Raw genomic sequence first — 57190 nt, 5'->3', positions numbered from 1 at the left:
GGCGTCGGCGCTCATGAAGATCACCTTCATGTTTTTGACCAGCGGGTTGGTATGTTTGCGCAGCTGCCGGACAAATTCAATGCCATCCATCGGCTGCATGTGGATGTCGGTGAGCACCAGGTCGGGCTGGAAGCTGATCATGGCGCGCAAGGCGCTGCCACCGTCCACCGCCGTCTCAATGGCCTGGATGCCCAGGCGGCGCAAACTGTTGACGACAAAGGTCCGCATCACCTCATCATCATCAACGACCAAAACGCGTGTCAGGGTGAATTTCATTTTTCAGCTTTATTGTTCAAATCAATGCCGCGGTGGGGGTCAGCAGACTCCGACCCACACGGGTGCATGCGCAAGTGGTGAATCCATGCTATCAGCAAGCCAGCCGACAACACAGGCGAGTTATGGACCTGTATTCAAGAAAACATGGATTTCAGCAAGCAGTTGACGTAACTCCGGCGCCAGCGTCTGGTAGTGCACCAACACCACCGCCGCTGACTCGGTCTTGCTGAGTTTTTCAACCGCTATCACCTGGCTGACCAGCTCATCACTGCCAAAAATCGGCATATACCCTTTGATGGCGTGCAACAGGCGGTTGGCGTTGGCAACGTCACCGGCATGCAACGCGGCTTCAATGGCTGACACATCCGCCGACATGCTGGCCAGCACGGTGCTCAGGATTTTGCACAAGGCAGCTTGCGACCCCATCATGCCCACACCGCGTGCGATATCCAGACGCGACCCCGTTGGGGTGCTTGAAGGATGACTGTTCATGAACAAACCTTTGACTTTTCAAAAATGATGACCAGACCCGCGGCCCCAACCGTGCCCACACCAGAAAGGACAAGGTGGCGGCGATTCTAGAGCCGGGTCGGCCCCACGCCCGGGTGCACACCTCACCAGCCCAAGGCCAGATGCAAGGGCAAATACACCGCCATGCCCGCCACAATGGTGCCCAGCACGGCCTGGCGTTGGGCGCGATGCCCAAAAAACCAGGCGGCCCCAGCCAGCGCGGCAAACAGCCGGGCGTCTTGCCAGGTCTGGATGAACTGGCCTTGCGTCATGACCAGTTCCGGCACGATGACCGCCGCCAGCGCGGCAATCGGGGCATATTGCAGACCGCGCTGCGCCCAGCCGGGCAACTGCCACGGCTTGCTGGAGACAAAAAACAGGCAGCGCGTGAGCACGGTGATCAGCGCCAGACCCACAATCACCATCACCGTCCAGGCGTCGGTTTCTGCCGTCATGGGGACGTGCCGGGTCGGTCCGCGTCGGCCCGGCGCACGGCCTCCAGCAGCAGGCTCATGGCCACCGCCGCGGCGATGGCCAGCAAAATATTGAGCTTGAACGGCAGCGCAAACGCCGCCACAGCCGCCGCCCCGGCCACGCCAGCGCTGACCCAGCGCAGCGGGCTCGATGCCAGCGAAAACATCACCCCCAGCAGCGCCAGAATGCCGGCAAACCCCAAACCCCAATGGGCCGGAATCAGGCCCGCCAGCAAAATGCCCAACACACTGCAGCCCACCCACGACGACCAGTTGACGCCGCAGTTACCCGCCAGGTAAGCCTGCTGCGCCAGCAGCTGCTCCGGGCTGCCGCCATGCTGCGGAAAGCGCCGGGTGAACAGCACATAACTCAAATCGGTGGTGAGGTAACCGGTGACCAGGCGCTGCCACAGCGGCAAGTGCATCATGTAGGGGCGCAGGTGGGCGCTGAACACCACAAAGCGCAAATTGACGCAAAAGCCGGTGGCCAGCACCACCCACATCGGCGTGCCTGACGCAATCAGCGGAATGGCCGCCAGCTGGGAGCTGCCAGCAAACACGATCACCCCCATGAGCAGCGCCTCGAACAGGCTCATGCCCGAGTTCATCATCGCCACACCGGTCATCATGCCCCAGGACGCCAGGCCAGGCGCTGCGCCCATGGCGTCATGGGCGCCTGCCCGAAACTCGGGATGCCGAAACAACGCGGGTTGAAAAAACACAAGAATCAGGCCGCGCCAAGCCGTTGGCCAGGCCGCAGCTCACAGCCGCGCAGGAAATCCGCCACCGCCAGACGTTTGCCGCCGGGACGCTGGAGTTCGGTGATGAGCACCACAGAATCCATCGCCACGACCCCAATGCCCTCGGGCGTGACCGACACGATGTGCCCACCCACTTGGTCAGGAGGCGCCACCTGCGCACCGACCCGGGCAGACCAAACCTTCAGGGGTTCACCGTTCAACACCGTGCTGGCCGCCGGAAAGGGGTTGAACGCCCGCACCCGCCGCGTGATGGTCTGTGCCGACTGCGACCAGTCGATGCTGGCCTCGGCCTTATCGACCTTGGCGGCGTAGGTCACGCCCTCGGTCGGCTGGGGGACGGGTCGCAGTGCGCCCTGCTGCAACTGCGCCAGCGCTTGCACCATCAGGTCAGCCCCCAGATCGGCCAGCTGGTCATGCAGGCTGCCGGTGGTGTCGGTGTCCAGAATCGGCACGGCTTGCTTGAGCAGCATGTCACCCGTGTCCAGCCCGGCGTCCATCTGCATGATGGTGACGCCGGTTTGCGCGTCACCGGCCTCAATGGCCCGGTGAATCGGCGCGGCCCCGCGCCAGCGCGGCAACAAGGAGCCGTGGATGTTGAAACAGCCGTGCTTGGGCACGTCCAGCACCCACTGCGGCAGGATCAGGCCGTAGGCCGCCACCACCATGGCATCGGCCCCGGCGGCTTGCAGGGTGCGTTGTGCGGCGTGGGCGTCGTCGGGGTATTTGCCATCCAGGCGCAGGCTGCGCGGTTGCGCCACGGGGATACCATGCTGCAGCGCCAGTTGTTTGACCGGCGAGGCCTGCAGTTTGAGGCCGCGCCCGGCGGGTCGGTCCGGCTGGGTGAGCACCAGCACCACCTCATGCCCGGCCGCCAGCAACTTGGCCAGCGCCACGGCGGCAAATTCGGGCGTCCCGGCAAAAACCAGCTTCAAACCAGCTTGGCAACGCGGCCTTCGCGCTGCGCCTTGAGCAATTTGGTCTTGATGCGGTTGCGTTTGAGCGGCGACAGGTATTCCACAAACACTTTGCCCAGCAGGTGGTCCATTTCGTGCTGAATGCACACCGCCAGCAGACCGTCGGACTCGATCACGCGCGACTGGCCGTCGCGGTCCAGCGCCTCGACCTTGATGGCGTCATGTCGTTTGACGCCGTCGAAGATGCCCGGCACCGACAGGCAGCCCTCTTCGTTCAGGTGGGTTTGCGGGCTGGTCCAGATCAGGTTGGGGTTGATCAGCACCAGCGGGGTGTCGCGCCCTTCGGACACATCCAGCACGATCACGCGTTCATGCACATCCACCTGGGTGGCAGCCAGCCCCACGCCGTTGGCGTCGTACATGGTTTCCAGCATGTCGGCAATCAAGGTCTGGATGCGCGCATCCACCGCAGCAACGGGCTTGGCGACCGTGTGCAGTCTGTCGTCCGGGTAACAAATAATTGGGAGTAATGCCATAGTGTGTGTCCTGAGATGTCGTTATTTTCGCTATTTTTTTGTCCGACTGCGTACGCCTCAGGCGAGAATCGTTGTTCAATCAAGGGCTTGGGCGCAAAATCTCACGCGATACAACAGGGCACGAAACACCATGTCTTCCTCTTTTTTCCAAGCAGCCCGCATGCCTTTGGCCTGCACCGCACTGGCCTGTGGCGTGTTGACCGCCGGGGCAGCCCAGGCGCAAAACTTCCCCATCACCACGCAACAGCGTGCCACCGCCAACCAGGTGGCCCAAAGCGGCGTGGCCCTGAGCGAGCTTCGGGCCAACGCGCCAGATCGCTACACCGTCAAGTCAGGCGACACCTTGTGGGCTATATCGGGCATGTTCCTGAAGTCGCCCTGGCGCTGGCCCGAGTTGTGGGGCATGAACCTGGCCGACATCCAAAACCCGCACCTGATTTACCCCGGCCAAACGCTGTATCTGGACACATCCAATGGCCGCGCCAGGCTGACCACACGCCCCGGTAGTGGCGGCATCCCCACGGTGAGGTTGTCGCCGCGCACGCGCATCGACGGCCTGCCGGATGGCGCCTTGCCGACCCTGCAAAACCACCTGATCGAACCCTTCCTGTCGGACGGCATCATCGTGGATGACCAGACCATGAGCAGCGCGCCGCGGATTGTGGGCACCCAGGACGGCCGGGTTTTCCTGACCCGGGGCGACCGCGCGTATGTGCGCAGCGCCTCCTCCAACGAACTGATCGACGATCCGCGCCAAAAACAGAAAGCCTTCCGGGTGTTTCGCAACGCCACGCCCTTGAAGGACCCGATCACGGGTGAAGTGCTGGGCTTTGAGGCGCAGTACCTGGGCAAGGCCTTGCTGGCCCGCAGTGAAGGCACCGAGGAATCCACCGGCCGGGACGGCGCCACGCAAGTGGACATCGTGCCAGCCACCTTTGACATCGTCGACGTGAAGGAAGAGATGCGCGTGAGTGACCGCTTGCTGCCCGAGCCGCCCCGACAGCTGCAGAGCTACGTGCCGCACGCACCGCAAGAGCCGGTGGACGCGCGCATCGTCTCGATCTACGGCAGCGCGGTGGTCAACGCGGCCCAAAATCAGGTCGTGATCATCAACAAAGGCCAGCGTGACGGGCTGGAAAACGGCCACGTGCTGGCCATTTTGCAGGCCGGTGCGCGGCTGGTGGACAAAACCGACGAGCAGCGTGCCAACATCCGCCTGCCCGACGAGCGCAATGGGCTGCTGATGGTGTTTCGCACCTTTGACAAACTCTCCTACGGGCTGGTGCTCGACATCACCAGCGGCGTCAAGGTGGGTGACCGGCTGATCAACCCGCGTTAGGTCGGTCCCACCCCGCAGACTGGCCACGCTCGCCCTGCTTGAACCCGTGGAACGTGACGAACTCGCGGCCTGGTTGCGCCTGACGCTCACGCCGGGCGTGGGCAATGACAGTGCGCGCAAGCTGCTGGCCGCGTTTGGTTTGCCGCAAGCCATTTTTGACCAACCCACCGCCGCCTTGAAACAGGTGGTGAGCACCGCCCGGGCCTTGGCGCTGGGCACACCGCCTGACGGTCTGGACGCGCTGACCGAGCGCACCTGGGCCTGGCTGCAACCGGGCGCCAGCGGTGGCGTGCAGCGCCAGATGGTCACGCTGGGTGACCCGCGCTACCCGCAAGCCCTGCTGAATCTGGACGACCCGCCGCTGATCCTGTACCTGCTGGGCAACGCCCAATTTCAGCCCCACCCAGCCCCGGACACGGCGGACGCGAGGTCAACGGTAGGCGCTGATCTGGCCGGTGGCCGCACCATTGACACCGCGTCCAGTTTGGCAATCGTCGGCAGCCGCAACCCGACGCCGCAGGGCGCCGCCAATGCCCGGCTGTTTGCCAAGGCATTCGCCCAGGCGGGGCTGACGGTGGTGAGCGGTCTGGCGCTGGGCATTGATGGCGCGGCTCATGCAGGCGCGCTGGAAGGCGCCAGCGAGATGCACCAGGCCGTGACGGTGGCCGTGGTGGGCACCGGGCTGGACCGCGTCTACCCCCGGGCGCACCTTGATCTGGCGCACCGCATTGCCCAACACGGCCTGCTGGTGAGTGAATACCCGCTGGGGACGCCACCACTCACCGCCAATTTCCCCAAACGCAACCGCCTGATTGCCGGGCTGGCGCAAGGCACGCTGGTGGTCGAGGCGGCGCTCCAATCCGGCTCGCTGATCACCGCCCGGCTGACCGCCGAGCAGGGCCGCGATGTGTTTGCCATCCCCGGTTCGATCCATGCGGCGCAGTCACGCGGCTGCCATGCGCTGATCAAACAGGGCGCCAAGCTGGTGGAATCCGCGCAGGACGTGCTGGAAGAATTGCAGTGGCCTGGCAGGCTGCCCAAAGCTGGCGAAGCCGTCGCTGATGACCTGGGCCACAACAAGGCTGAAGACCTCTTGTCTGAGAACGACCAGCTGCTGAATGCCCTGGGCTTTGACCCGGTCGGGCTGGAAGCCCTGCAGGCCCGCACCGGGCTGGAGACGGCGGCGTTGCAGGCGCAGCTGATGGGGCTGGAGCTCGATGGCCTGGTGGCGCGGCTGCCCGGTGGCCTGTTTCAGCGCCAACGCGGGCAAGTCTGATTTCCCGGCCAGTTTTGCGCTTTGCGGCGGTGGCGCAGCGCTATATTGTGGCCATGTTTGAAGTCCTCGCGTTTGTTTACGACAACTACACCGACAGCCATGCATGCCCCGAACTGCCCACCTTGTACCGAACCCTGAACACGCTGGGTTTTGCCCCGCGTGAGGTCGAATCCGCACTGCTCTGGCTGGAAGAGCTCCAAAGCGCCACCCGCCAGTTGCCCCCGCACCCCACCAGCCAAGGCGAACCGGTGCCAGCCGACACGGCCGCCATGCGGGTGCTCACCCGCCGGGAGCACACCCGGCTCGGCGCCACCGGCTGGGGCTTTCTGGCTTTCCTGACCTCTATCGGCGCACTGCGCCGCGAGGAACTGGAACTGGTGCTGGAGCGTGCCATGGCGGCTCCCGGCAACCCGATGAGTCTGGACGACCTCAAGCTGATTGTGCTGATGGTTTACTGGGGCCTGGCACATGAGCCCGATGCGCTGGTGCTCGACGAACTGTGTGACAACCAGACAACCCGCCTGGTGCATTGAAGCCTCAGTTGAGCAGGCGCGCCGGGTTGGCCTGGATTTCATCCATCGCCGAGCGCGTGGCGCGCGCTGTCAGCGGCTCGTCTTCCTGCGGCTCCAGCAGCCCGCCCTGCAAGTAGGCTGCCAGTCGGGGCGTCTGGAACAGGTAACTGTGCCCGACATTGTTGGCAAACAGGTGCATATGGCCCAGCGGACTGCGCCAGACATATTGCACCTGCAGCGCGTTGCCCTTGAAGTCCAAGGTGAACCATGAGCCCAAGGCCAGGTCGCTGGCCCACGCCAGCATCACCGGGCTGGCGGCGCCGCCGCCCTCGCTGACCACGTCCAGATCGGTGGCATCGAGCCCCAGCAGGTCCTCGATGTTTTCGGTGTCCAGCGGCAGCTCCTCTCCACCGTCGTCACTGATGTAGTCGTCCAGCTCGGCCAGCCGCTTGGCCAACGCCTGGATTTGCGCATCGTCAATCACCTCGGTCTTGGCCATGAAGGCATCGGCCAGGGTGTCGCTGATGACTTTGATGTGCTCGTCCTGCTCGGCCTGCCCCAAACCCAGCATCCCCATGCCCCGGCGCAAGCTGCGCAGCAGCTCGGACAGCCCGGCAATGACCTTGGCCCGATCCGCCCGGTTGGGCTTGGAACTGGCGGCCCAGATCAGGTCGGTCGCCGCTTTCTTGAGCAGCAGGGTCTCTTCATGCTGCTTGCCCTGACGCACGGTGGATACCGCCAGCACCTCAGCCCAAATTTTGAACAGGAAGGTGCGCACTTCCTCGCGCACCGGCATGTCCTTGAGGTGATCGCGCAATTCGATGGTGTACTGGATCGCCAGGGTTTCCTTCTGCTCCAGCTGCTCGGCCACGCCCATGACGCGCTGGGCCGACGGTTTTTTGGCCAGGTGGTTTTTGAGGAACTGCTGGAATTCTTCGTAAACCCGCTTGTAAACCCGGTCACCGGTTTCGGGATACTGCTCCACCACCTGCACCACCCGCTTGATCTCGCCTTCGAGGTCTTCGGTGCTGATGCCACTGGCATCGAACCCCAGCACGCACGAGCCCATGTGGTCGATCAGCTGGCGCGCCGGGTGGTCCAGTTTGTTGAAAAAGTTCGGGTCTTCCAGCGCCAGCCGCAACACCGGCATCTGCAGCCGCGCAAACCAGACGCGGGCGCCGGGCGGAATGCGGTCTTCCTGCAGGATCGACTGGAACATCAGCGCCACCAGCTCGATGATGGCCTTTTCGTTGTCGGTCTCAGCCCGGCTCTTGAGCTCGGCCGACTGTTGGCGCAAATTGCTGGCCATCTGCGCCATGACCACCGGGTAGAGCACCTGGCCGCCACCTTCCGAGGTGACAAACTGCACATCGGGCAGCCGGGGCTGCTGGGCCAGGGCCATCATCAGCGTTGCGGACGGGCCGGCGTAGGTGGGTGACGGCCCGGTGAAGGCCATCGGGCCCGAGGCCGGTACCCCTGTCGACATCTGACCACCACCACCCGACACACCCCCGGCGGCACCAGGGGGAGGCGGACTTTCCAGAAAGGCGCCGCTGAGCAGTCGCCCCACCTGCTCCAGCAACCCTTGTGCGCGACCGAAGAGCCGACTGTTGGCCACCGGCGGCGCGCCGATCCGGCTGCCGGGCGCGCGCCCACGGGTAGCCGACGACCCGCCGGGTTGATCGGTGGCGCGCCGATTCTGCTGCGCCACGGGTGGCACGGGCTCGGCAGGCGGCTGGGCCACTGGCACATCGCCGCTGAGCGGGGACGGTCGTGTCCGGGTGACAAATTCAATGACCGGCAACACACCGTGCTGGATCAACTCGGCGTTGCAGGTCCGGTAAGCCTTGTCCAGCACCTCGTTGAGGTGTTGCTGGATTGCTGGCAGTGCCAACGGCCAGGCCTCACGCGACAAGCCAATGCTCTCCCAGGTTTCAACCAGACACAGAAACAACGACTCCGGCTGGGCCATGTCGGTCGGACTCAATGGCTGTTGCTGGTTCAGGAACTTGAGCCGCTTGAGCAAATCGTTGACCGGCCCGGCGCGATGCTCCATCAGGTTCATGACCATGCGGGAGACCACGATCTTGTTCTCGACCGCATCGGTGCTGACCAATTCAAAGTCAAAGTCCTGCCCGCCGCGACCCGACGCGGTCACGGCTTGGGTGTCACGCCCGAGTCCCGCCCGCAAGTCCTGGCGCACCCGCTCCAGCCAATCCGCCTTCAGACGCTGGAACGACATCGCCGCGTCGCGCCGCAGCAGCTGCAGGTCACGCGTGGGAGGAATCTCGTGGGTCAGGGCCACCAAGTGCGCCTGCACCTTGTCCAGCAAGGCGGGCAAGGACGCCTCCAGTTGCATCACCAGCCGCTGACGAACCCGCGCCGCCAGCCGTGCTGGCGTGAGAGGGATCGGTTCGGTGGCCATGGGCGTTACAAGCTAGACGGTCGCACCCGCATTCGGATCGTTGGGGTCCAGATCCTTCTTGGCGGCAGACCCCTTGACCAGGTCTTCGCGATGGATGCCCAGCCACATGGCAACCGATGCGGCCACAAAGACGGACGAATAAATGCCGAACAAGATGCCGATGGTCAACGCCAGTGCGAAGTAATGCAGCGTCGCGCCACCAAACAGCAACATGGACAGCACCATCATCTGGGTGGAGCCGTGCGTGATGATGGTGCGGCTGATGGTGGAGGTGATGGCGTTGTTGATGATTTCCACCGTGTTCATCTTGCGGTAGCGGCGGAAGTTCTCACGGATCCGGTCAAAAATCACCACCGACTCGTTCACCGAGTAACCCAGCACCGCCAGCACCGCTGCCAGCACCGGCAAGGAAAACTCCCACTGGAAAAACGCAAAGAAACCCATGATGATGATCACGTCATGCAGGTTGGCAATGATGGCTGCCACGGCAAACTTCCACTCAAAGCGCACCGCCAGGTAGATCATGATGCCGATCACCACAAAGGCCAGCGCCTTCAAACCGTCAGCTGCCAATTCGTCTCCCACCTGGGGGCCAACGAATTCGGCGCGCCGCATGGTGGCACCCGCGTCCACCGCCTTCAATGCGGCCATGACCTGGTTGCTTTGTTGGGCGGAGCTGACGCCTTTGCGCACCGGCAGCCGGATCAGCACATCCCGCGAGGTGCCGAAGTTTTGCACCTGAACATCTTCAAAGCCGAGCTTGGCCACCGTCTCGCGCACCACCGTCAGGTCCGCCGGCTGGCTGTAGGTGACTTCCAGCAAGGTGCCGCCCGTGAACTCCACCGACAGGTGCAAACCACGTGAGAAGAGGAAAAATACCGCCGCCAGAAAAGTCACCAGCGAGACCACGTTGAACGCCAGCGCGTGGCGCATGAACGGGATGTCGCGTTTGATTCTAAAAAACTCCATGGTCGTGTCCCTTATTCAGCCTTGACGGCCGCACCCGAATCAGGCCGCCAGATGGTGCCAATCGACACGGTTTTGAGGCGGTTTTTGCGTCCGTACCAGAAATTGACGACACCCCGTGAGAAAAACACCCCGGAAAACATGCTGGTCATGATACCCAGACAGTGCACCACGGCAAAGCCGCGCACCGGCCCCGAGCCAAACGCCAGCAAGGCCAGACCGGCGATCAGGGTGGTGATGTTGGAGTCGAAAATGGTCGCCCAGGCCCGGTCGTAACCAGTGTGGATCGCCGCCTGCGCCGAAGCCCCGTTGCGCAATTCTTCGCGGATGCGCTCATTGATCAGCACGTTGGCGTCAATCGCCATACCCAGCACCAGCGCCATGGCGGCCATGCCAGGCAGGGTCAGCGTGGCTTGCAGCATCGACAACACCGCCACCAGCAGCAACAGGTTGAACGCCAGCGCGATGCTGGAGAACACACCAAACAGCATGTAATACAGACACATGAACACCGCCACCGCCAGGAAACCCCAGGTGACGCTGTGGTAGCCCTTGGCGATGTTTTCAGCGCCCAGGCTCGGGCCAATGGTGGTTTCTTCGATGATCTCCATCGGCGCTGCCAGTGAGCCCGCCCGCAGCAGCAACGAGGTGTCATTGGCTTCCATGGTGGTCATGCGGCCCGAAATTTGCACCCGCCCGCCGCCGATTTCGTCGCGGATCACCGGCGCGGTCACCACCTCACCCTTGCCTTTTTCAAACAGCAGGATGGCCATGCGTTTGCCAACGTTTTCACGCGTCACGTCGCGGAAAATGCGGGTGCCTTTGGCATCCAGATTCAGGTTGACGGTGGGTTCTTGTGTCTGGCTGTCAAACCCGGGCTGGGCGTCGGTGAGGTTTTCACCGGTCAGAATGACCTGTTTCTTGACGATCACCGCCTGACCGTTGCGCTCCAGATAACGCTCGGAGCCCAGCGGCACCATGCCGGTGCCCTGCTCGGCAGCACGGGCTTCGGCGCTCTCATCCACCATGCGCACTTCCAGCGTGGCGGTACGACCGAGAATGTCCTTGGCTTTGGCGGTGTCCTGCACGCCTGGCAGTTGCACCACGATGCGGTCCAGCCCTTGCTGCTGGATCACCGGCTCGGCCACACCCAGCTCGTTGATCCGGTTGTGCAGGGTGGTGATGTTCTGTTTGAGCGCCTGGTTCTGGATGCTGCGGGCCGCCTCGGGCTTGATGGAGGCGGTCAGCTTGAACTCGGCACCGTCAGCAGCCGTGACCGTTTGCAAGTCGACAAACTGATCGGCAAACACGGCTTGCGCAGCCGCCAGCGTGGCCGCATCGCGAAACTTGACCTCGATGGTCTGGCCCTCACGGCTGATGCCGCTGTGCCGGATGTTCTTCTCACGCAAGGTGGTTCGCACGTCACCCGACAAGGATTCGGCGCGTTTGGCCAGCGCCGCTTGCATATCCACTTGCAGCATGAAGTGAACACCACCGCGCAAATCCAGCCCCAGGTACATGGGGGCGGCATGGATCGCCGTGAGCCAGGCCGGGGAACGCGACACCAGATTGAGCGCCACAATGAAACTCGGGTTGGTCGCATCCGGCACCAGCGCTTTTTGAATCGCGTCCTTGGCCTTGAGCTGGGCGTCCGTGCTGTTGAGGCGCACCTTGATCGAGGCAGCCTCCAGCACCACCTGATCGGGCTCGATGGCAGCCGACTTCAGAGCCGCTTCCACCTGCGCCAGGGTACCGCCATCGACCTTGACCAGCGTCTTGACCGACGACACCTGCACGGCTGGCGCTTCGCCAAAAAAATTGGGCAGCGCATACAACCCACCAACCACCAATGCGATCAGGATGACCACATATTTCCAGACCGGGTAACGATTCATGACCGCCCTTCAGAGAACAAACTGCCAGCCCAAGCCAGCGTCAAGACGGATTATTTGATGGTGCCCTTGGGCAACACCTGCACCACGGCGCTGCGTTGCAGCTGCACTTCCACCCCGGTGGAAATCTCGACGGTGAGAAAGCCTTCGGTGAGCTTGGTGACCTTGCCCAGCAAGCCGCCGGCGGTCACCACTTCGTCCCCTTTGGCCAGGGCTTCCACCATGTTTTTGTGCTCCTTGGCTTTTTTCATTTGTGGGCGAATCATCACGAAATACAGCACCACAAACATCAACACCAAGGGCAACATGCCCATCAGGGACGATTGCATGTCGCCGCCAGCGGCAGGCGCGGTTTGCGCAAAAGCAGAGGAAATAAACACAACGAACTCCAGATTTTTAGGGGGTCAATCAACAGATTTCCCGCCGGAAAACCCCAAAAAGGTCTCGGCAGGACAGCTTGCCATTGTATGCGGCGCCTGTCCACGGGCAACTCACCTGCAAGGCAGGCACCCGATGACGCCAGCGCGCCAGCAAACTCCAGCATTTTTGCTGAGCGGCAGTATCAGGGCACAGCTTGACATGACCAAACCCCCTGAGCTCTTCCGGAATAGCCGCTGGTAGGTCAGGCGGGTGCGTCGCTTGAAGCCAGCAGTCCGGGCCGCCCCCCCCCGAAGCGTGTTGCCTTTGTCGGCACCTGCGCCCGACAGCAGGTCAGCGGCTGAGCGCTTTGCGAATCGCCTGCGCCAGCTCCTCGGCGACAAACTTGGCCACATACCCATCGGCACCCACCTTGCGCACATGGTCTTCATTGGTGGCCCCGGTGAGTGAGGAGTGGATCACCACCGGCAAGCCACTGAAACGTGGGTCTTGCTTGATGTTGCGCGTCAAGGTGAAGCCGTCCATCTCGGGCATTTCCAGGTCGGTCAGCACCAACGCCACCTTGTCGCGGATGGTCTTGCCTTGCGACTCGGCCTCCGCGGCCAGGGCTTTGAGGCGGTCCCAGGCTTCCTGACCGGTTTTGGTCATGATGTAGGACACGTCCATCGATTTGAGCCCTTGCTCGATCATCATGCGTGCCACCGGCGAGTCGTCCGCTGCCAGCACCACCGTGCCCGGGGGCAGATGCAGCTTGTCATTGACCTCGATCTCCGAGGTGTGCTGCTCGGGGAACACGTCGCGCAGGATCTGCTCCACATCCAGCACCTGGGCCAGACGGGTGCTTTCCGCATTGCCGTCCAGCCGGGCAATGCTGGTCACCAGACCGCCACCACGGCCCTCGGCCGACAGCACATGTTTCCACTCCAGCCGCACGATTTCGTTGACTTCTTCCACGGCAAACGCCTGCGTGGTCCGGGCAAACTCAGTCACCAGCAAGATGCCCAGCCCTTTGGTGGGGTTGGTGCCAACCAGTTGCGGCAGGTTGATCACGGTGATCATCTGGCCCCGGATGTTGGCCACCCCCATCACCGATGGCGGCGAGTTCACCATGGCGGTGATTTCGGGCATCACCAGAATCTCACGCACCTTGAACACGTTGATGCCAAACAGCTCACGCTTGTCGGTGCCCGGTGCCTCACCCAGACGAAACAGCAGCAACTCAAACATACTGTTGCCCGCCAGGTTGGTCCGCTCTTCAATGTCGCGCATGGTCGATTTGTTCATGGTGTGTCTTTATCGGATGGATCAACAGTTCTGGGTGAATGGTAACGTCATTGCTGCGCTTTGGGCCACAGCACCCAGAGCCGCAACGGTTGTTTGAGCCGTCCCGCCAGCTCACCCGCCTGGGCGCCCCAGCCGACAAAATAGTCCGCCCGCACCGCGCCAACGATGGCGCTGCCGGTGTCCTGCGCCAACACCAGCTTTTGCAGCGTCAATTGCGGCCCTTCGGAGGCCAGCCAGACCGGGGTGCCGTACGGAATGCTCTGCGGGTCGACCGCGATCGAACGCCCGGGTGTCAGCGGCACGCCCTGCGCACCGCGCGGGCCAAAACCGGCGTCAAAGTCGCCCAGGGCCTCTTCCTTGAAAAAGACCAGCCGCGGGTTTTGCCACAACAACTCGGTCACGCGCTGCGGGTTGCGGCTGATCCAGGCCCGGATGCCGGGCCAGGAGGCGTCACGCAGCTCGCCCTGATCGAGCAACCAGCGGCCAATGCTCTGGTAAGGCTGGCCGTTGTGCCCGGCATAAGCCAGGCGCACCAGGCGCTGGCGGCCATCGGGCTCGGTCACCCGCAGGCGCCCGGAGCCCTGGATTTGCAGCAACATGGCATCCACCGGGTCAGCCAGGTAGAGCAACTCCCGCCCCCGCAGCGCGGCCTGCGCTGGCGCCAGGGTATCGGCCTCGCGGCGGGTAAACCAGGGTTTGCCAGGGATCAACCCGTCCGGTGCCAGGTACAACGGCGTCGTGAAGCCCTCGCCTGGCTGGCGCCGCGCGAGCATTTCTGGCTCGAAATAGGCGGTCAGCAAACCCGATGCCGAGCCGCCCTGCAGCGGCTCCACACGGTACGGCTGCAAGCGCGACTGCAGCCAGTCACGCTGCGCCGCCGCATCACCAATGCTCAGGCGCCGCACCTCGGGGCACAGCGGGGCAAACACCACGCCAGGGCGCTCGCAGCTTTTCAGCCAGGCGTTCCAGGCCTCAAATAACGCATCACCATTCAACCCGGGCAGCTCGGCCCACGACACCGGCACCCAGCGGCTGTTGCGCTGGGTCAGCACCGGGCCTGCCACACCGGCGTCCACCGGCGTCACGCCCGTGGCAGGGGCACCCCCCACGGGTGCTGGCAAAGCTTGCGGCGCGCCCGTGCCTGGTGCCGACACCGGCACACTGCCACACGCCCCCAGCAACGCCAGCGCCAGCGCTGCCAGCGGGCGCCCTACAAAAAGCGGCCAAGCCCGCAGCGCGTTGCCCGTTCTCATAACACGCGATGCGCCAGCGCGGGCAGGCGGTTGCGGCAGGCGCTCAGCTGCGCCATGTCCAGCTCAGCCAGCACCACCCCGGCCTGCTGGGGGCGTTGCGCCAGCACCTGGCCCCAGGGGTCAATCAGCATCGACTGGCCCCAAGTCTGGCGCCCGTTGTCATGCTGCCCGCCTTGGGCCGCGGCGGCCACAAAGGCCAGGTTTTCAATGGCGCGGGCGCGCAGCAGCACCTCCCAGTGGGCTTGGCCAGTGGTGTGGGTGAAGGCGCTGGGCACCAGCAGCAGGTGCGCCCCGGCATCGGCATAAGCCCGGTAGAGTTCGGGAAAACGCAGGTCGTAACACACACTCAACCCAATGCGCCAGCGCTGGCCGTCGCGGGAATCCAGGTCAAAGGTGGTGGGCTGGGTGCCCGCCACCAGCACGCGCGATTCGTCGTAGGCCTCCACCCCGTTGTCGAAGCGAAACAGGTGGATCTTGTCGTAACGCGCCACACAGTCGCCGTCGGGCGAGAACACCAGGCTGCTGTTGCAAACCCGCTGGGGCGGCGTGGTCGCATCGTTTGCATCGACCGCGTCAGGCGCCAGGGGAATCGTGCCGCCCACCAGCCACAGCCCTTCCTCACGTGCGGCGTCCGCCAAAAACTGCTGCAGCGGCCCCTGGCCAAACGGCTCGGCAATGGCCAGCTTGTCAGCGTCGTGCCGGCCCATCAGGCAAAAGTACTCGGGTAACACGGCCAGCTCGGCACCGGCTTGCGCCGCCTCGTGCAACAAGCTGCGAGCCTGTTGCAGGTTGGCAGACACATCGGTGCCAGACACCATCTGGATGGCAGCAACTTTCATGGGGGAGTCTCCGGGGTGGATGGGGTGGCGGGGTCGGTGGTGGCGGGCACGCTGGCCGCTGGTTTGCGGGCAATCCGGGTCACCTGGGGGTCGGCCCAGGAGCCGTCCACATGGAACTGCTGGGTAGCGGATTCTGCCAAGGGCCGACGCAAGAACATCTGCGCCAGAAACGTGCCCAGACCCACCGCCGGGTTGATCACAGTGGCGATCAGCGAGGCGGTGCCGGCGTTGATTTCCGGGATCACCACCACCTTGAGGTCTTGGGTTTCGCGGGCCACATCGGCCGAGCCTTCCATCAGCACGGCGGCGTTGACGCCCTTCATCTGCAGGTTGTTGGTCCGGGCGATGCCTTTGTCCAGCGTGACATCACCGCGCACAAAGTCGAACGCAAAACCCTCGCTGAACACATCGCGAAAATCCAGCACCAGGCGACGCGGCAAGGCCTGCAGGCTGAGCACGCCCAACAGTTTGGCCAGGCCGGGGTCGGCCTTGAGGAACTGGCCCGAGGCCACATCCACCGTGAAGGCGCCACCCAGGCTGGGGTAGTCCGGCTTGAAGGGTGAGCCCATCCACGCGACTTGCCCCTCCATCTTGCCGCTGGCGCGCCGGATCACGTCGTTCATGCCAAAGCGGCTGAGTAGCTTGCCACCATCACTCATGCTGAGCTTGAAGTTGAGCACGGTGCGCCGCCGCTCCGCACCACCTGCCGCGGCGCCCGGTGCCTGGGCGTTGAGGCGGGTCCAGTTTCCCTGCGTGGTCAGCGTGGCCTCGGGGGTGATCAGGTTGAGTTTGTTGAGCCGCCACTCGTGCGCAGCACCCGCGCCGCCCACCGTGGCCGCCCGGTTGACCGCGTCCACCTCCAGCCGCCCCAGGCGTTTGCCGCGCAGCTCGAAGTCGTCCACCACAATGTCCAGCGCCGGGATGCTGGCAGGTTGCGCATCCAGCAAGGCCTCCATGTCTTTGGCCACGGTGGGCGCCAGCGCCAACCGGCTCAGGCGCGCGTAAACCCGGCCCCCACTGCCAGCCACCGTGGTGTCGCTGGGCTGGCGGTATTCAATCGTACCGTTGAGTTCCTTGGCATCGACCTCACCGCGCCAGACCGCGCCTTCGCGGCGCACCCCCATCACCATCGCGCTGAAGACCCGCTCGCCCAGGGTGAGGCTGTCGGTGCGCAACACCAGCGTTGTCGGCAGGTAAGCCAGCTCGGCCCCCTTGGCGTCAGCCAGCGCGGACATCACCTGTGACTTGCCGGTGATCTGCGGCAGCACCTCGCGCCAGGCATCCAGATTGAACTGGGGCAAGCTCAGCTGGGCGCTGACCCCCTGTGCGGGCAAGGCGGCAGCCTGGGCCGAAGCAGAGCCTACCGCCACCAGACCCCGCAGCACGCGTGGCTCGGCGCCAGCCAGGTCACGCTCGTACACCACACGGGCCAAGCCGTCCAAGCTGAGGCTGAGCCGGTCAACCAAGGGGGCTTTCGGTGCCGACCCGGCTGGCGCACCAGGGCCAACCAGGGCCGTCTGGTAACGCAAGGCCAGCCGACTGGCGGCGTCTTTTTGCAGCGGCGCCGGGAGTTGGGACGCCAAACCTTGCAGGCTGCTGGTAACCAACACCTCGGGCTGGCCGCGCTGCCAGCCCAGCGTGGCGTTGTAAGCCGCACTGCCGCTGGCAAAGGCCGCCAGCCGTGCCACAAACCCCAGCTCGCGGGCTTGGCGCAAGCCCTCGGCGGTGGCGGTGCCGCTGACACGGATCACCCGGGGCGCGGTGCTGGCGGTGCCCGCACCGTCTGCCAACACCCAGCCGCCGTCCAGTTGCGCGTCACCCCCCAGCACCCGCGCCTGCACGCCCGTCAGGCTGAAACCGGTGTCGGTGTAGTGGATCACCCCGCGCGCGCGCGACAACTTGGGCGTGTCGGGCGTGACCTGCAGCTCGTTGCCCGCCAGCGTCACACTGCCCTGCACGGTGGCGGTTGACAGGTTGGCAATCGGCAGCGCCAGCTTGAGTTTGAAGTCGGCGTTACCCGCCGCTACCGCGTCCGACAACGCGTGTTCGGTCAGCGCCGCCACGGGCGAGGTCGCGACAAACCGCAAGCCGTCTTTCAACGGACCGGTCATCTCGGCATTGACCAGCACCGTGGTCTGCATCAGGTCCGGGATGTCAACGTCTGCTCTCACTATTTGTAGCGCACTGCCTTCACCCAGTCGGGCCTGCGCGCCTTTGACCTGCAAACTTTGGCCGGTGATGACGAGTTGCCCCTTGAGGTCGACCAGGGTGGGCCAGGGCAGCTCCTGCGCCTCCTGCAAACGCCGGGGCACATAGGCCAAGCGGGCGTTGCTGACGTCGGCCGTCACCTTGAACTCCCCCTGCTCCGGGCGGGTGGCGGGCATCTGGTCGATCTCGCCGCGCACCACAAACTGGACGTTGCTGGCACTGCCCGCCAGCACCGCGTCGCGCACGTAGTCACGCGCCTGCGCGTCAATCACCAGCGGCAGGTAGCGGTGCACCCGACGGCCATCGGCGCGGCTCAGGCTGGCCTGCAAATCCAGCACGCCAGGGAAACGGCTGCGCGGGGCGGCACCGGTGGTGTCGCTGGTCTGCCAATGGATGCGGGCCTGGCCTTCGGCATCGGCGTTGCTGAAGCGCACGTTGGCCAGGTCCACCGAGATCTGATCGCCGGCCAGCTTCCACGACACCTCTGCCGAGAGCTGGTCCACCGCAATCACCGGCTCCTGAAACATCCCCGGCACCTCGACACTGCCCTGCGCCATCAACACCTTGGCCTGGCCCGCATCCTGGTTCATCTGAAAGTCGGTATCCAGGCCGTTGAAGCCGGGCACCTCGCCCACCGCGGCCAGCGCCAGTTGCCGCAAACGACCCGTCACCTGGTACTGCGCAGGCGCACTCACCGGCCCCTGCCAGCTCGCGTTGAGCGCCTCCACCCGTCCTTGCGGGGCCAGGCGCAACAGCTTTTCACGCAACTGGGGCTCCAGCGGCAAGCGGTCCGCCAGCTGCGCCAGCGCCGCCAGGTCCAGCCGGTCCGCCTGCAACTCACCCCGCGCGGCGGTCTGGCCCTGCGCCCCCAGGGACATCACCCGCAGCTTGCCACCGGGCCAACGCAGGCCCTCGGCGGTGTCAAAGACCAGCGCGTCGGTGGTCACCTCAAACCCGTTGGCCAGGCGGCGCCCGGCCAACCGCCCGTGAACGCTTTGCAGGGCCAGCGGCTGCAGGTCCTGGCCCAGCGTCACCGCCATTTCGACCAACGCCAGGTCGGCCGTGACACCGGTCAACTGGCCCTGGCTCACATCGGCCCAGGCGCGCAGGGCGCCCCGCCCTTGGCGCAAATCAAAGCCCAGGCTGGCATAACGGCGCAATTCAGACAGGTCCACCCGCGTGAACTCGGCAAACAGCTGCCCTTGCCAGCGCTGCCAATCGCCGGGCTGGCGTGTCAGCAGCGGCTGCGTGAACTGGCCCTGCAGACTGAACCGGTCACCCCAGGCGGCAGGCGGTGTGGCATCCAGCCGCAGATCGTGGTGGCGTCCCCGGTTGCGCGCTACGGCGTCGACGTGTTGCAGCAACAGCGGCTCGGTCTGGCGCAGCTCATCCGTCCAGCGAACGGTTCCGCCCTGAATCACCAGCTCGGTTTGTGAGAACACCCAGTCCAGCGTGTCCTGGTCAGTCTCGCCGCTGCCCGTCACGGCCAAGCCGGCCACCAGGATGCGGCCATTGCGGTCGCGGCGGATGTCGAGTTGCGGCTGATCTATATAAAGCTGCTCAAATCCCAGTCGCATCACGGAGCGTGGCGACAGCGTCACCAGCACCCGCGGCAGCTGCAGAGCCACGCGACCCTGATCGTCGAGCATCTCCACCCCGGTGAGCTCAAACGATGGCATCAAGCCAACGGAGTGCGCCGTCACCCGGGCCAGCCGGACCGGAACCCCCAGCGCCTGGCTGGCCCGGGCCTCCAGCTGCGGGCGGAAGTCGCCAATTCGCGGCACAATCCAGCCGTGGAGCACCCCCCAGGTTGCCCCCAGCAGCAGCCAGACCACCACCGCAGCCACCAACAATCCGCGCGTCAGTGCGGACCAGGCTTTTAACAGCGTGACGGACGGGGGAGACAAATTTTTTGGAAATGAAGTTGCACAGCAGAATTATGACCCGCCCCCCTCTGGCTCTCCACTCCCGCTTTGCACAGCGCGTTCGACGCCGTTTTGAGTCGCAACTCCACCTTCTGGCACCTGGCCTGCCGACACCGGCGCACTTGGCCACCAGTTTTGGAGCCCTCAAAACCAGCGGCCACGACACCGCCAGTGCGCTGCGCATCACCCGCACCCTGGTGCTGGAGCGGCTGCTGTGTCTGGATTGCGAGGCCCAGGCCAGCCTGACCGAGGTCACCACCGCCATGACCGACCTGGCCGAGTTTGCCCTCAACCAGGCCTTGACCGAAGTGCTGGCCGCGCTGGACCAAACCCACGGCATGCCCCTGACGCCCAGCGGCCAACGCGCTCAGTTGTGGGTGGTGGGCATGGGCAAACTCGGCGCCCGCGAGCTCAATGTGTCGAGCGACATCGACCTGATTTACATCTATGACGAAGACGGCGACACGGCGGGTGACGCTGCAGGCCGTGGCCGCATCACCAACCATGAGTATTTTGGCAAGGCGGTGCGCGGGGTGTATGGCCTGGTGGGCGACACCACCGAACACGGTTTTGTGTTCCGGGTGGACCTGGCACTGCGGCCCAACGGCAATTCCGGGCCGGCCGCGGTGTCGCTGGACGCGCTGGAGCAATACCTGCATGTGCAGGGCCGCGAGTGGGAGCGCTTTGCCTGGCTGAAAAGCCGTGTCGTGGCGCCACGCGCCAGCATCGAGAGCGGCGCCGCGCTGCCCTTGCGCCAGGTGGTGATGCCGTTTGTGTTCAGGCGCTACCTGGACTACAGCGTGTTCGACTCGTTGCGGCTGCTGCACCACCAGATTCGCGACCATGCCAGCAAACGCAGCGCGGGCCGCCCGGAGCGCGCCAACGATGTCAAGCTGTCGCGCGGCGGCATCCGCGAGATCGAGTTCATCGTGCAACTGCTGCAAGTGGTGCGCGGCGGCCAGTACCCCGAGCTGCGCACCCGCCCCACCCTGAGTGCGCTGACCCGGCTGGTCAAGGCCAACCTGATGGCCAGCGACACCGCCCAGGCGCTGGCCCAGGCCTACACCTTCTTGCGCCAGGTGGAGCACCGCATTCAATACCTGGACGACCAGCAAACCCACATCCTGCCCACACACGATGGTGATCTGGCCTGGATTGCCGACACGCTGGGCCTGGCCTCGCCCAAGCACCTGCTGGAGCAACTCGACAGCCACCGCGAATTGGTGGCGCAGGAGTTCGACCGGTTGCTGGGTGGCGGCGCCCCGCCGTGCAAGGGTTGCCAGAACGGCAAATCGGCCGAGGCCACAAACAGCATGGCCGACCTGCTGCCGCAACTCGATGACGCGTTCCGCCGCCGACTGGAATCGTGGCTGGAGCACCCGCGGGTGTTGGCCTTGCGCGAGGAAGCCCGGGCCCGCCTGATGCGGCTGCTGTCGCGCACCGCCCAGTGGGTGCGCGAAAAACGCGTCACCGAGGCGGCGGCCGTGGGCCTGGTGGACTGGATGGAGCCGCTGCTGCGGCGCGAAAGTTACCTGGCCTTGCTGCTGGAGCGCCCCAACGTGCACGAACGCCTGCTGCGTGTGCTGGGCGCCGCGCGCTGGCCGGCGCGTTACCTGCTGCTGCACCCGGGTGTGATCGACGAGCTGGCCGCCGCCACCATGCTCGATGAGCGTTTTGACGTCGCCGGGTTCGAGGCCGAACTCGAACACCGCCGCCAGGCCTTGCAAGCGGCCGGTGAAGACGACGACGAGGCGCTGCTCAACCTGCTGCGCCGCGCCCACCATGCCGAGGTGTTTCGCACCCTGGCGCGCGACATCGAGGGCAAACTCACCGTAGAGCAAGTGGCCGATGACCTGAGCGCGCTGGCCGATGCGCTGCTGCGCGTCACCACCCGCTGGTGCTGGAGCCGCCTGAAAAAAGCGCACCGCGAGCAACCCCAGTTCGGCATCATTGCCTACGGCAAACTCGGCGGCAAAGAGCTGGGCTACGGCAGCGATCTGGATCTGGTGTTTGTCTTTGACGACGACGATGACCGCGCCCCCGAGGCCTACGCCAACCTGGTGCGCAAACTCATCAACTGGCTGACGGTGAAAACCGGCGACGGTGACCTGTATGAAATCGACACCGCGCTGCGCCCCAATGGCAATGCCGGACTGCTGATCACCAGCTTTTCGGCCTATGCCAACTACCAGCAACAGCGCGGCTCCAACACCGCCTGGACCTGGGAGCACCAGGCCATCACCCGGGCGCGCTGCGTGCTGGGGGATGCCAACCTGCATAGCCGCTTTGATGCCGTGCGCACCGCCGTGCTGACGGCTGAGCGCGACGTGGATGCCCTGCGCACCGAGATCAGCGCCATGCGCGAGCGGGTCACCACCGCGCAACCGGTCAAACCGGGCGTGTTTGACGTCAAGTTCAGCCCCGGCGGCATGATGGACGCCGAGTTCGTGATGCAGTTTCTGGTGCTGGCGCAGTCACGCCAACACCCCGAGCTGCTGGTCAACGCCGGCAACATCGCCCTGCTGGAGCGCGCCGAGCTGCTGGGGCTGCTGCCGGCTGGCGTGGGCCATGCCGCGGCCAGTGCCTACCGTACCCTGCGCCAGTTGCAGCACCGCGCCCGCCTGAACGAGGAATCACCGCGCGTGGGGCTGGACCAGCTGCAACCCGAACGCGAGGCGATTCTGGGCTTGTGGCACGCGGTGTTCCCGGCCTGACTGGCGGGCAGTGTGCCGTTTTTGCTACTCACTTTTCATTGATTTGCTTTTCCCCATGCCCAAAACATTGCCCGTTGCCCTGACCCTGATCACCGCCACCCTGTTGCTGGGCGCCTGCAGTGACAAGGTCAAAGACACCCATCCGCAACAGCTGGTGACCCAGCGCCAGGCGGTCTTCAAGAAGATGACCAAAACGCTGGAGCCGATGGGCCTGGTGGCGCGCGGCCACAAGGACTACGTCAAGGTCGAGTTCATGGAAGGGGCGCAGGCGCTCAAAGACCTTTCCAGCCAGCCCTGGGTGTTTTTCAGTGCCGACGGCAACTACCCGCCCACCAAGGCCAAACCGGTCGTCTGGAGCCAGGCGGCCGAGTTCAAGGCCGCCACCGACCAGTACCTGGCCACGGTGGACAAGCTGGTGGAGGTATCCGGCAGCGCTGACCTGGCCGCCATCCGATCCGCGGTGGACGCGGTGCAAAAAAGCTGCAAAAGCTGCCACGACCAGTTCCGCAACGAACGCTGATCACGGGCCCGGCGCCTCGCATAGCCAGCGCTTGGCAAACTCTTCGGCACACACCGGGTAGCCAAACAGGTAACCCTGTCCCACCTCGGCGCCCAACAGGTTGAGGCGGTCACGCTGCAGCGGCGTCTCGATCCCCTCGGCCACCAGTTTGTGGCCCAGGTCATGTGCCATGTCGATGATGGTGCGCACCAGCACCGCGTCGTTGTCATCGCTGAGCATGCTGGCGACAAAACTCCGGTCAATCTTGATCACCGACACCGGCAACAGCCGCAAATACGACAGGCTGGAGTAGCCCGTGCCAAAGTCATCAATGGCCACCGACACCCCCATGTCGCGCAGGGCCTGCAACCGCGCCATCTGCTCGGGCGTGTGTTCCAGCAGCGCGTCCTCGGTGATTTCAAGTTCCAGCAAATCGGCGCCGACGTCGTGGTGGCGCAACAGGTGGTTGACCTGCACCAGCCAATCAGGCTTTTGCAGGTCCGCCACATTCTGGTTGATGGCCAATCGCATTGGCGAGCGCCACCATCCGGCCTGGCACCACGCCCCCAACTGGCGCAAGGCCTCGTGCATCACCCATTGGTCCAGCTCCAGCAGCAGGCCACTCTTTTCGGCGACGCCGATGAACACGCCCGGCAGCGTCAGGCCGTGCCCGGGGCGCTCCCAGCGCACCAGGGCCTCGGCCCCCACCAGTTCACCCGTGTCCAGGCGACATTTGGGCTGGAAGTAAACCCGGAACTGGTGCTCGGCCAGCCCGCGCGCCAGTTCGGTCTGGAGGGTGAATGCCAAGCCGGTGCTGGTGCCCATGTCCGGGGTGTAGCTCAGCGTGCGGTTGCGGCCCGTCAGTTTGGCGCGGTACATGGCCATGTCGGCGCTGCGCAGCAAGGCATCGGGGGTTTTGCCGTCGGTCGGATACACCGCCGAGCCGATGCTGGCCATCGGCCGGTAAGTGCCCGCGCCCGCCAGCATCACCGGCTCACGCAGCCGGTTCAGCAGCGCCTGGGCCAAGGCCTGCGCGCCAGAGCGGTCCGTGCCCGGCAGCAACACCACAAACTCGTCGCCGCCCATGCGGGCGACCGTGTCCTCGTTGCGCACCCCTTGCTGCAGGCGCTCGGAGACGGTGCGCAACAGAACGTCACCCACCTGATGGCCCAAGTTGTCGTTGACCTCCTTGAAGTGGTCCAGGTCAATGAACAACAAGGCAAACACCGACTGCTGCCGCAGGGCGTGGGCCACCAGCTGCCCAATGCGGTCGTTGAACAGGTTGCGGTTGGGCAGGCCGGTCAGGCTGTCATAGGAGGCCTGACGCTGCAACGCCAGCTGCGCTTCATGCAGCTCGGTCACGTCGCTTTGCAGGCCGATGTAGTGCAGGACCTGGCCGCGTTCATCACAGACCGCGTTGATGTTGGTCCAGACGGTGAAAAATGTGCCGTCAGCGCGGCGGTTGTTGATTTCGCCCGCCCAGTGACGCGTGTGCACCAGCGATTCCCAGAGCGCCTCGTAAAACGACACGCTGTGTCGGCCCGACTTGAGGATGCGGGTGTTCTGCCCCAGCACCACCTCGGCACTGAAACCGGTCATGCGGGTGAACGCCGGGTTGACGCGGATGATGTTGCCCTGCGGGTCGGTGATGATGATGCCTTCGTCCGAGCCCATGAACACCGACTCGCTGAGCAGGATTTGCCGCTGATGGTTTTTCAGCACACTCACGTTGGTGGAGATCCCCCCGACCCCGTAGGCCTGGCCCGTGCCATCGCGTAGCGCAAAGCGGTGGGTCAGAAAATCGACCGGGGCGTTGTCCGGCGGCGTGTGCACCTGGTGCTCCACGGTGGAGGGGCGGTGCGACTGCAACACTTTCTGGTCGGCCTCGTTGTGCAGGATGGCGTCGCGCAGGTTCATGAAGTCCTCGCGCCGCTGCCCCAGCACCTGTTCGCGCGGGCGCTGCACCACCTGGAGCATCGCCTGGTTGGCCAGCAGCATGCGGCCATCGCCGTCGGTCGCAAAAATGATGTTGTCGGTGGCATCCAGCAAAGCGTTGTACAGCCGCTGCTCGTTGTCGCGCGCTTGTTCGGCGCTGCGGTCCACCAGCAGCAGCAGCACCCGGCGGTCGAGCTTGTAGTCGATCGACAGGCCGATCAGATGGGCGTCAAACGTCCGGTCAGCGCCACCCTGCGTCGGCAATACCACCCGCTCCAGCGCCTGACTCTGGCCGGGCAGCACATCGCGCAGGGCGACATGCAGGCGCGCCCGGTCTGCCTTGCTGAGCCGGCGCCAGAAACGGGCGTCAAAATTCGCAAACCGGTCGCGCATGCCCAGCAGCTGGAACGCCAGTTCATTGGAATCATCCACCATGCCCTGGGTGTCAAGCACCAGCGCGGGCAAGGGCATCTGGTCGAACAAGGTGCGGTAGGAGCGCTGGGCCTGCTCGGCGGCCATCTGGGCGGCACGCAGTTCGTCGTTTTGCAGCTCCAGTTCGACCTGGTAAATGCGCAGGTCTTCGAGCAGCTTGGTGACCTCCAGCGCGTCAGAGCGGTTCATCGCCGCACTGTCCTGGTACTGGTCCAGCACCCCCTGCGCGCGCGCCTTGAGCAGCTGCAGCCGCTCGGTTTTACGCTGGGAGGATTCCCGCTGCTGCGGACTCACGCCGGGCCCTGGAAGTTGTGTTTGCGCCACTCGGTGATGTTGATATGGCTCACCACCGCGCCAGGCTGCTCACCGGCGACGGGTGAGACGTGCATCACAAACCAGCGCTCCTCGGTGGGTGAATGGCATGGGTACTCGATGGAAAAATGCGCCCGCGTACCGTCCAACACCTCGCGCACACCGCGCTGGGCCAGCGCGACCGATTTGTCGGACGCGTCAAAACTGGCGCTGCACACCTCCAGGTAATTCACGCCCGGGCCGGCGCGCACCATGTCGGCGTCGCCGTTGTCCATGGCGAATTGGCGCCAGGCCTTGTTGACCAGGGTGATGACGCCCAGGCTGTTGAGCACGGCGATGTTTTCCGACAGCGAATCAATGATGTGCTGCAGGCGCGACACCTCGTGCAGCGCCGTCACATCCATGAAGGTGATGACCGCGCCCTTGGACGGCGACGACGGCACGCTGTAGGGCAGCATGCGCACAAAATAATGCAGGCCGTTGATGCCGCGGATTTCTTTCTCGACCCGCACGCCGTCCTTGAGCGTGCGCGACAGGTCGGCGATCAGATCCGGGTAGATCAGCGTGTGCGCCAAGTCGTCCAGCGGGCGGCCCAGATCGGTGTCGCGCAACTTGAAGATGTGGGTGGCGTCGGGTGAAAAGCGCGTCAGGTGCAGGTTGTCGTCCACAAACACCGTGCCCGCGGCCACCGCCTGGGCCATGTTGTCCAGGTCGGCGTTCAGGCGGTTCAGGATGTCGATTTTTTCCTGGTACTCGGCGTTGACCGTGTTCAGTTCCTCGTTGACCGACTGCAGCTCCTCGTTGGAGCTTTGCAGCTCTTCGTTGGAACTCATCAGCTCTTCGTTGGTGGACTGCAGTTCTTCGTTGGACGTCTCCAGCTCTTCCACGGTGGCCTGCAGGCTTTCGCGGGTGGCGGTGAGTTCGCGCTCCAGCACCTCCATGCGCTCGGCGGTTTCCGAATCCACGTCGATGGTGGTGGCTGTGGTGACTTCGCTGGCCGCTGAATGCAGGCGCTCGAACGCCAGCAGCGACAGCCGGTCACCCTCAAACTCTTCCACCGGCCAGACGCTCATGCGCACCTGCTCCACCGTACCGTCCAAGGCGGTGATCTTCAGCCGGTCCGAGCTGACATGGGTGCCTTCGCGCCCGGACTTGAACAGCAGGGCGACGGCCACCGGCACCAGCACATCGGGCAGGATGCGGTTGAGTTCCAGGCTGGCATGGCCCTCGCGCAGCTGCAGAAACTTGTGCACATCACCATAGGAGTGCACCAGCTCATGGCGGCTGTTGACCAGGATGGCCGCCGGCGGGCTGAAGGCCCTGAGCAAGGTGGCAAACCCCTGGTCCACCGCCGTGGTTTTGAGCCGGGTGTTGCGACTGACCTGGCTGGTCACCAGCGGCACACTGGTGGTGTAGCCGTAGCCCGAGCCTTTGACCACATCCAGCGGTGTGTTCAAAGGCTTGATCATCTGCCAGATCTTGTGTTTGGCACTCACCGGGGTGAAGTCCCGCTGCAGGTCAGCCAGCGACTCGCTGGAGCCCAAAAACAGGTGGGCGCCCGGCAGCAAGCCGTATTGCAAACGTTTGAGGGCGCGCGCCTGCGCCTGCGTGCGAAAGTAAATCAGCGCGTTGCGGCACACCACCAGGTCCATGCGGGTGAAGGGCGGGTCGGTCAGCAGGTTGTGGCGGGCAAACACGATGCACTGGCGCAGCTCGTTCTTGACGACGAAGTTGTTGCCTTTTTTGACAAAAAACCGCTCCAGCTGCTGCGGCGACACCTCGGCCGCAATCGACTCCGGGTAGGTTCCGGCGCCCGCGGTTTCGATGTTCTGCTGCTCGACATCGGTGGCAAAAATCTTGAGCGTCGGCCAGCGCTTGAGCTGGTCAAACGCTTCCAGGAACATCATGGCGATGGAATACGCCTCTTCACCGGTGGACACGGCAGCGGCCCAGACGCGGATCGAGTCACCGGCCTGTTTGCGCGCCACCAGCGGGTCGATGATCTGGCGCCCCAGAATCTCGAAGGCTTCGGCATCGCGGAAAAAGCTGGTCACCGGGATCAGCAACTCGCGGCGCAGCGTCAGCACCTCGTTGCGCTCGTCGTTGAGCAAGTCCAGGTACGTCTCCAGCGAGGTCACCTGGCGCACGTTCATGCGCCGCTCGATGCGCCGCATCACCGTACCGGCCTTGTATTCCTGAAAATCAATGCCGCCCACCTGCAGCAGCAGCCGCAGGATGCCGTTCAAAGCCGCCTCCGGGCTGAGCGACAGGGCGCGTGCTTCCGGCTCGTCCAGGGTCACCGCGGCCTTGACGATGGGCTGGTTGGTGATGTGGGCCACCAGGCGGGCCCCAATTTGCTCCACCGGCAAGATGGCGTCGACCAAGCCGGTGGCGATCACGCTGCGCGGCATACCGTCAAATTTGGCGTTTTCGGGCTCCTGGGCCAGCAGAAAGCCACCCGCATCGTTGATGGCTGCGGCGCCGCGGGTGCCGTCCGACCCGGTGCCCGAGAGCACCACGCCTACCGAACGCGCGCCGTAGTGGTGCGCCATCGACTTGAAAAACACGTCGATCGGCAAGGTCAGGGTGCGCGGGTTCTTGGGGGTCAGGCTCAGGGTGCCTTCGCCCATGTGCATGATCGAGCCGGGCGGAATCAGGTAGACCCGGTCGGGCTCGATGGGCATGTCCTGCTCCACCATCACCACCGGCATCTGGGTGTGGCGGGCCAGCAGGTTGGCCATCATGCTTTTGTGGTCGGGCGAGAGATGCTGGATCACCACAAAGGTGGCACCGGTGTTGCAAGACAGGCCGTCGAACAGTTTTTCCAGCGCTTCGAGCCCGCCCGCCGATGCCCCGATGGCCACGATATGGGGCCCTGGATCAGGCGTGCTCACCGGCTCGGCTGCTTCCACACTGTGTTCATTCGACATACAACACTTTCAAAAACCATCCAACGAAGCGACATATGTCAAGTTAAATTGACACTTGCGACCGCGCGATTATCACCTTCCCGGGTAAATTTTCAAGATGTGTTTTTGATCCATGGCGCTTATCAAGAAGGCGGCTCGGCTGGCGACGTTGTGCGCCGCTTGTGCCCGCCGACGCCCACCCCAGCGTCTAGGTGGGGCAACGGTCACGCTACTCGATCAATAGCTGCGAGCCATTTATCAAAAAGACTTGCGACCGATTTTCCTAAGAACTCCGGATCTTGTTCACCAGCGCCGTGGTGGAGTACCCGTGCACAAACGGCAAGGCCAGTGCCCGCCCGCCGTCAGCCTGCACCACCGCGGTTTCCGCCAGCTTGTCCATGTCGTAGTCTCCGCCTTTGACCAGGATGTCCGGGCGCACCAGGCGGATCAGTTCCAGCGGCGTGTCTTCGTCAAACCAGGTCACCAACGAGCTGCTGGCCAGCGCCGCGATGACGCAGGCGCGGTCCACCTCGTTGTTGAGCGGGCGGTCGGGGCCCTTGCCCAGGCGTTTGGCCGAGGCATCGGTGTTGAGCGCCACCACGAGGCTGGCGCCCAGTGCCCGCGCTTGCTCCAGGTACATCACGTGGCCGCGGTGCAACACATCAAACACGCCATTGGTGAACACCAGCGGACGTGGCAACGCGGCCAGGCGAGCGCTGAGTTGATCGGGCATGCATAACTTGTTGGTCAGCGCAAGCGGCGCCAATTCGGTGACAAAAGCAGGAACAGGATGGGTTTGTGGCATGTATTGCATGCTATCAGGCGTCGGGCGTGGTTTATCCTAGCGGGCCCCGGCGCAGCTTTGTGCCGCCGACCCCCTACTTGAGCCCCTATGAACCTGGTCCCTGTCAGCATTGATGCCATCCTGATTGGTCAACCTTTGCCCTGTGCACTGCGTGACCAAAGCGGGGTGCTGCTGGCCAGCCGCGGCTTCATGGTGACCAGCCGCCAGGACCTGGAGTCCATGGTGGGGCGGCGCAGCCAGATCTACATCGACTTTGACCAGTCGGACAACTTTCGCCGCGGCTACGTCAACCGTCTGAACAACCTGGTGATGGAAGACAAGTCACTGGGCCAGATTGCCGAGGTGCAAATCTCGCCCTACGATGCCAACCGCAACAAAGTGGCGGAGGTGGACTCGGACGAGCTCGACTGGCTGGACCTGCAGACACTGTCGCATGCCATGCTGCGCGACAGCCAGGGCGAGAGTTTTTTGCCGCGGCTGGAGCGGCTGCAAAACGAGCTGGAACGCCAGACACTGAGCAACCCCGACGGCACCCTGCTGGCGCTGATCCACCTCTCGGGCAGCGAGGTGCGCCAGTACAGCGCCACCCATGCGATGCTGGTCAATGTGATCTGTTGCCTGGCCGCGCGTGACGTCCTCAAATGGCCCCCCGCCCACCTGAAGGCGCTGAGCAGCGCGGCGCTCACCATGAACATCAGCATGACCGAGCTGCAAGACCGCCTGGCCATGCAAAAAGAGCCCCCCACACCGGCGCAACTGCAGCGCATCCAGACCCACTCACCGCGTTCGGTGGATCTGCTGCAGCAAATGGGCGTGACGGACGCGCTGTGGCTGGAGGCGGTGCTCAACCATGGCGCCAAAACCCCCGGCCCGCTGGCGGGCCGACCCGATGGCCAGCGCCTGGCGCGGCTGATCCAGCGCGCCGACATGTTTGCCGCGCGGCTGGCACCCCGCGCCACCCGCGGGCCGGAGTCACCCGGTGCCGCCATGCAGTCGTGTTACTTTGACGAGAACCGCGAGATCGACGAAGCCGGTGCGGCGCTGATCAAGGCGGTGGGCATTTATTCACCGGGCACCTACGTGAAGCTGAACTCGCAGGAAATCGCCGTGGTGATCAAGCGCAGCCTCAACACCACCATGCCCAAGGTGGCGGTATTGATCAACCGCCAGGGCATGCCCACGGGCGAGCCGATCGTGCGCGACACCAGCCTGCCCGACTACCGCATCATCGCCAGCGTGCCGTTTCGCGAGGTGCGGGTCAGCCACAGCCTGGGCAAGCTGATCAGCCTGACGCGGCAGGTGGCAGCCGAGCGGCCCTGGTAACGCGGGTTGGCCCGCGGCCAACGTGAAAACGCCTTGGGCAGCTTGGGCTGCCCGCAGGTGAGCGTCACCCTCTGAAGATCATCCGTTGGCGGTCATCCCGGGCGCCGATCCGGGATCCAGGCACCCGACGCCGCGATGGCAGGCCGGCATCGGGCGCAAAACGACGCCATGTGTTAAATTACCAAGCAGTCACAAAGTTACGTCAACGTTTATTCTTATCTCTTTCTCATGAAAATCGCCATCGTAGGCTCCGGCATTGCCGGCCTGGCCGTTGCGCACAAGCTCTCACGCCGCGCCGACCTCACCCTGTTTGAAGCCGACAGTTACTTTGGCGGCCACACCCACACGGTGGATGTCACCCTGCCCACGCCGCAAGGCCCGCTGACCCACGGCGTAGACACCGGTTTTCTCGTGTTCAACGAACGCACCTACCCGAACCTGATCGCGCTGTTGGCCGAACTGCAGGTCGAGACGGCCCACTCCGACATGTCATTTTCCGTCCAGGTGCCTGGGCAGGGCGGCCGCGCACCGCTGGAGTGGAGCGGCACCTCGCTCAACACCGTGTTTGCCCAGCGTGCCAACCTGGTGAATCCGCGTTTCTGGGGCATGTTGCGCGACCTGCTGCGCTTCAACAAACTGGCCACCGAGCTGGCTTTGCGAGGCGCGGATGAGGAACTGATGCAGCCACTGGCCGACTTTTTGCGCCAGGAGAAGTTCAGCGCCGAGTTCCGCGACTGGTATCTGCTGCCCATGCTGGGCTGCATCTGGAGCTGCCCGACCGATCAGATGCTGCAGTTTCCGGTGGCCACCATGATCCGGTTCTGCCACAACCACGGCCTGATCCAGGTCAGCAACCGGCCGCAGTGGTGGACGGTCACAGGCGGCGCGCGCCACTATGTCGACAAAATCGTCGCCCAGGTGGCCGACAAGCGGCTCAATGCACCGGTACACCGCATCGAGCGCGATGCCACAGGCGTCAACATCACCAGCAACGGGCAGACCGAGCGTTTTGACAAAGTGGTGCTGGCCTGTCATTCCGACCAGTCGCTGGCGATGCTGGCGGCCCCGAGTGCCGCCGAACGCGCCACGCTGGGCGCCATCCGATACCAACCCAACCGCGCGGTGTTGCACACCGACACCTCGGTGCTGCCCAAACGCCGCCTGGCCTGGGCGTCGTGGAACTTCGAGCGCGCTGCGGCGCAAAACACCACGCACCAGGCCGACCGCAGCGACGCCCGCGTCTGCCTGCATTACCTGCTGAACCAATTGCAGCCGCTGCCGTTCACGCAAGCCGTGGTGGTATCGCTGAACCCGCTGCACGACATTGACCCGAAAACCATCCACGGCGAATTTGAGTACGCCCACCCAGTGTTTGACCTGGCCGCCATCCGTGCGCAAAGCCAGGTGCCCGAGCTGCAAGGTCAGCAACACACCTATTTTGCGGGCGCGTGGATGGGCTACGGTTTTCACGAAGACGGCCTGAAAGCCGGGCTGGACGTGGCGCTGCGGCTGACATCCCTGCTGCGGTGAGACCAAAGATGACCCACGCATCACCCGTTGCCCTCACCCCAGCCCTCTCCCGGGGGGAGAGGGAGCGAAGCCATCCTGATCCCATGTCCCAGCCGCTGATCGGCTTTGGCCAGGTGCGCCACACGCGCCTCAAACCGGTGCGCCACGACTTTCATTACCCCACTTACTTTTTGATGCTGCCCATGCGCAGCCTGCAGGCCAACGGCTCCGGTGTGCTGGCGCGCAACCGCTGGGCGCCGTTGAGTTTTTATGACACCGACCATGGGGATGGCCGTGGGCCTGAGGCGGGCGGCGCGCTGGCCTGGCTGGATGAATTGTTGGCCGGTGAAGGCATCCTGGATGCCACGGGTGAAGTCTGGTTACACGCCTACCCGCGCGTGCTGGGCTTCACCTTCAAACCGGTGAGCTTCTGGTACTGCCACCGCCCGGACGGCCACCTGCGCGCCATCGTCGCCGAGGTCAACAACACCTTTGGCGAGCGCCATTGCTACCTGCTGGACAACCCGAAACTGGGCCAGGAACTCAGCGCCGCCAAGGTGTTCCATGTGTCGCCGTTTTGCCCGGTGGAAGGCGGCTACCGCTTTCGCTTCATGATCACGCCGGACTTCCAACGCACCGTGGCACGCATCGACTTTGACGACGCTGCAGGCCCCTTGATCGAAACCAGCGTCGGCGGCCAGATGGAGCCGTTGACCGCCCGCGCGGCCCGGCGCGCCCTGCTCACCTACCCGATGATGACCTTTGGCATCGCCTTTCGCATCCATTGGCACGCGCTCAAGCTGTTCATCAAAAAAGTGCCGTTCTTTCGCAAGCCGCCACCGCCTGCCACCTTCACCACCCGCTGAGGACCTCCGCCATGAACTCCACCACCAGCCGCACCGCCCGCGCGTCCGACGCTTTTGTTTTGCCAGCCAACTGCCCGCGCACCGCACGCAGCGTGTTCAAGTTGCTGCAAAAGCTGCAGCACGGCAGCCTGACGGTGCAGCTGCCAGACGGCAGCATGCAACGGTTTGGCCAGCAGACCCTGCCGCACGCCACACTGGTGCTGCACAACTGGAAGCCGTTTGCCGCGGCGCTCAAATCCGGCGACATCGGTTTTGCCGAGAGCTTCATCGCCGGTGACTGGAGCACGCCCAACCTGACCGAGCTGCTGCGCGTGCTGGTGAAAAACCGCGCCGAGGTGGAGAGCGTGATCTACGGCACCTGGGCCGGGCGGCTGCTGTACCGCGTCAAACACCTGCTGCACCGCAACACCAAAAGCAACAGCCAGAAAAACATCCACGCCCATTACGACCTGGGCAACGCGTTTTACAAGCTGTGGCTGGACGAGACCATGAATTACTCGGCCGCCCTGTTTGACGGCGATCTGAGCCAGCCGATGGCGCAAGCCCAGCACGCCAAGGTGCGCCGCGCCCTCAGCATGGCGGGCGTGCAGCCCGGTCACCGGGTGCTGGAAATTGGTTGCGGCTGGGGCGCGCTGGCCGAGAAAGCCACCACCGAATTTGGCGCCCACCTCACCGGCGTGACGCTCAGCACCGAGCAACTGGCCTTTGCCAAAGAACGCATGGCGCGTCTGGGCGTCCGGCTGGCGGACGGCAACACAGCGCCGCCCAACGCGTTGGCCGCTCAGGCTGGCACCGGCGCGCCAACCTCGGCTGACCTACGCCTGCAGGACTACCGCGACATCCAGGACGCGCCGTTTGACGCCATTTGCTCGATCGAAATGATCGAAGCCGTGGGCCGCGAATTCTGGCCGACCTACTTTGCCACCGTATCCAAACTGCTCAAACCCGGCGCGCGCGCCTGCGTGCAGAGCATCGTGATCGATGACGCGCTGTTTGACCGCTATGTCAACTCCACCGACTTCATCCAGCAATACATCTTTCCCGGCGGCTGCCTGCCGTGCCCGCGCGAGTTCCGCGCCCAGGCAGCCGCAGCCGGGCTGGAGGTGGTGGACGAGTTCGCCTTTGGCCACGACTACGCCGAAACCCTGAAACGCTGGCGCGAGACCTTTCTGGCGCACCGCGAACAGGTGCTGGCGGGCGGCTTTGATGCCCGCTTCATGCACATCTGGGAGTTTTACCTGGCCTACTGCGAAGCCGCGTTCATGGAAAACAACATCGACGTGGTGCAGTACACGCTGCAAAAACGGGCTTGACGCCATGCCCACCACCCGCCGCACCCTGCTGGCTGCGCCGCTGTTGCTGCTGAACAGCTTGCCCGCGCAGGCGTCCAACCTGACGACACCCCTCAACCCACCCACGCCCTGGCCAGAAGTGGTGGCCAGCTTGCCGCAAGCCAGTTGGTCGGGCAGCGCCCAGCTGCGGTTTTTGGGCATGTCCATTTACCAAGCGCAGCTGTGGGTGGGCGCCGGTTTTCGCGCCCGCGACTACGGCCAGTTTGCGCTGGCTTTGAGCTTGACCTACCAGCGCCGCGTGTCGGCGCAGGCCATGGCCGAGCGTTCCCTGGACGAAATGCAGCGCCAAACCACCCTGAGCGCGGCCCAGCAAGCCGACTGGCTGGCCGCCATGCAGGCCGTGTTTGTCGATGTGGCCGCCAATGACCGCCTGACCGGTGTGCACCTGCCCGACCAGGGCGCACGCTTCTGGCTGAACGGCCGACGCCTGGGCGAGGTGGCTGACCCGCTGTTCAGCCGCCGGTTTTTTGGCATCTGGCTCGACACCACCACCAGCCAGCCCGACCTGCGCGCAGCCCTGCTGGCCGCAGCACCTGCCTGATTGCGCATGAACCCGGTTCTGACCTGGCAGCAAGGCTGGCGCTACGGCCTGATGGGGCTGCCGCTGGCCTTTGTGGCGCTGCCGCTGTATGTGCTGCTGCCCAACCACTACGCGCGCAGTTTTGGGGTGTCGCTGGCCACGCTGGGCGCGGTGCTGGTGGCCGTGCGGCTGTTTGACACGCTGATCGACCCGCTGCTGGGCCGCTGGGCCGACAACTTGCACCAGCACAGCGCCACGGCCAACCGGGCGCCTGCCACGGTGCTGCGCTGGGCCGCCCTGGCGGCGCTGCTGCTGTGCACCGGCTTTGGCCTGCTGTTTTTCCCACCCGTGGCGCTGCAAGCCAACAGCACACAGTTGCTGCTGTGGCTGGGCGCCACGCTGCTGCTGACCACCGTGGCGTTCAGCGCGCTGACCATCCTGCACCAGGCCTGGGGCGCGCGCCTGGGCGGTGACGCGCTGTACCGCAGCCGGGTGGTGGCGTGGCGCGAAGGGCTGGGGCTGGTGGGTGTGATAGTGGCCTCTGTGGCGCCGGTAGCCCTTGGTCTACCTGTGACCGTCACTCTTTTAGTGATAGCAAGTGTGGCGGGCTGGCTGGCCTGGCGCAGTGGGCCGGTGCCCAGCCCTCACCCCAGCCCTCTCCCAGGGGGAGAGGGGGCAAGACCAACCCAAACAGCAGCTACCTCTGGCTCCAATGCGCAACCGTCAGCAGAAGGCACCAGCGCCTTGTGGCTGCCGTGGAAGCGTTCGCAGTTCCGCCAGCTGATCAGCGTCTTCATGGTCAATGGCATTGCCAGCGCTATTCCCGCCACGCTGATGCTGTTTTTTGTGCAAGACCGCCTGCAGGCCCCGCCGAGTGCCGAGCCGCTGTTTCTGGGCAGCTACTTTGTCTGCGCCGCCCTGAGCATTCCGCTGTGGCTCAAAGTGGTGCCGCGCCTGGGGCTGGCACGCACCTGGGGGCTGGGCATGGGGCTGTCGGTAGCGGTGTTTGCCTTTGCGGCGGGCTTGGGCGCGGGAGATGTGACCGCGTTCGTCATCGTCTGCGCGCTCTCGGGCGTGGCGCTGGGGACGGACTTGGCGCTGCCTGCTGCTTTGCTGGCGGGTGTGATCCAGCACCACGGTGACCAGCAGCAGTCGGAAGGCGCGTATTTTGGCTGGTGGGCCTTTGCCACCAAGCTGAACCTGGCGCTGGCGGCCGGGGTGGCGCTGCCCGCGCTGGGCCTGCTGGGTTACACGCCCGGCGCGACCGACCCCGAGGCCCTGCAAACCCTCACTTTCGCCTACTGCCTGCTGCCCTGCGCGCTGAAGACGCTGGCCGCCGTGCTGCTCTACCTCCTCATCATCCGAAAGAACCCATGAAACGACGACTGCTTTTATCTGCCGGCGCCGCCGCTAGCCTGGCCCTGACCGGTTGCGCCTCGCAAGACCTGGAAACCTACACCGGCCAGAAACCGGTCCTGGACCTGCGCAGCTATTTCAATGGCACGCTGGACGCCTATGGCATCTTCACCGACCGCTCGGGCGCGGTGGTCAAGCGCTTCACCGTGCTGATGGTCTGCAACTGGAACGGCAACGAAGGCGTGCTCGACGAATCCTTCACCTACTCGGACGGCAGCACGCAAAAGCGCATCTGGCGCCTGACGCAGCTACCCGACGGCCGCTACACCGGTCGCGCCGACGATGTGGTGGGCGAGGCCACCGGCCAGACACGCGGCAACGCCTTTTACTGGACCTACACCATGGCGCTGCCGGTGGACGGCAAGGTCTATGAGGTGCAGTTTGACGACTGGATGTACCTGATGACCGACATGGTGATGCTCAACAAGGCCAGCATGAGCAAATTTGGCTTCAAGCTGGGTGAAGTGACCCTGGCGTTCACCAAGCGGGCTTAACCCTATTCCCACAAGAAATCAGCCTCTAGCTCTTTTTGATAAAGGGATAGAAGCTATAAAAAATAAAAGCATCTCATGCCCTTTTTCAAGCCCCTGAACCCGCCCCTGACCGATTGGCACGGCAAAACCGTGTGGATTGTGGGCGCCTCCAGCGGTATTGGTGCCGCCACAGCGCGTGCCTTGCTGGCACAGGGCGCGCGCGTGGTGGTGTCTGCGCGCAACACAGCCGCACTGCAAACGCTGGCAGACAACCAGCCGCTGTGCCAGCCATTGCCGCTGGACGCCACTGACCGCGCCGCCGTGCAACAAGCTGCCGCCTGCCTGCTGGCCCAGGGCCCGCTGGACGGCGTGGTGTATTGCGCCGGTCATTACGCGCCGATGCGCGCCGACGCCATGGACGTGCCCGACATGCAACGCCACGTCGAGGTCAATTACCTGGGCGCCTTGTACCTGCTGGACGCGGTGCTGCCCGCGCTGCGCGCCCGCGGCAGCGGCCACGTCAGCCTGGTCGGCAGTGTGGCCGGTTACCGCGGCCTGCCCAACAGCCTGGCCTACGGCCCGACCAAAGCCGCGCTGATCAACCTGGCCGAGGCGCTGTACCTGGACCTGCACCCCGAAGGCTTGGGCGTGTCGATCATCAACCCCGGCTTTGTCGAAACGCCACTGACCGCACAAAACGACTTCAAGATGCCCGCGCTGCTGACCCCTGACCAGGCGGCGCAAGCCATCTTGCAGGGCTGGGCCCAAGGGCGGTTTGAAATCCACTTCCCGAAACGCTTCACCCTGTGGCTGAACCTGCTGCGCCTGCTGCCCTACCGCGCCTATTTCAACTTGGTTCAAAAGGCCACCCAATGACCACCAACAGCCCCGAGTCCACCGACCACAGCGCCCAAATCGCCCGCATGGTGGCGTTTTTTGAAGAGGTTTCGCCGCACAACCTCAACCGCCTGGGCGAGTTTTACGACCCGCAGGCGCGCTTCAAAGACCCGTTCAACGAGGTCAAAGGCATCCCCGCTATCCAGGCCATCTTCGCCCACATGTTTGTGCAGTTGGACAGCCCACGCTTTGTGGTGACGAACCAGGTGCTGCAGGGCAACCAGGGCTTTTTGACCTGGGAGTTCAGGTTCGGCTTCAAAGGCTTCAAAACCGGCCAGACACAAACCATTCTGGGCGCCACCCACCTGGTGATGAACGCATCCGGGCTGATCACCCTGCACCGCGACTACTGGGATGCCGCCGAAGAACTCTATGAAAAACTGCCCGTGGTCGGCGGCCTGATGCGCTGGCTCAAACGCAGAGCCAACTCATGACCCATCAGCGACTAGCGGCGTGCGTTGGGTGTCTGACGTAGCAAAATCAAGGAGGAGGCTTGGGGCGGCGCCCTAAGCCGGGGGACATTTGCGGAGTCAGGCACCCAACGTGCGCTGCGGGTTAAAGCATCAAAACGGTTTGGTATCAGCAAAGCTCGGCCGCTGCATCAGCTTGTCATAGAGCTTGTGCAAGTTGGGGTGCGCCTCACGCCAGTTGATATGTGCAAAGCGGAAATCCAGGTAACCCAGTGCCACCCCCACCGCAATGTCGGCCAGACCCAGGTGCGTGCCCGTGTAATAAGGTTTGTCACCCAGACCCTTGCTCATGGTGTGCAGCGCGGCGTCCACCTTGAGCAACTGCCGGTCGATCCAGGCCTGGCAACGCTGTGCCTCATCGCGCCCGCTCCAGGTGGCTTCCAGCCGCGCCAAAATGGCCGCGTCCAGCACGCCGTCGGCCAGCGCCTCCCAGGTCTTGACCTCGGCCCGTTCGCGCCCCACCGTCGGCAGCAGTTTGCCCACCGGCGACAAGGTGTCGAAGTACTCCACGATCACGCGCGAGTCGGTGATCACGTCGCCGTTTTCCATGACCAGGCATGGCACCTTGCCCAGCGGGTTGAACTGACCGATGCCGGTGCTGGCCACCCACACGTCTTCCAGCACATAGTCGTAGTCCAGCTTCTTCTCGGCCATCACCACCCGCACCTTGCGAACGTAAGGACTGGTGTTGGATCCGATAAGTTTCATGGGCATGGTGAGGCACGGTCTGTAGATGTGCCGGGAATTCTATCCATCGACATTGCCGCGGGCTGACAGCCTGGCAAATGCCCGCCCCCCTACAATCTTGTCCATGAGTACCAACGCCATCTCCGCCCTCTCGCCGCTGGACGGCCGCTACGCCGCCAAACTTGCCAAACTCCGCCCCGCCATGAGTGAGCTGGGTTACATGCACCGCCGGGTGCAGGTTGAAGTGGCCTGGTTCATTGCCCTGAGCGACTGCGGCTTTGCCGAATTCAAGCCCTTGTCTCCGGGCGCCCGCACCTATCTGTTGGGCCTGGTCAAGAATTTTTCCGAAGCCGATGGTCTGGCCATCAAAGAGATCGAAAAAACCACCAACCACGACGTGAAAGCCGTGGAGTACTGGCTCAAGGCCAAGTTCGAAGCCCGTCCGGAACTGTTGGCAGCACAAGAGTTTGTGCACTTTGGCTGCACCAGCGAAGACATCAACAACACCAGCCACGCGCTGCAACTCAAGAGCGGTCGCGACGCGGTACTGCTGCCCGCGCTGGACGCCATCATCAGCAAACTGCGCGAGATGGCGCACGCCTTTGCCGAGGTGCCCATGCTCAGCCGCACCCACGGCCAGACCGCCAGCCCCACCACCGTGGGCAAGGAAGTGGCCAACGTGGTGGTGCGCCTGGTGGCCGCGCGCGACAAGATCGCCAGCATCAAACTGATGGCCAAGATGAACGGCGCGGTGGGCAACTACAACGCCCACCTGTCGGCCTGGCCTGAATTCGACTGGGAAGCCTTCAGCAAAAAAGTGATTGAGACCCCCGAGCCGCTGGGCCTGGGCCTGACCTTTCAGCCCTACAGCATCCAGATCGAGCCGCACGACTACATGGCCGAGCTGTTTGACGCGGTGGCGCGCACCAACACCATCCTGATCGACTGGTCGCGCGACGTGTGGGGTTATGTCTCCTTGGGCTACTTCAAGCAAAAGCTCAAAAAGGGCGAAGTGGGTTCCAGCACCATGCCGCACAAGGTCAACCCGATTGACTTCGAGAACGCCGAAGGCAACCTGGGCCTGGCCAATGCCATGCTGCGGCATTTGTCCGAGAAACTGCCGATTTCCCGCTGGCAGCGCGATTTGACCGACAGCACCGTGTTGCGTAACATGGGCGTGGCGCTGGGTTATGCCGTGCTGGCGTACCAGTCGCTGGCGACCGGCCTGGGCAAACTCGAACTGAACGAAGCCGCGATTGCTGCCGACCTGGATGCCTCATGGGAAGTGCTGGCCGAACCCATCCAGACCGTGATGCGCCGTTTTGGCCTGCCTGAGCCGTATGAGCAGCTCAAGGAATTCACCCGCGGCGCGCCCATGACGCGCGAGCTGATGCAAGGCTTCATCGCCAACCTAGCGATTCCCGAGGCCGAAAAAACCCGCTTGCTGGCCATGACGCCTGGCAGCTACACCGGCAAGGCCGCGGAACTGGCGCAGCGGGTATGACCCCCACGTTCGGCACGCTGTGTCCTCTCTGCCCCCCGAGGGGGCTAACCCGCCTTGGGGCGGCCCGGCGGCGGGTTGGTCTGAGCCGTGCACACACCACCTGATGGCCACCAAATCCACCATCTTCAAAGCCAGTCTGCAAATTGCAGACATTGACCACAGTTATTACGCCGACCACGCGCTCACCCTGGCACGCCACCCCAGCGAAACCGACGAGCGCATGATGGTGCGCCTGTGCGCGCTGGCGCTGAAGGCCCACAAATTGCAAAGCATCTGCGGTGGCGACGGCATCTTGGCCTTTGGCGCAGGCCTGTCTGACCCGGACGAGCCCGATGTCTGGCTGCGTGACTTCACCGGCCAAACACGGCTGTGGATCGAGGTCGGCCAACCCGAAGACAAACCGCTGAGCAAAGCCTGCAACAAGAGTGATGCCGTGGTGCTGTACGCCTTTGGCCAGGCGGCCGACATCTGGTGGAAAGGCATCGAGACCAAACTCACCCGGCTGGACCGGCTGCAGGTCTGGCGCATTGCCAGCACCACCGCGCAGGCGCTCATTCCCATGGCGCAGCGCAGCATGAGTCTGCAAGCCACCCTCCAGGAAGGTGTGCTGATGCTGGGCGACGGTACCCACAACGTCGACATCGAGCCGGTTCGCTGGAAATAGCCGCCCCGGTGAGCGGTTTTTTGGTACAAAGGCAGACCATTCACCTGCTTGAGACACCATGAACACCGCTGTAGCTGCACCGCTTGTCCTCATCACCCGCGACCCACGCGGCCTGGTCACCCTGACGCTGAACCGGCCCGACGCTTTCAATGCGTTATCTGAAGCGCTGATGACCGCGCTGCAGCAGGAACTGGATGCGCTGTCAGCCGACGACAGCGTGCGCGCCGTGGTGATTGCCGCCGCTGGCAAAGCCTTTTGCGCCGGGCACGACCTGCGTGAAATGCGCGCCCAGCCGTCGCACAGCTATTACCAGACGCTGTTCAAACAATGCGCCAAGCTGATGCTGAGCATCCAGAAGCTACCGGTGCCGGTGATTGCCCGCGTGCATGGCATTGCCACGGCGGCGGGCTGTCAGCTGGTGGCCATGTGCGACCTGGCGGTGGCGGCCAGCAACGCACGTTTTGCGGTGAGTGGTGTGAATCTGGGCCTGTTTTGCAGCACGCCGGGCGTGGCACTGGCGCGCAACCTGGGGCGCAAGGCGGCTTTCGAGATGCTGGTCACCGGCGAATTCATCAGCGCCCAGAAAGCTCTGGCCGAAGGTCTGGTCAACCGCGTGGCCGAACCCGATCAGCTGGACACCGAGCTGGCCCAACTGGTGGACAGCATCCTGGCCAAACCGCGCGCCGCCGTGGTGCTGGGTAAATCGCTGTTTTACCGCCAGCTGGAGAACGGCATCGAAGCCGCCTACCTGGACGCCGCCCAAACCATGGCCTGCAACATGATGGACGCCAGCGCGCTGGAAGGTGTGCAGGCCTTCATCGACAAACGCCCGCCCAACTGGGCGCAGACCTGACCGCCAAGGCAGGGTTGCCGGGTCAGTGGCCCGGCATGACCCGGCGTGTCTTAGCCTTGACGGCTGGCCGCTCGTCGCGCTGACGAGCCAATCTTGACCTGCGCCTGGCCGTCGATCACCGTCACGCCTTTGACCGTGCAGGTGGTTTGCAGCGTTACCCGCCCTTTGTCACCCAATTCCAGCACCGTCACCGTGGCATGCACCGTGTCGCCCGGGCGCACCGGCGCCGTGAACTTCAGGTCTTGCGCCAAATAGATCGTGCCCGGGCCGGGCAGCCGATTGGCCAGCACCGCCGAGATCAGGCTGGCTGACAACATGCCGTGCGCAATGCGGCCCTTGAACGGCGTGCTGGCGGCGTACTCTTCGTTCAAGTGGATCGCGTTCACGTCGGTGGACACGGCCGAGAACAGCAAAATGTCTGCCTCGGTGATGGTTTTGGCCACTGTGGCGCTCATGCCCACGTGCAGGTCTTCCACGTCGTAGCCGTTCTGGTCATTCATGGTGAAGAGGTCCTTGGTGTTGGTGTCAATTGACAAGTGGTAAAACATCTCTACCCGACAGGCGTCCCGGGTGGGCCGCAAACGGGTTCATGATCCTGGTGCCTGCCGGGGTCTCGCTGGCGTTCAAGTAGTCGCTGAAAAGCACGTTGCAACCCGCCCTGTGGGCGCTGGCGATGGTCAGCACATCATATCGGCCCCCACCGCGCATCGAACGTCATGGATGGTGACGCGTTGGCATCCATAGAAACTGGGGGGCCAGACATCGTCCAAATGGGCGATCCAGCCGCGTCCAGTCTGACTTCTATACTCATCCACATCGTTTGAGCCTTGTCGCCGCGCCACTTTTTCAGCCGTGCTGAACCGTTGACCCATGCCCGCTGTCGCCGCTTTTCTTTTCATCACCCTGCCCTGGCTGAACCCGTTTTCACCCGGGCCGACGGCGCAGGTGGCGCCGCTGCTGTTTGCCTGGGTGTGTGCGGCCGGGGTGCTGCTGGCGCTGGCATTTGACACACAGCGTGGTGAAAACCTCCGCATGGTCAAGGCGGTGGCGCTGGGCTGGGTGGTGGCGGCCGCTGTCAGCGCATTTGTCGGGCTGCTGCAATATATGGGCGCCAGCGCGGCCTTTGGGCCTTGGGTGAACGCCACGGAGCCGGGCCAGGCGTTTGGCAATTTGCGCCAGCGCAACCAGTTTGCCACGCTGTTGAACATCGGGCTACTGGCGGTACTGTGGCTGGCGGCGCAGCGGGTTGCCTGGCTACCGGCCAACGGCAGTCCAGGTGAGCCGCTGTGGCCCCCTGGCAACCAGGGCGCCCGCACCGATGAAAGACGGCTGCTATGGTCGTTGCCGTGGGCGTTCCCCTTGTTGCTGAACATGGCAGCGCTGGTGAGCGCAGGTAATGCGGCGTCATCGTCGCGCACCGGCTTGCTGCAACTGGCGTTGATCAGTGTGTTGACCTGGTGGTGGCAACGCGGGCGCACCGATCGGGCCCGGCAGCAGATGCTGGCGCTGCTGGGGGTGGCGCTGGCCGCCTATGCCGCGGCCACCTTGGCCCTGCCCCTGTTGGCCGGGCTGGACCCACTGGGCAGCGGCGCCTGGGCGCGGCTGCGCGCGGGCGATGCGGCTTGCAGCAGCCGCCTGACGCTGTGGGGCAATGTGCTGAATTTGATCGCGCAAAAGCCGTGGGGCGGCTGGGGCTGGGGCGAGCTGGATTACGCGCACTTCATCACGCTGTACGCCGGTCCGCGGTTTTGCGACATTCTGGACAACGCGCATAACCTGCCGCTGCACCTGGCCTTGGAGCTGGGTCTGCCCGCCGCGCTGTTGCTGTGCGCTGGCGCGCTGTGGTTGGTGTGGCGCGGCCAGCCCTGGCGCGAGCGCCACCCGGCACGGCAGTTGGCTTGGGGCGTGCTGGCGGTGATCGGGCTGCACAGCCTGCTGGAATACCCGTTGTGGTACGGACCGTTCCAGATGGCGGCGGCGCTGAGCGTGTGGCTGTTGTGGTGGGTGCCACGCGGAGCGGTCGGCGCGGAGGCTGACCAGGTGCCCCACCCGTCAAGGTCCTATCTCTATGGGCTGACAGCGCTGGGGATCGTCGCCTATGGCAGCTTTGCCGCGTGGAACTATGTCCTGGCCAGCCAGCTATACCTGCCCCTCAACCAGCGGGCCAGCGCCTACCGCGAGCACACCTTGCAAAAGGTCAGGGATGTCTGGCTGTACCAGAACGCGGTCCGTTTTGCCGAGCTGACCACCACCCCTTTGCGCCCGACCAACGCCGCCTACCTCAACGCACTGGCCAAAGACATGCTGCACTTTTCGCCCGAGGCGCGTGTGGCGGAGATGGTGCTGGACAGCGCGCAGTTGCTTGGCCGCAGCGATGAGGTGAACTTCTATGCGGCGCGGTATCAGGCGGCTTTTCCGGCGGATTACGCGCGCTGGGCGCGGCGATAAAGCAGCGTCCATACAAAAAGGTCGGCATGAGCACCTGGCAAGCTAACCCGCCGCCACATAACTCCCCGACTTGCCGCCATGTTTTTGCAGCAGCTTGCAGTCGGTGATGGTCATGCCGCGGTCCACCGCCTTGCACATGTCGTAAATGGTGAGCAGCGCCACCTGCAGGGCGGTCAGCGCTTCCATTTCGACGCCAGTGGGGCCAACGGTTTCTACCGTGGCGGTGCAATAAACAGCGTTGACCTCAGGCGCGTCTGCGTGGATTAATTCAAACTCGATTGCCACGCGGGTGAGTGCCAGCGGGTGGCACAGCGGAATCAGGTCGCTGGTTTTTTTGGCCGCCATGATGCCGGCCACGCGGGCAATACCCAGCACGTCGCCCTTTTTGGCACTTCCGGACTCGATCAGTGCCAGCGTGGCGGGCAGCATCTCGATGCGGCCACCGGCCACGCCAATGCGGTGGGTAGCGGCCTTGGCGGCCACATCCACCATGTGGGCTTGGCCCTGGTCGTCAAAATGGGTCAGGGTGTTCATGACAAGTCGTTTCCAATGAAGTGGCCCGGCTCAGGCAGATTGACCGAACCTTTACGGCAGGCTGGCATCATACGGGCTGATCCTGCCCTGATGCGCGAAGCGGCCAGACCCGATGACCGCTCACGTTGCTTCCTACCGGGCGCTGTTGGCCCATCCACACCAGACCTTATGCCACGCAAAACTGATATGACCCCTCGTCGGCCCCCAGCCGCTATCCATCCATGGCGCTCAGCGATGGTGTTGGCCATGGCCTGCGCTTGGTTGCCAGCTGGCCTGAATGCCCAGACGATGGCCCCATCAGGCAGCACACCAGCCAGCGCCACCAGCCTGCCGCTGCTGGGCGACGGCAGTGCCATGGCCAGCGCCGAAGAGCGCCGCCTGGGTGACCGCATTGCCCGCGAGCTGTTTCGCGACCCCGACTATCTGGACGACCCGGTGCTGGCCGATTACGTGCAAGGTGTGTGGCAGCCACTGCTGCGCGCCGCCCGGGTGCGCGGCGACCTGACGCCCGAGCTGGACGAACGTTTTGCCTGGCACGTCATGCTGGGGCGTGACCGCACCGTCAACGCGTTTGCGCTGCCCGGCGGCTACCTGGGTGTGAACCTGGGCCTGCTGGCGGTGGTCAGCAGCCGCGACGAACTGGCCTCGGTCTTGGGGCACGAGCTCAGCCACGTCACGCAGCGACACATCTCGCGGCTGATTGCCAAGGACACGGCGCAGACCCCGTGGCTGATTGGCGCGATGATTCTGGGCGCGCTGGCGGCCAGCAAAAGCCCCGACGCTGCCAGCGCGCTGATGGTCGGCGGGCAGGCGGTGGCGGCGCAAAACCAGCTCAACTTTTCACGCGACATGGAGCGCGAGGCCGACCGCATCGGTTTGGGTGTGATGACCCAGGCCGGGTTTGAGGCGCAAGGCTTCGTCACCATGTTTGACAAGCTGCAGCAGGCGGCACGGCTGAACGACAGCGGCAGCTACCCGTATCTGCGCAGCCACCCACTGACCACCGAACGCATCGCCGACATGCAGTCGCGCCTGCCGCTGGGCGCACCGCAGGCGGTGGCGACCGCACCGCAGATGCGTCACGCCATGATGGCCACCCGCGCCAAGGTGCTGGCCAACACCGGGGTGGACGCCCTGCGCACCTGGCAAGCGCAAGTGGACGACCCGGGCTTGCGCTCGGCGCCTGCGGCGCAGCAGGCGGGCGCCCTGTATGGCGCGGCCCTGGCGGCGCTGCAACTGCGCGACCCGACCCTGGCGCGGCGCAACCTGGCGCGTTTGCAGGCGATCACGTCCGTGGATGCCGGGTCCGCCGAGCCGGTCCGCTGGCTGGGCGCCGAAATTGACCTGACCGCCCGGGACCTGACACCAGCGCAGTTAACCGACCTGGCCACCCGGCTCGGTCTGCGGGAGGCCACCACCACGCCGGTGGCCAACATGCGCCGCCCCGAACTGCTGCTGCAAGCGCAGGTGGCGCTGCAGCTCAACCAGAACGCCGCGTTGAGCAGCGTCACACAAAACCTGCAAACCTGGCTGACCACCCAGCCGCAGGACGCGCTGGCCTGGCAAGCGCTGGCGGGGCTGTACCGTGCCCAAAACCAAAGCCTGCGTGCGCTGCGTGCCGAGGCCGAGGCACAAGCCGCGCGGCTGGACTACACCGGCGCGATGGACCGCCTGCGCGCCGCACAAGACCTGATGCGCGCCAATCCAACAGGGGGGAGTTCAGCCGACCATATCGACGCGTCCATCATCGACACGCGCCAGCGGCAAATAGAGGCGCTACTGAAACAGCAAGCGGTTAATCCTTGAGAACCGCGTCAATCACCAGCCCCATCGCGGAGTAAATCAGCGAGCCCAGCAGCGCCGCGCCAAAACCCTGCACATGGAAGCCGGTCAGCACACCGGAGGCCGCCCAGAACATCAGCGCGTTGATGACAAATAGGAACAGCCCCAGCGTGATCACCGTCACCGGCAGCGTCAGCAGCACCAGCACCGGTCGCAGCACCATGTTGAACAGCCCGATGATCAAGGCCGCCAGCAAGGCCGAACCAAAGCTGGCCACCACCACCCCGGGGTAGATATAAGCCACGGCCAACAGGGCGGCCGCGCTGAGCAGCCATTTGAGGATGAGTTTCATGCGGGCCAGATTAGCACAAAGTGCTTACCCCCCCAGTTGCTGGCTGACCTGCGCGCCGCGCTTTTTCCACCAACCGGCCATCAACACCCCCCCGATCACCAGCACATAGACCACCCAGCGGGCCGTGGCCTGCAGCGGCTCGGCCGCCACATCGCCGTGAAACGGGCCGAAGATATCCTTCAGCAAAGGCTCGCTCACAATCATTTTGGCCGCTGTCAGGGCCAGCACGGCACCCCCCACCTGAACAATGAGGGGGAAACGCTCCACCAAGCGCAGCACCAGGGTGCTGCCAAACACCACAATCAGCACGCTGATCAGCAGGCCAATCACCACCAGCTCCAGCGCGCCATGCGCGGCGCCAACCACCCCCAGCACGTTGTCGACCCCCATCAGGGCATCGGCCACGATGATGATTTTCATCGCGCCCCAGAAGGTGTAGGCCACGGGGTCACCGGGCTTCTCTTGCGCATCATCGGCCAGCAATTGGTACGCCACCCACACCAGGCCCAGGCCGCCGATCAGCAACAGCCCCGGCACCTGCAGCAGCCAGACGGTGCCAAATGCCATCATCGCGCGCACCGCAAATGCGCCCACATTGCCCGACACAATCGCCAGGTTTTTCAGATGTGGCGGCAGGTTGCGCGCGGCCAGCGCAATCACGATGGCGTTGTCGCCTGCCAGCACCAGGTCAATCACCACGATGACCAACAGGGCCGACCACCAGGGGGCAGTAAAAAGTTCCATGAGCGTTAACGTGAAAAATCAGGCCGTCGTCTTTGAGTGGTCATCCCGGGCAGCGACCCGGGATCCCTGCCTTCAGGCGCTTGGATGGCCAACAACGTGTATTGAACCACGTGAACACTTGGCCCAAGGGGGGTTACGTCAAAAGTGCGCCGGAAACTTCTGGACATGAAAAAGCGCCACCCGCTAGCACAAGGCTGCTGGAAGTGGCGCCTGGACAAAGCGCACGCTGAGCCCGCAACAGGCTCACATCACTTAAAGCGAGATGCCGCCCGAGACTTCGATGCACTCACCGTTGATGTAGCTGGCTTCGTCGCTGGCCAGGAAGGCGTAGACGTTGGCGATTTCCTCGGGCTTGCCGATGCGGCGCATGTGCACCTTGGCGCTCAGGTCGGCCAGCACTTTTTCGGGCATCGCAGCCACCATGGGTGTGGCAATGAAGCCGGGCGCCACGGCGTTGATGCGCACGCCCTTGCCACCCATCTCACGCGCCCAGGTCTTGGTGAACCCGATCACGCCAAACTTGGTAGCGGCGTAGTTGGTCTGGCCAAAGTTGCCGTACAAGCCGACGATGGAGCTGGCGTTCAGGATCACGCCGCTGCCTTGGGCCACCATGCCGTCAGCCACGGCCTGGGTGCAATGGAACACACCACGCAGGTTCACGTCGATGACCTTGTCGAACTGCTCGATGGTCATCTTCTTCAGGCTGGAATCCATGGTGATCCCGGCGTTGTTGACCAGCACGTCGATGCGGCCAAACTTGGCCTTGACCTGGGCCACCACATCGTCCACCACGGCGCGGTTGGTCACGTCCATGACAAAACCTTCTGCGGTGGCGCCAGCTGCGCGGCACTGCGCCACGGCTTCGTCCACACCGGCTTGCTTGACATCGCAAACAATCACGGTGGCGCCTTCTTGGGCGAACTTCAGCGCCGTTGCCAGGCCAATGCCCTGGGCCGCGCCAGTGATGATGGAAACCTTGTTGGTAAGACGTGCTGTCATGATGATCCCGATAAGTTCGTTAGTAGAAACCCTGATCATTCTAGGGCTGGGACATTGCATGAAGTTGACGATTGTGCGGACCGGGTGTCAGTCAGACTTGACAGCCCAAGATTAGCCTTGAGCCTTGATGCCAAAACGATTGGGCGCTCTCATTTCAGAGAGCGTATTCCACGGTGACGGGCGCATGGTCTGAAAATTTCTCGCCTTTGTAAATAGCGATGGACTGCGCCTTGGCCGCCCAGGCGGGGGTGGCCTGGTGGTAGCCGATGCGACAAAAAACTGCATCCAGGCCGATGCTTTTACGACCACGACGAACTCGTTTGAAGCGGGCTGCACGCGCCCCCTATTTTGGAGGTTTACTAAAAATTATGGGTTGGAGATAATTACCTCTGAATCATAAAAAAGGATAGATATGACTTTCCATCGGCCTAAACTTGCTTCGGAGATGGCAGATCAATTGCTCCAACCAAAAGGATTGATGAAAAAAGTCCGTTCTGGTTTGTTCTTGGGCGGATTGCGGCGAATCGGCAAGACAACGTTCCTTCGCGGTGACCTGATTCCCGCGCTTGAGGCGCAAGGGGCCATCGTTGTGTATGTCGACCTATGGAGCAACACAGCCGCCAAGCCGAGCGACCTGCTGCTAGCTGTAGTGCGCAAGGCACTGGCAGATCTGGAGCGCGCGGACTCAAAGGCACTGAGGACCTTGAAACGGTTAAAAGGCCTAGACGTGGGCGCCGCTGGCTTCAAGTTCAGTTTTAGTCTCACAGAACTCGGCAAGAACGAAGGGAATACTCTTGCGGGGGCTTTCTCCGAACTCGTGCGGTTAGCCCGAACCAACGTCGTGGTCATCGTGGATGAAGTCCAGCATGCGTTGGGTTCGGAGGACGGTCACAACATGCTGCTCGCCCTCAAAGCTGCCCGCGATGAAATTAACTTGACCCCAGATACACCTGGGTACTTCCTGTTCGTCGGCACTGGGTCGCACCGCGCCCGAGTCCGTGAACTCACAATTAAGGGCAAGCAAGCCTTCAACGGCGCCATGTCGGAGGATTTTCCCGTCTTGGAGATCGACTTTGTAAGTTGGCTGCTAGAAGAGGCAGATCTTGGTGTGAGGACGCCAACCCTAGCCGTCGCCTTTGATTGCTTTGTGCGACTGGGGCGCCGGCCTGAGGAACTCATGAAAGCACTATTTGCGCTTCAGCAGTTGCCGAACTACGTGGATGCGGATCAGGATCTGCGCGCGATCACCGAAGGCGTGCGGCAATCGGCGGCCGGCATAGATCTGGCGCGACTGGACGAGCTCGGTCCGCTGGCTTTGGCTGTTTTTGGCTACGTGTGCAAGCAAGGTGGGCAGGGCGTGAAGAAGCTTTTCTCCGCTGCTACGCTAGAAGAATATAGCGCCGAACTCGGCCGTCCGGTGAGCGCGGAGGAAATTCAGAAGGTCGCCACCATGCTGGTGGATTCAAATATCCTTGCTCGCGACGGCCACGGGATCTACGGCGTCAGTGATCCGTTCGTTGCCGAAGCCTACAGCGGCCGGATGAGTGTTCTTAAGACTCTCGAAGGTCCCGAAGTACCCCTTTGAGGTTTGCTAGCTGCAAGACGCGGCAGACCGCCCGCGCTTAGTCCCGATACGGCAGGCGCTCTTGTCTCTTTTGACGTTCCTGCGGATGCCGGATCAAAGCGTGAAGTCGTAATCGACAGTCAGAGGCGCATGGTCACTGAACTTCACTTCCTTGAAGATGTTTTCGCCACGCGCCAGTGCGGCAAAAGCCGGGGTGGCCAAATGGTAGTCCAGCCGCCACCCGACATTCTTGGCATAGGCCTGGCCGCGGTTGCTCCACCAGGTGTAGGCCTCGTCGGTGGTGGCGGGATGCAATTGGCGGTACACATCCACCAGGCCGCCCTCGCTCAGCAGCTTGGTCATCCAGGCACGTTCTTCGGGCAGGAAGCCCGAGTTCTTCTGGTTGCTTTTCCAGTTTTTCAGGTCGATGGCCTGGTGGGCGATGTTGACATCGCTGCACACCACGAACTCGCGCTCGCCTCTGAGCCGCTGAAGGTGCGGGTACATCAGATCCAGAAAGCGGAACTTGGCCTGCTGGCGCTCCTCACCCGAGGAACCGCTGGGAAAGTAACAGCTGATGATGGAGCGCTTGGCGCTGGGCGTGTCAAAACGCAGCTCCAGGTAGCGGCCTTCCGCATCGAACTCGCCACCATCAAAACCGGCATTAACATCGCTGGGCTCGGCGCGACTGTAGATGCCGACGCCCGAGTAACCTTTTTTATCCGCCAGGTGAAAATACCCTGGCAAGCCCGCCAGATGCTCAAAGCGCTCAGCCAGGTCAGGCGCTTGGGCTTTGATTTCCTGCACACAAATACAATCCGGCGCGGTGCGGCTGATCCAGGCTTCCAGCCCTTTGCTGGTGGCAGAACGAATACCGTTGAGGTTCAGAGTGGTTAATTTAAACAAGGATTTCCCCATGTCAGAGGGTGTTGAGATCGAAACCCGCCAAGACCCGTCGACCGACAAGCTGGCGCAGGATTTTGTGCAATTTGCGGTGGCGGCCGGTGTGCTGCGTTTTGGCGAGTTCAAAACCAAAGCGGGTCGGCTGAGCCCGTATTTTTTTAACGCAGGCCTGTTCGATGACGGGGCCAAGCTGGGCCAGCTGGCGCAATTTTATGCGCAGCGCCTGCTCGCCAGCGGCATCGAATTCGACATGATTTTTGGCCCCGCCTACAAGGGGATTCCACTGGGCGCGGCCCTGGCGGTGGAACTGGCTCGCCTGGGTAAAAACGTTCCCTTTGCCTACAACCGCAAGGAAGCCAAGGACCACGGCGAGGGCGGCACGCTGGTCGGCGCGCCGCTGCAGGGCCGGGTGTTGATCGTGGATGACGTGATGTCCGCAGGCACCGCGGTGCGTGAATCCATCGCCCTGATCCAGCGTGCAGGCGCCACCGCGCATGCGGTGGTGATTGCGCTGGACCGGCAGGAAAAAGCCACCGAAGACGGCCACGATGTGGCCCACAGCGCGGTGCAATATGTGCAGCAAACGCTGGGCCTGCAGGTGTGCGCCATTGCCCGGCTGCGTGATCTGATGGACTACCTGCAGCACCACCAGGTTCCCGGCCTGACCGATGCCCATGACAAGGTTCAGGCCTACCGTGACCGCTACGGCGTCGATGCCGCATGAGCGCCCGACAACGGACTTGGGTGTGGTCTTTGGGCTGGCTGGCGAGCCTGAGCCAGGGGGTGGCACTGGCCCAGGCACCCCTGCCGGAACCACCGCCCAGCGGCGATATTTACACCTGTACCGACGCCAACGGCCGCAAGCTGAACTCGGACCGGCCCATCGCCGCCTGTCGCGACCGCGAGCAGACCATTCTCAACCCGAGCGGCACCGTCAAAGCCCGTTTGGGGCCCACGCCAACGGCCAAGGAACTGCGCGAGATCGAGGCCAAAACCAAGGCCGAACAAGCCGAACAGGCCCGGCAGGAAGAAGAGAAACGACGTGATCGGGCCTTGCTCACCCGCTACCCCAACCCTGAAGCGCATGAGAAAGAACGGGCGGACGCCTTGATGCGGGTCAGCCAGGGTCGGCAGATGGCCGTTGAGCGCATCAAGACGCTACAGGCCCAGAAGGCCAAACTCGCTGACGAAATGGCTTTTTATCAGAAAGACCCTAGCCGGGCACCGCAAAAACTGCGCACGCAACTGACCGACGTGGATCAGGCGCTGGCCGTCCAGGGTCGGTTCCAGGCCGACAAGGACGCCGAGGTGGCCCGCGTGAACGCCCGCTTTGACGCCGAACAGCAGCGCCTGGCACCGCTGTGGCAACTGGGCGCGGCCCCCGCCTCGACCGCCCGCCCGGATTAACCCGCCAGTTTTTGCTTGAGCAGGTCGTTGACCTGCTGCGGGTTGGCCTTGCCCTGGCTGCCCTTCATGATCTGGCCGACCAGCGCGTTCAATGCCTTGGCATTGCCCGCGCGGAATTCGGTCACGTTTTTCGGGTTGGCAGCCAGCACCGCGTCAACGATCTTTTCCAAAGCACCGGTGTCGTTCATCTGTTTGAGGCCTTTGGTCTCAATGACCGCATCCACCTGGGCTTGCGGCTCGGCCCACAACACATCCATCACCTGTTTGGCAGCGTTGTTCGAGATGGTGCCGTCCTGGATCCGGCTGACGAGCTGACCAAGTTGCGTCGGCGTGACCGGGCAGGCGCTGATGTCGGATTCCGTGGCATTCAGGCGGCGCGAAATTTCACCCATGATCCAGTTGCCGACCAGCTTGGGCTGGCCGCAGGCTTGGGCCGCTGCTTCAAAATAAGCAGCCACCTCGCGGCTCTGGGTCAGGGCGGTGGCGTCATAGTCTGACAAGCCGTAGTCTGTGACAAAACGCGCCGCCATCACACGCGGCAGCTCGGTCATGCCAGCCCGCACGCGCTCCACCCACTCGGGCGCAATCACCAGCGGTGGCAGATCCGGGTCGGGGAAATAGCGGTAGTCGGCGGCGTCTTCCTTGCTGCGCATGGCGCGGGTTTCACCGTTATCCGGGTTGAACAGCACGGTGGCCTGCTGGATGGCGCGGCCGTCTTCGAGTTCGTCAATCTGCCAGCGGATCTCGTAATCAATCGCCTGCTGCATGAACTTGAAACTGTTGAGGTTCTTGATCTCGCGGCGCGTGCCCAAGGGCTCGCCAGGCTTGCGCACCGACACATTGGCGTCACAGCGGAAGCTGCCTTCCTGCATGTTGCCGTCGCAGATGCCGATCCAGGTGACGATCTTGTGCAGCTCTTTGGCGTAGGCCACCGCCTCAGCCGTGGAGCGCATGTCGGGCTCGGTCACGATCTCCAGCAGCGGCGTGCCGGCGCGGTTCAGGTCAATGCCGGTCTGGCCGATGAAGTCCTCGTGCAAGGACTTGCCCGCGTCTTCTTCGAGATGGGCGCGCACAAGGCGCACCGACTTTTTCTCGTCACCCAAATAAAACTCGACCGAGCCGCCCTGCACCACCGGGATCTCGAACTGGCTGATCTGGTAGCCCTTGGGCAGATCGGGGTAGAAGTAGTTCTTGCGGGCAAAAATGCTGCGCGGTGCAATGTGCGAGCCCAGCGCCAGGCCCAGTTCAATGGCGCGCTCGACCGCACCCTTGTTCATCACCGGCAGCGTGCCGGGCAAGGCCAGGTCCACGGCACAGGCTTGCGTGTTGGGCTCGGCGCCAAAGGCGGTGGCGGCGCGGCTGAAAATCTTGGATTGGGTGGACAGCTGGGCGTGGGTCTCAAAACCAATCACAACCTCATAACCCCTTACCAGAAGGGACTTTTGCGCTACAGATTTTGTATCAGTCATGGTGTTTTTCTCAGATGCCTTGCGGGCGCCGGGTATGCCAGTCGGTGGCCTGCTGGAAGCGGTGTGCCACATTGAGCAGGCGTGACTCGCTCAAGTGGTTGCCGATCAGCTGCAGCCCCACCGGCATGTTGCCAGCGCCAAAACCCACCGGCAGGCTCATGCCGGGCAATCCTGCCAGCGAGGCGGGCAAGGTGAAGATGTCGGCCAAGTAGTCGGCCAGCGGGTCGTTGCCATGGCCACCCAATTCCCAGGCTACGGTGGGTGCCACCGGGCCGGCGATCACGTCACATTGCTGGAATGCCTGCTGAAAGTCGTCGGCAATCATGCGGCGGATTTTTTGCGCCTGCAGGTAATAGGCGTCGTAGTAACCATGGCTCAGCACATAGGTGCCGATCATGATGCGGCGTTTGACCTCGTCACCAAAGCCTTCGGCGCGGGTCTGCTCGTACATGTCGTTGAGGTCCTTGAAGTTTTTGGCGCGGTGGCCAAATTTCACCCCGTCAAAACGGCTCAGGTTGCTCGACGCCTCGGCGGGCGCAATGATGTAGTAGACCGGAATCGACAGCTCGGTGCGCGGCAGCGAAATCGGCACCAGCCGTGCGCCGAGCGCTTCGTATTCCTTGAGCGCGGCATCCACCGCCGCACGCACATCGGGGGCCAGGCCTTCACCAAAAAACTCGGCGGGCACACCAATGCGCAGGCCGCTGATGTCAGCATCCAACGTGCGGGTGAAGTCCTCAGCGGGCACGTCCAGCGAGGTGGCATCGCGGTCTGGATCCGGCCCGCACATGGCCGAGAGCAGCAAAGCGCAGTCTTGTGCGGTGCGAGCCAGCGGACCGGCCTGATCCAGGCTGGAGGCAAACGCCACCATGCCGTAGCGTGAGGCGCGACCGTAAGTGGGTTTGATGCCGGTGACGCCGCAAAACGACGCGGGCTGGCGAATGGAGCCGCCGGTGTCGGTACCGGTCGCCGCAGGCGCCAGGCGCGCCGCCACGGCCGCTGCGCTGCCGCCCGATGAACCACCCGGCGTGCGGGTGGTGTTCCATGGATTTTTCACTGGATGAAACGCAGAATTTTCATTGGCCGAACCCATCGCGAATTCGTCGCAGTTGAGCTTGCCCAGCGTGACCATGCCCGCACCGGGCGCGCCGCCCGCCACACCGGCGCCCAGGCGCGACACCACGGTGGCGTCAAACGGCGAGTGGTAGCCGTCCAGCATCTTCGAGCCCGCCGTGGTGGCGAAATCGCGGGTGACAAAAATATCCTTGTGGGCCAGCGGCACACCTTCCAAGGCGCCAGCCGTGCCAGCGGCCAGCCGTGCGTCGGCCGCGCGGGCTTGGGCCAGTGTGACCTCGGGGTTGGTGTCCAGAAAAGCGCCCAGGTGGGCGTGCGACTGGGCGCGGGCCAGAAAGTGTTGTGCGGCCTCCACCGCCGACACCTGGCGACTGCGCAGGTGCGCGGCCAGTTCGGCCACGGTGAGATCGTGAAGTTCGGTAGATGGCGTCATGATGAAAATGGATGGGGCTTACTCAATGACCTTGGGCACCAGAAACAGGCCGGACTCGACCGCGGGCGCACTTTGCTGGTTGGCATCGCGCTGGTTGGGCTCGCTGGCCACGTCGTCGCGCAGGCGCAAAGCCATGTCGCCCGACACGTCGACCGGATGCGCCAGCGGCACCACGCCCGAGGTGTCCACAGCGCGCATTTTTTCAACAATGCCAAAAAAGTCGTTGAGTTGCGAACACAGGCGTGTGCGCTCTTCGGGTTGAAGACCGAGCCGGGCCAGATGCGCCAGCCGGTCGATGTCAGCAAGGGTCAGGGACATGGTTTTTTCGATTGCAACAAGGGGTAAACCGCATTTTGGAGAGCCCTGCGACACAGGTTATGCACAGGTCATAGGGTATTATCCCGCCTTTGGGCAGCAGCCCGAAACGGCATAGTTGATTGCCGAAAACACGCTATTTTGAACACATTACAGGGTGACATGCGAGCCGAAGCGCTTCATGTACCCGAGAGGACTTATTCATGTTTGGAGCTTTCCGTCAGTACTTTTCCACTGACCTGGCCATCGATCTCGGCACCGCCAACACCCTGATTTACGTACGCGACAAAGGCATTGTGCTCGATGAGCCGTCGGTCGTCGCCATCCGCCACGAAGGCGGTCCGCAAGGCAAAAAAACCATCCAGGCCGTCGGCAAGGAAGCCAAGGCGATGTTGGGCAAGGTGCCCGGCAACATCGAAGCGATTCGCCCGATGAAAGACGGCGTGATTGCCGACTTCACCGTCACCGAGCAGATGCTCAAGCAGTTCATCAAGATGGTGCACCCGCGCTCGGTGTTTCGCCCCAGCCCGCGCATCATCATCTGTGTGCCTTGCGGCTCGACCCAAGTGGAGCGCCGGGCCATTCGCGAAAGCGCTTTGGGTGCTGGCGCCAGCGATGTTTACCTGATTGAAGAACCCATGGCCGCCGCCATTGGCGCCGGGCTGCCGGTGTCCGAAGCCCAAGGCTCGATGGTGGTGGACATCGGTGGCGGCACCACCGAGGTCGGCGTGATCAGCCTGGGTGGCATGGTCTACAAGGGCAGTGTGCGCGTGGGCGGTGACAAGTTTGACGAAGCCATCATCAACTACATCCGCCGCAACTACGGCATGCTGATTGGTGAACCCACCGCCGAAGCCATCAAAAAGAACATTGGTTCCGCCTTCCCCGGCAGTGAAGTGCGCGAGATGGAAGTGCGTGGGCGCAACCTCTCCGAAGGTGTGCCGCGCAGCTTCACCATCAGCAGCAACGAAATCCTCGAAGCCCTGACCGACCCGATCAACAACATCGTGTCCGCCGTGAAAAACGCGCTGGAACAGACCCCGCCCGAACTCGGTGCCGACATTGCCGACCGCGGCATGATGCTCACCGGCGGCGGCGCGCTGTTGCGTGACCTGGACCGCCTGCTGGCCGAAGAAACCGGCCTGCCGGTGCTGGTGGCTGAAGACCCGCTGACCTGCGTGGTGCGCGGCTGCGGTATCGCGCTGGACCAGATGGAACGTCTGGGCTCCATCTTCACCAGCGAATAAGCGCCAGGAGTC

Annotated in this window: 50 protein-coding genes and 1 pseudogene (1 of these 51 running past the window's edge); 23 read left to right on the top strand and 28 right to left on the bottom strand. The window is 63.8% G+C overall.

The window, feature by feature from the left end; translation table 11 throughout:
• The 6 genes from LHU53_RS03990 to def all read right to left on the bottom strand — a co-directional run.
• Positions 1 to 276, bottom strand: the 5' portion of a protein-coding gene (locus tag LHU53_RS03990) for a response regulator (RefSeq protein ID WP_227330792.1). Its footprint begins 108 nt before the window's first position; 276 of the gene's 384 nt are visible here — the first part of the coding sequence; its start codon is at positions 274 to 276; its stop codon lies off the left edge, out of view.
• 120 nt (positions 277 to 396) lie between these two features.
• Positions 397 to 768 (bottom strand): Hpt domain-containing protein, encoded by a 372-nt coding sequence (locus LHU53_RS03985; protein ID WP_227330791.1) that lies wholly within the window; start codon positions 766 to 768, stop codon positions 397 to 399.
• A gap of 122 nt (positions 769 to 890) precedes the next feature.
• Positions 891 to 1241 (bottom strand): AzlD domain-containing protein, encoded by a 351-nt coding sequence (locus LHU53_RS03980; protein ID WP_227330790.1) that lies wholly within the window; start codon positions 1239 to 1241, stop codon positions 891 to 893.
• Positions 1238 to 1981, bottom strand: a complete 744-nt coding sequence (locus LHU53_RS03975) for an AzlC family ABC transporter permease (RefSeq protein WP_227330789.1) — start codon at positions 1979 to 1981, stop codon at positions 1238 to 1240. The genes LHU53_RS03980 and LHU53_RS03975 overlap by 4 nt, the downstream gene beginning before the upstream one ends.
• A gap of 5 nt (positions 1982 to 1986) precedes the next feature.
• The gene (fmt, locus tag LHU53_RS03970) at positions 1987 to 2952 is read right to left on the bottom strand and encodes a methionyl-tRNA formyltransferase (RefSeq protein WP_227330788.1); all 966 of its coding nucleotides are present in this window, start codon (positions 2950 to 2952) and stop codon (positions 1987 to 1989) included.
• Positions 2949 to 3470, bottom strand: a complete 522-nt coding sequence (gene def / locus LHU53_RS03965; protein ID WP_227330787.1) for a peptide deformylase — start codon at positions 3468 to 3470, stop codon at positions 2949 to 2951. The genes fmt and def overlap by 4 nt, the downstream gene beginning before the upstream one ends.
• A 130-nt stretch (positions 3471 to 3600) precedes the next feature.
• Between def and LHU53_RS03960 the strand changes: the two genes are divergently transcribed.
• The 3 genes from LHU53_RS03960 to LHU53_RS03950 are packed head-to-tail and all read left to right on the top strand — an operon-like array spanning position 3601 to position 6618.
• The gene (locus tag LHU53_RS03960) at positions 3601 to 4809 is read left to right on the top strand and encodes a LysM peptidoglycan-binding domain-containing protein (RefSeq protein ID WP_370632216.1); all 1209 of its coding nucleotides are present in this window, start codon (positions 3601 to 3603) and stop codon (positions 4807 to 4809) included.
• 46 nt (positions 4810 to 4855) lie between these two features.
• A complete protein-coding gene (gene dprA, locus LHU53_RS03955) occupies positions 4856 to 6085 on the top strand; it encodes a DNA-processing protein DprA (RefSeq protein ID WP_227330786.1) in 1230 nt (409 codons plus the stop codon).
• Between the two features lie 53 nt (positions 6086 to 6138).
• Positions 6139 to 6618 carry a DUF494 family protein gene (locus tag LHU53_RS03950; RefSeq protein ID WP_227330785.1) on the top strand — a complete coding sequence of 160 codons (480 nt, stop codon included), beginning with the start codon at positions 6139 to 6141 and terminating at the stop codon, positions 6616 to 6618.
• A 4-nt stretch (positions 6619 to 6622) separates the two neighbouring features.
• Here the strand turns inward: LHU53_RS03950 and LHU53_RS03945 are convergent, their stop codons facing one another.
• From LHU53_RS03945 to LHU53_RS03910, 8 genes are all read right to left on the bottom strand, one after another.
• The gene (locus tag LHU53_RS03945; protein ID WP_227330784.1) at positions 6623 to 9022 is read right to left on the bottom strand and encodes a DUF1631 family protein; all 2400 of its coding nucleotides are present in this window, start codon (positions 9020 to 9022) and stop codon (positions 6623 to 6625) included.
• Positions 9023 to 9034: 12 nt separating this feature from the next.
• On the bottom strand, positions 9035 to 9991 hold the full coding sequence (gene secF, locus LHU53_RS03940) for a protein translocase subunit SecF (protein WP_227330783.1): 957 nt from the start codon (positions 9989 to 9991) through the stop codon (positions 9035 to 9037).
• 11 nt (positions 9992 to 10002) lie between these two features.
• Positions 10003 to 11883 carry a protein translocase subunit SecD gene (secD, locus tag LHU53_RS03935; protein WP_227330782.1) on the bottom strand — a complete coding sequence of 627 codons (1881 nt, stop codon included), beginning with the start codon at positions 11881 to 11883 and terminating at the stop codon, positions 10003 to 10005.
• A gap of 50 nt (positions 11884 to 11933) precedes the next feature.
• Positions 11934 to 12260 carry a preprotein translocase subunit YajC gene (gene yajC, locus LHU53_RS03930; RefSeq protein ID WP_227330781.1) on the bottom strand — a complete coding sequence of 109 codons (327 nt, stop codon included), beginning with the start codon at positions 12258 to 12260 and terminating at the stop codon, positions 11934 to 11936.
• A gap of 331 nt (positions 12261 to 12591) precedes the next feature.
• Entirely contained in the window at positions 12592 to 13542 is a 951-nt protein-coding gene (locus tag LHU53_RS03925) for a chemotaxis protein (protein ID WP_227330780.1), read from the bottom strand.
• A 47-nt stretch (positions 13543 to 13589) separates the two neighbouring features.
• Complete coding sequence (locus LHU53_RS03920) at positions 13590 to 14744, bottom strand: murein transglycosylase A (RefSeq protein ID WP_370632220.1); 1155 nt, start codon at positions 14742 to 14744, stop codon at positions 13590 to 13592.
• A 47-nt stretch (positions 14745 to 14791) separates the two neighbouring features.
• On the bottom strand, positions 14792 to 15634 hold the full coding sequence (locus LHU53_RS03915; RefSeq protein WP_227330778.1) for a carbon-nitrogen hydrolase family protein: 843 nt from the start codon (positions 15632 to 15634) through the stop codon (positions 14792 to 14794).
• The gene (locus LHU53_RS03910; protein WP_227330777.1) at positions 15631 to 19749 is read right to left on the bottom strand and encodes a YhdP family protein; all 4119 of its coding nucleotides are present in this window, start codon (positions 19747 to 19749) and stop codon (positions 15631 to 15633) included. Before LHU53_RS03910 ends, LHU53_RS03915 begins: the two co-directional genes overlap by 4 nt.
• A 32-nt stretch (positions 19750 to 19781) precedes the next feature.
• On the opposite strand from LHU53_RS03910, the gene glnE reads away from it, so the two are divergent.
• Positions 19782 to 22481 carry a bifunctional [glutamate--ammonia ligase]-adenylyl-L-tyrosine phosphorylase/[glutamate--ammonia-ligase] adenylyltransferase gene (gene glnE / locus LHU53_RS03905; protein WP_227330776.1) on the top strand — a complete coding sequence of 900 codons (2700 nt, stop codon included), beginning with the start codon at positions 19782 to 19784 and terminating at the stop codon, positions 22479 to 22481.
• Between the two features lie 55 nt (positions 22482 to 22536).
• Entirely contained in the window at positions 22537 to 23001 is a 465-nt protein-coding gene (locus tag LHU53_RS03900) for a cytochrome c (protein ID WP_227330775.1), read from the top strand.
• On the opposite strand, the gene LHU53_RS03895 is transcribed toward LHU53_RS03900, so the two are convergent.
• From LHU53_RS03895 to LHU53_RS03885, 3 genes are all read right to left on the bottom strand, one after another.
• A complete protein-coding gene (locus LHU53_RS03895) occupies positions 23002 to 25641 on the bottom strand; it encodes a bifunctional diguanylate cyclase/phosphodiesterase (protein ID WP_227330774.1) in 2640 nt (879 codons plus the stop codon).
• On the bottom strand, positions 25638 to 28589 hold the full coding sequence (locus LHU53_RS03890; RefSeq protein ID WP_227330773.1) for a chemotaxis protein CheB: 2952 nt from the start codon (positions 28587 to 28589) through the stop codon (positions 25638 to 25640). The genes LHU53_RS03895 and LHU53_RS03890 overlap by 4 nt, the downstream gene beginning before the upstream one ends.
• A 262-nt stretch (positions 28590 to 28851) precedes the next feature.
• On the bottom strand, positions 28852 to 29301 hold the full coding sequence (locus LHU53_RS03885) for an adenylyltransferase/cytidyltransferase family protein (RefSeq protein WP_227330772.1): 450 nt from the start codon (positions 29299 to 29301) through the stop codon (positions 28852 to 28854).
• A 159-nt stretch (positions 29302 to 29460) separates the two neighbouring features.
• Between LHU53_RS03885 and LHU53_RS03880 the strand changes: the two genes are divergently transcribed.
• From LHU53_RS03880 to LHU53_RS03840, 9 genes are all read left to right on the top strand, one after another.
• Complete coding sequence (locus tag LHU53_RS03880; RefSeq protein WP_227330771.1) at positions 29461 to 30696, top strand: HD-GYP domain-containing protein; 1236 nt, start codon at positions 29461 to 29463, stop codon at positions 30694 to 30696.
• 228 nt (positions 30697 to 30924) lie between these two features.
• A complete protein-coding gene (locus LHU53_RS03875; protein ID WP_227330770.1) occupies positions 30925 to 32226 on the top strand; it encodes an NAD(P)/FAD-dependent oxidoreductase in 1302 nt (433 codons plus the stop codon).
• Positions 32227 to 32309: 83 nt separating this feature from the next.
• Positions 32310 to 33071, top strand: a complete 762-nt coding sequence (locus LHU53_RS03870; RefSeq protein ID WP_227330769.1) for a DUF1365 domain-containing protein — start codon at positions 32310 to 32312, stop codon at positions 33069 to 33071.
• Positions 33072 to 33082: 11 nt separating this feature from the next.
• Positions 33083 to 34384: a cyclopropane-fatty-acyl-phospholipid synthase family protein gene (locus LHU53_RS03865; RefSeq protein ID WP_227330768.1), complete on the top strand. Its 1302-nt coding sequence runs from the start codon at positions 33083 to 33085 to the stop codon at positions 34382 to 34384.
• 4 nt (positions 34385 to 34388) lie between these two features.
• Positions 34389 to 34964 (top strand): chalcone isomerase family protein, encoded by a 576-nt coding sequence (locus tag LHU53_RS03860; RefSeq protein WP_227330767.1) that lies wholly within the window; start codon positions 34389 to 34391, stop codon positions 34962 to 34964.
• 6 nt (positions 34965 to 34970) lie between these two features.
• On the top strand, positions 34971 to 36320 hold the full coding sequence (locus LHU53_RS03855) for an MFS transporter (protein WP_227330766.1): 1350 nt from the start codon (positions 34971 to 34973) through the stop codon (positions 36318 to 36320).
• Positions 36317 to 36853 carry a DUF3833 domain-containing protein gene (locus LHU53_RS03850; protein WP_227330765.1) on the top strand — a complete coding sequence of 179 codons (537 nt, stop codon included), beginning with the start codon at positions 36317 to 36319 and terminating at the stop codon, positions 36851 to 36853. The genes LHU53_RS03855 and LHU53_RS03850 overlap by 4 nt, the downstream gene beginning before the upstream one ends.
• 75 nt (positions 36854 to 36928) lie before the next feature.
• The gene (locus tag LHU53_RS03845) at positions 36929 to 37708 is read left to right on the top strand and encodes an SDR family oxidoreductase (RefSeq protein WP_227330764.1); all 780 of its coding nucleotides are present in this window, start codon (positions 36929 to 36931) and stop codon (positions 37706 to 37708) included.
• Positions 37705 to 38163 (top strand): nuclear transport factor 2 family protein, encoded by a 459-nt coding sequence (locus LHU53_RS03840; protein WP_227330763.1) that lies wholly within the window; start codon positions 37705 to 37707, stop codon positions 38161 to 38163. The genes LHU53_RS03845 and LHU53_RS03840 overlap by 4 nt, the downstream gene beginning before the upstream one ends.
• A 129-nt stretch (positions 38164 to 38292) precedes the next feature.
• Here the strand turns inward: LHU53_RS03840 and LHU53_RS03835 are convergent, their stop codons facing one another.
• The gene (locus tag LHU53_RS03835) at positions 38293 to 38907 is read right to left on the bottom strand and encodes a glutathione S-transferase N-terminal domain-containing protein (RefSeq protein ID WP_227330762.1); all 615 of its coding nucleotides are present in this window, start codon (positions 38905 to 38907) and stop codon (positions 38293 to 38295) included.
• Between the two features lie 103 nt (positions 38908 to 39010).
• On the opposite strand from LHU53_RS03835, the gene purB reads away from it, so the two are divergent.
• From purB to LHU53_RS03820, 3 genes are all read left to right on the top strand, one after another.
• Positions 39011 to 40390, top strand: a complete 1380-nt coding sequence (gene purB, locus LHU53_RS03830; RefSeq protein WP_227330761.1) for an adenylosuccinate lyase — start codon at positions 39011 to 39013, stop codon at positions 40388 to 40390.
• Between the two features lie 103 nt (positions 40391 to 40493).
• On the top strand, positions 40494 to 41054 hold the full coding sequence (locus LHU53_RS03825; RefSeq protein ID WP_227330760.1) for a YaeQ family protein: 561 nt from the start codon (positions 40494 to 40496) through the stop codon (positions 41052 to 41054).
• Positions 41055 to 41112: 58 nt separating this feature from the next.
• Complete coding sequence (locus LHU53_RS03820) at positions 41113 to 41907, top strand: enoyl-CoA hydratase (RefSeq protein WP_227330759.1); 795 nt, start codon at positions 41113 to 41115, stop codon at positions 41905 to 41907.
• A 50-nt stretch (positions 41908 to 41957) separates the two neighbouring features.
• Here the strand turns inward: LHU53_RS03820 and LHU53_RS03815 are convergent, their stop codons facing one another.
• On the bottom strand, positions 41958 to 42407 hold the full coding sequence (locus LHU53_RS03815; RefSeq protein ID WP_227330758.1) for a MaoC family dehydratase: 450 nt from the start codon (positions 42405 to 42407) through the stop codon (positions 41958 to 41960).
• Between the two features lie 370 nt (positions 42408 to 42777).
• On the opposite strand from LHU53_RS03815, the gene LHU53_RS03810 reads away from it, so the two are divergent.
• The gene (locus tag LHU53_RS03810; protein ID WP_227330757.1) at positions 42778 to 44355 is read left to right on the top strand and encodes a Wzy polymerase domain-containing protein; all 1578 of its coding nucleotides are present in this window, start codon (positions 42778 to 42780) and stop codon (positions 44353 to 44355) included.
• A gap of 42 nt (positions 44356 to 44397) precedes the next feature.
• Here LHU53_RS03810 and moaC read toward each other — a convergent pair whose 3' ends face one another.
• Positions 44398 to 44889 carry a cyclic pyranopterin monophosphate synthase MoaC gene (gene moaC, locus LHU53_RS03805; protein ID WP_227330756.1) on the bottom strand — a complete coding sequence of 164 codons (492 nt, stop codon included), beginning with the start codon at positions 44887 to 44889 and terminating at the stop codon, positions 44398 to 44400.
• A 246-nt stretch (positions 44890 to 45135) separates the two neighbouring features.
• Here moaC and LHU53_RS03800 point away from each other — a divergent pair, with 246 nt between their 5' ends.
• The gene (locus LHU53_RS03800) at positions 45136 to 46695 is read left to right on the top strand and encodes a M48 family metalloprotease (protein ID WP_370632215.1); all 1560 of its coding nucleotides are present in this window, start codon (positions 45136 to 45138) and stop codon (positions 46693 to 46695) included.
• On the opposite strand, the gene LHU53_RS03795 is transcribed toward LHU53_RS03800, so the two are convergent.
• The 4 genes and pseudogenes from LHU53_RS03795 to LHU53_RS03780 all read right to left on the bottom strand — a co-directional run.
• Complete coding sequence (locus LHU53_RS03795) at positions 46685 to 47023, bottom strand: phage holin family protein (protein ID WP_227330755.1); 339 nt, start codon at positions 47021 to 47023, stop codon at positions 46685 to 46687. The two genes, LHU53_RS03800 and LHU53_RS03795, sit on opposite strands and share 11 nt — an antisense overlap.
• 24 nt (positions 47024 to 47047) lie before the next feature.
• Complete coding sequence (locus LHU53_RS03790; protein ID WP_227330754.1) at positions 47048 to 47767, bottom strand: TerC family protein; 720 nt, start codon at positions 47765 to 47767, stop codon at positions 47048 to 47050.
• 252 nt (positions 47768 to 48019) lie between these two features.
• Positions 48020 to 48766 (bottom strand): 3-oxoacyl-ACP reductase FabG, encoded by a 747-nt coding sequence (fabG, locus tag LHU53_RS03785; RefSeq protein ID WP_227330753.1) that lies wholly within the window; start codon positions 48764 to 48766, stop codon positions 48020 to 48022.
• A 154-nt stretch (positions 48767 to 48920) separates the two neighbouring features.
• Positions 48921 to 49037 (bottom strand): annotated as a pseudogene (locus LHU53_RS03780) (exodeoxyribonuclease III); the annotation flags it as partial.
• Positions 49038 to 49178: 141 nt separating this feature from the next.
• On the opposite strand from LHU53_RS03780, the gene LHU53_RS03775 reads away from it, so the two are divergent.
• Complete coding sequence (locus LHU53_RS03775; protein WP_227330752.1) at positions 49179 to 50351, top strand: ATP-binding protein; 1173 nt, start codon at positions 49179 to 49181, stop codon at positions 50349 to 50351.
• Between the two features lie 93 nt (positions 50352 to 50444).
• Here the strand turns inward: LHU53_RS03775 and LHU53_RS03770 are convergent, their stop codons facing one another.
• Positions 50445 to 51236 carry an exodeoxyribonuclease III gene (locus LHU53_RS03770; protein ID WP_227330751.1) on the bottom strand — a complete coding sequence of 264 codons (792 nt, stop codon included), beginning with the start codon at positions 51234 to 51236 and terminating at the stop codon, positions 50445 to 50447.
• A gap of 10 nt (positions 51237 to 51246) precedes the next feature.
• Between LHU53_RS03770 and pyrE the strand changes: the two genes are divergently transcribed.
• Positions 51247 to 51957, top strand: coding sequence for an orotate phosphoribosyltransferase (gene pyrE, locus LHU53_RS03765; RefSeq protein ID WP_227330750.1), 711 nt, complete (start codon positions 51247 to 51249; stop codon positions 51955 to 51957).
• Positions 51954 to 52640 (top strand): DUF4124 domain-containing protein, encoded by a 687-nt coding sequence (locus tag LHU53_RS03760; RefSeq protein WP_227330749.1) that lies wholly within the window; start codon positions 51954 to 51956, stop codon positions 52638 to 52640. Before pyrE ends, LHU53_RS03760 begins: the two co-directional genes overlap by 4 nt.
• Here LHU53_RS03760 and gatB read toward each other — a convergent pair.
• The 3 genes from gatB to gatC are packed head-to-tail and all read right to left on the bottom strand — an operon-like array spanning position 52637 to position 55934.
• Positions 52637 to 54109, bottom strand: a complete 1473-nt coding sequence (gene gatB, locus LHU53_RS03755; protein ID WP_227330748.1) for an Asp-tRNA(Asn)/Glu-tRNA(Gln) amidotransferase subunit GatB — start codon at positions 54107 to 54109, stop codon at positions 52637 to 52639. The two genes, LHU53_RS03760 and gatB, sit on opposite strands and share 4 nt — an antisense overlap.
• A gap of 10 nt (positions 54110 to 54119) precedes the next feature.
• Entirely contained in the window at positions 54120 to 55616 is a 1497-nt protein-coding gene (gatA, locus tag LHU53_RS03750) for an Asp-tRNA(Asn)/Glu-tRNA(Gln) amidotransferase subunit GatA (protein ID WP_227330747.1), read from the bottom strand.
• Positions 55617 to 55634: 18 nt separating this feature from the next.
• Positions 55635 to 55934, bottom strand: coding sequence for an Asp-tRNA(Asn)/Glu-tRNA(Gln) amidotransferase subunit GatC (gene gatC / locus LHU53_RS03745; RefSeq protein ID WP_227330746.1), 300 nt, complete (start codon positions 55932 to 55934; stop codon positions 55635 to 55637).
• Between the two features lie 200 nt (positions 55935 to 56134).
• Between gatC and LHU53_RS03740 the strand changes: the two genes are divergently transcribed.
• Positions 56135 to 57178 carry a rod shape-determining protein gene (locus LHU53_RS03740; RefSeq protein WP_227330745.1) on the top strand — a complete coding sequence of 348 codons (1044 nt, stop codon included), beginning with the start codon at positions 56135 to 56137 and terminating at the stop codon, positions 57176 to 57178.
• The last annotated feature ends 12 nt before the right edge of the window (positions 57179 to 57190 follow it).

This window comes from Rhodoferax sp. U2-2l, from assembly GCF_020594515.1.
Classification (GTDB): Bacteria; Pseudomonadota; Gammaproteobacteria; order Burkholderiales; family Burkholderiaceae_C; genus Rhodoferax.
This window is presented reverse-complemented; position numbering and strand designations above follow the sequence as displayed.

Coding starts and splice junctions, on each gene's coding strand:
- LHU53_RS03900 (WP_227330775.1), top strand. CDS start 22,537: ATGCCCAAAACATTGCCCGTTGCCCTGACCCTGATCACCGCCACCCTG.
- LHU53_RS03790 (WP_227330754.1), bottom strand. CDS start 47,767: ATGGAACTTTTTACTGCCCCCTGGTGGTCGGCCCTGTTGGTCATCGTG.
- LHU53_RS03925 (WP_227330780.1), bottom strand. CDS start 13,542: ATGAACAAATCGACCATGCGCGACATTGAAGAGCGGACCAACCTGGCG.
- LHU53_RS03865 (WP_227330768.1), top strand. CDS start 33,083: ATGAACTCCACCACCAGCCGCACCGCCCGCGCGTCCGACGCTTTTGTT.
- LHU53_RS03875 (WP_227330770.1), top strand. CDS start 30,925: ATGAAAATCGCCATCGTAGGCTCCGGCATTGCCGGCCTGGCCGTTGCG.
- LHU53_RS03760 (WP_227330749.1), top strand. CDS start 51,954: ATGAGCGCCCGACAACGGACTTGGGTGTGGTCTTTGGGCTGGCTGGCG.
- moaC (WP_227330756.1), bottom strand. CDS start 44,889: ATGAACACCCTGACCCATTTTGACGACCAGGGCCAAGCCCACATGGTG.
- LHU53_RS03985 (WP_227330791.1), bottom strand. CDS start 768: ATGAACAGTCATCCTTCAAGCACCCCAACGGGGTCGCGTCTGGATATC.
- LHU53_RS03740 (WP_227330745.1), top strand. CDS start 56,135: ATGTTTGGAGCTTTCCGTCAGTACTTTTCCACTGACCTGGCCATCGAT.
- LHU53_RS03960 (WP_370632216.1), top strand. CDS start 3,601: ATGTCTTCCTCTTTTTTCCAAGCAGCCCGCATGCCTTTGGCCTGCACC.
- LHU53_RS03945 (WP_227330784.1), bottom strand. CDS start 9,022: ATGGCCACCGAACCGATCCCTCTCACGCCAGCACGGCTGGCGGCGCGG.
- LHU53_RS03795 (WP_227330755.1), bottom strand. CDS start 47,023: ATGAAACTCATCCTCAAATGGCTGCTCAGCGCGGCCGCCCTGTTGGCC.
- glnE (WP_227330776.1), top strand. CDS start 19,782: ATGACCCGCCCCCCTCTGGCTCTCCACTCCCGCTTTGCACAGCGCGTT.
- fabG (WP_227330753.1), bottom strand. CDS start 48,766: ATGACAGCACGTCTTACCAACAAGGTTTCCATCATCACTGGCGCGGCC.
- LHU53_RS03775 (WP_227330752.1), top strand. CDS start 49,179: ATGACTTTCCATCGGCCTAAACTTGCTTCGGAGATGGCAGATCAATTG.
- LHU53_RS03885 (WP_227330772.1), bottom strand. CDS start 29,301: ATGCCCGATCAACTCAGCGCTCGCCTGGCCGCGTTGCCACGTCCGCTG.
- LHU53_RS03915 (WP_227330778.1), bottom strand. CDS start 15,634: ATGAAAGTTGCTGCCATCCAGATGGTGTCTGGCACCGATGTGTCTGCC.
- LHU53_RS03855 (WP_227330766.1), top strand. CDS start 34,971: ATGAACCCGGTTCTGACCTGGCAGCAAGGCTGGCGCTACGGCCTGATG.
- LHU53_RS03815 (WP_227330758.1), bottom strand. CDS start 42,407: ATGAATGACCAGAACGGCTACGACGTGGAAGACCTGCACGTGGGCATG.
- LHU53_RS03850 (WP_227330765.1), top strand. CDS start 36,317: ATGAAACGACGACTGCTTTTATCTGCCGGCGCCGCCGCTAGCCTGGCC.
- secF (WP_227330783.1), bottom strand. CDS start 9,991: ATGGAGTTTTTTAGAATCAAACGCGACATCCCGTTCATGCGCCACGCG.
- LHU53_RS03890 (WP_227330773.1), bottom strand. CDS start 28,589: ATGTCGAATGAACACAGTGTGGAAGCAGCCGAGCCGGTGAGCACGCCT.
- LHU53_RS03870 (WP_227330769.1), top strand. CDS start 32,310: ATGTCCCAGCCGCTGATCGGCTTTGGCCAGGTGCGCCACACGCGCCTC.
- LHU53_RS03810 (WP_227330757.1), top strand. CDS start 42,778: ATGCCCGCTGTCGCCGCTTTTCTTTTCATCACCCTGCCCTGGCTGAAC.
- LHU53_RS03820 (WP_227330759.1), top strand. CDS start 41,113: ATGAACACCGCTGTAGCTGCACCGCTTGTCCTCATCACCCGCGACCCA.
- LHU53_RS03800 (WP_370632215.1), top strand. CDS start 45,136: ATGGCCTGCGCTTGGTTGCCAGCTGGCCTGAATGCCCAGACGATGGCC.
- purB (WP_227330761.1), top strand. CDS start 39,011: ATGAGTACCAACGCCATCTCCGCCCTCTCGCCGCTGGACGGCCGCTAC.
- gatB (WP_227330748.1), bottom strand. CDS start 54,109: ATGACTGATACAAAATCTGTAGCGCAAAAGTCCCTTCTGGTAAGGGGT.
- LHU53_RS03825 (WP_227330760.1), top strand. CDS start 40,494: ATGGCCACCAAATCCACCATCTTCAAAGCCAGTCTGCAAATTGCAGAC.
- pyrE (WP_227330750.1), top strand. CDS start 51,247: ATGTCAGAGGGTGTTGAGATCGAAACCCGCCAAGACCCGTCGACCGAC.
- LHU53_RS03880 (WP_227330771.1), top strand. CDS start 29,461: ATGAACCTGGTCCCTGTCAGCATTGATGCCATCCTGATTGGTCAACCT.
- LHU53_RS03860 (WP_227330767.1), top strand. CDS start 34,389: ATGCCCACCACCCGCCGCACCCTGCTGGCTGCGCCGCTGTTGCTGCTG.
- gatC (WP_227330746.1), bottom strand. CDS start 55,934: ATGTCCCTGACCCTTGCTGACATCGACCGGCTGGCGCATCTGGCCCGG.
- def (WP_227330787.1), bottom strand. CDS start 3,470: ATGGCATTACTCCCAATTATTTGTTACCCGGACGACAGACTGCACACG.
- LHU53_RS03835 (WP_227330762.1), bottom strand. CDS start 38,907: ATGAAACTTATCGGATCCAACACCAGTCCTTACGTTCGCAAGGTGCGG.
- LHU53_RS03980 (WP_227330790.1), bottom strand. CDS start 1,241: ATGACGGCAGAAACCGACGCCTGGACGGTGATGGTGATTGTGGGTCTG.
- LHU53_RS03950 (WP_227330785.1), top strand. CDS start 6,139: ATGTTTGAAGTCCTCGCGTTTGTTTACGACAACTACACCGACAGCCAT.
- secD (WP_227330782.1), bottom strand. CDS start 11,883: ATGAATCGTTACCCGGTCTGGAAATATGTGGTCATCCTGATCGCATTG.
- gatA (WP_227330747.1), bottom strand. CDS start 55,616: ATGACGCCATCTACCGAACTTCACGATCTCACCGTGGCCGAACTGGCC.
- LHU53_RS03840 (WP_227330763.1), top strand. CDS start 37,705: ATGACCACCAACAGCCCCGAGTCCACCGACCACAGCGCCCAAATCGCC.
- LHU53_RS03845 (WP_227330764.1), top strand. CDS start 36,929: ATGCCCTTTTTCAAGCCCCTGAACCCGCCCCTGACCGATTGGCACGGC.